Annotated in this window: 35 protein-coding genes and 2 pseudogenes; 22 read left to right on the forward strand and 15 right to left on the reverse strand. The window is 44.8% G+C overall.

Annotated features, from left to right (window positions below; translation table 11 throughout):
• Positions 1-689: 689 nt before the first annotated feature.
• From F6K38_RS09695 to F6K38_RS09710, 4 genes are all read left to right on the forward strand, one after another.
• Complete coding sequence (locus F6K38_RS09695) at positions 690-824, forward strand: hypothetical protein (RefSeq protein WP_267871971.1); 135 nt, start codon at positions 690-692, stop codon at positions 822-824.
• Between the two features lie 27 nt (positions 825-851).
• Positions 852-1,847, forward strand: a complete 996-nt coding sequence (locus F6K38_RS09700; RefSeq protein ID WP_008178678.1) for a hypothetical protein — start codon at positions 852-854, stop codon at positions 1,845-1,847.
• Between the two features lie 194 nt (positions 1,848-2,041).
• Complete coding sequence (locus tag F6K38_RS09705) at positions 2,042-2,335, forward strand: hypothetical protein (protein WP_008178681.1); 294 nt, start codon at positions 2,042-2,044, stop codon at positions 2,333-2,335.
• 3 nt (positions 2,336-2,338) lie between these two features.
• The gene (locus F6K38_RS09710; RefSeq protein ID WP_071104280.1) at positions 2,339-3,919 is read left to right on the forward strand and encodes a polyamine aminopropyltransferase; all 1,581 of its coding nucleotides are present in this window, start codon (positions 2,339-2,341) and stop codon (positions 3,917-3,919) included.
• A 308-nt stretch (positions 3,920-4,227) separates the two neighbouring features.
• Here F6K38_RS09710 and F6K38_RS09715 read toward each other — a convergent pair whose 3' ends face one another.
• The 3 genes and pseudogenes from F6K38_RS09715 to F6K38_RS09720 form a co-directional block, all read right to left on the reverse strand.
• Positions 4,228-4,482 (reverse strand): BrnA antitoxin family protein, encoded by a 255-nt coding sequence (locus tag F6K38_RS09715; RefSeq protein WP_044492115.1) that lies wholly within the window; start codon positions 4,480-4,482, stop codon positions 4,228-4,230.
• Positions 4,483-4,484: 2 nt separating this feature from the next.
• Positions 4,485-4,583 (reverse strand): annotated as a pseudogene (locus F6K38_RS43260) (BrnT family toxin); the annotation flags it as partial.
• Positions 4,584-4,889: 306 nt separating this feature from the next.
• The gene (locus F6K38_RS09720) at positions 4,890-5,090 is read right to left on the reverse strand and encodes a hypothetical protein (protein ID WP_008178689.1); all 201 of its coding nucleotides are present in this window, start codon (positions 5,088-5,090) and stop codon (positions 4,890-4,892) included.
• Positions 5,091-5,552: 462 nt separating this feature from the next.
• Between F6K38_RS09720 and F6K38_RS09725 the strand changes: the two genes are divergently transcribed.
• Positions 5,553-5,813 (forward strand): hypothetical protein, encoded by a 261-nt coding sequence (locus F6K38_RS09725; RefSeq protein ID WP_287313169.1) that lies wholly within the window; start codon positions 5,553-5,555, stop codon positions 5,811-5,813.
• A 339-nt stretch (positions 5,814-6,152) separates the two neighbouring features.
• On the forward strand, positions 6,153-7,400 hold the full coding sequence (locus F6K38_RS09730) for a phosphatidylserine decarboxylase (protein ID WP_083373703.1): 1,248 nt from the start codon (positions 6,153-6,155) through the stop codon (positions 7,398-7,400).
• A 277-nt stretch (positions 7,401-7,677) separates the two neighbouring features.
• Here the strand turns inward: F6K38_RS09730 and F6K38_RS09735 are convergent, their stop codons facing one another.
• From F6K38_RS09735 to F6K38_RS09755, 5 genes are all read right to left on the reverse strand, one after another.
• Positions 7,678-8,625, reverse strand: a complete 948-nt coding sequence (locus F6K38_RS09735) for a lipase family protein (protein WP_008178691.1) — start codon at positions 8,623-8,625, stop codon at positions 7,678-7,680.
• Between the two features lie 220 nt (positions 8,626-8,845).
• Entirely contained in the window at positions 8,846-9,136 is a 291-nt protein-coding gene (locus F6K38_RS09740; RefSeq protein WP_287297444.1) for a hypothetical protein, read from the reverse strand.
• Between the two features lie 135 nt (positions 9,137-9,271).
• On the reverse strand, positions 9,272-9,907 hold the full coding sequence (locus F6K38_RS09745; protein WP_287248412.1) for a single-stranded DNA-binding protein: 636 nt from the start codon (positions 9,905-9,907) through the stop codon (positions 9,272-9,274).
• A 243-nt stretch (positions 9,908-10,150) separates the two neighbouring features.
• A complete protein-coding gene (locus F6K38_RS09750) occupies positions 10,151-12,688 on the reverse strand; it encodes a mannose-1-phosphate guanyltransferase (protein ID WP_008178697.1) in 2,538 nt (845 codons plus the stop codon).
• A gap of 241 nt (positions 12,689-12,929) precedes the next feature.
• The gene (locus F6K38_RS09755; protein ID WP_287296585.1) at positions 12,930-13,121 is read right to left on the reverse strand and encodes a hypothetical protein; all 192 of its coding nucleotides are present in this window, start codon (positions 13,119-13,121) and stop codon (positions 12,930-12,932) included.
• Between the two features lie 311 nt (positions 13,122-13,432).
• On the opposite strand from F6K38_RS09755, the gene F6K38_RS09760 reads away from it, so the two are divergent.
• Together F6K38_RS09760 and F6K38_RS09765 are read left to right on the forward strand one after the other, a co-directional pair.
• Positions 13,433-13,627 (forward strand): hypothetical protein, encoded by a 195-nt coding sequence (locus F6K38_RS09760; protein WP_008178699.1) that lies wholly within the window; start codon positions 13,433-13,435, stop codon positions 13,625-13,627.
• A 2-nt stretch (positions 13,628-13,629) separates the two neighbouring features.
• The gene (locus tag F6K38_RS09765; protein WP_287296587.1) at positions 13,630-14,421 is read left to right on the forward strand and encodes a cobalt-precorrin-6A reductase; all 792 of its coding nucleotides are present in this window, start codon (positions 13,630-13,632) and stop codon (positions 14,419-14,421) included.
• A gap of 129 nt (positions 14,422-14,550) precedes the next feature.
• On the opposite strand, the gene F6K38_RS09770 is transcribed toward F6K38_RS09765, so the two are convergent.
• From F6K38_RS09770 to F6K38_RS09780, 3 genes are all read right to left on the reverse strand, one after another.
• On the reverse strand, positions 14,551-15,201 hold the full coding sequence (locus F6K38_RS09770; protein WP_008178703.1) for a DUF3386 domain-containing protein: 651 nt from the start codon (positions 15,199-15,201) through the stop codon (positions 14,551-14,553).
• Between the two features lie 542 nt (positions 15,202-15,743).
• Positions 15,744-17,465 carry an ATP-binding protein gene (locus tag F6K38_RS09775; RefSeq protein ID WP_044492116.1) on the reverse strand — a complete coding sequence of 574 codons (1,722 nt, stop codon included), beginning with the start codon at positions 17,463-17,465 and terminating at the stop codon, positions 15,744-15,746.
• A 132-nt stretch (positions 17,466-17,597) separates the two neighbouring features.
• Positions 17,598-17,882, reverse strand: a complete 285-nt coding sequence (locus F6K38_RS09780; protein WP_008178707.1) for a type II toxin-antitoxin system CcdA family antitoxin — start codon at positions 17,880-17,882, stop codon at positions 17,598-17,600.
• A 175-nt stretch (positions 17,883-18,057) separates the two neighbouring features.
• On the opposite strand from F6K38_RS09780, the gene lepA reads away from it, so the two are divergent.
• From lepA to F6K38_RS09820, 8 genes are all read left to right on the forward strand, one after another.
• Positions 18,058-19,869 (forward strand): translation elongation factor 4, encoded by a 1,812-nt coding sequence (gene lepA, locus F6K38_RS09785; RefSeq protein ID WP_008178709.1) that lies wholly within the window; start codon positions 18,058-18,060, stop codon positions 19,867-19,869.
• Between the two features lie 275 nt (positions 19,870-20,144).
• Positions 20,145-21,095, forward strand: coding sequence for a UDP-glucuronic acid decarboxylase family protein (locus tag F6K38_RS09790; RefSeq protein ID WP_008178712.1), 951 nt, complete (start codon positions 20,145-20,147; stop codon positions 21,093-21,095).
• A 111-nt stretch (positions 21,096-21,206) separates the two neighbouring features.
• Positions 21,207-22,598 (forward strand): UDP-glucose dehydrogenase family protein, encoded by a 1,392-nt coding sequence (locus tag F6K38_RS09795; protein ID WP_008178714.1) that lies wholly within the window; start codon positions 21,207-21,209, stop codon positions 22,596-22,598.
• Positions 22,599-23,546: 948 nt separating this feature from the next.
• Positions 23,547-27,284, forward strand: a complete 3,738-nt coding sequence (locus F6K38_RS09800; protein WP_008178716.1) for a hypothetical protein — start codon at positions 23,547-23,549, stop codon at positions 27,282-27,284.
• Positions 27,281-29,713, forward strand: coding sequence for a tetratricopeptide repeat protein (locus tag F6K38_RS09805; RefSeq protein ID WP_008178718.1), 2,433 nt, complete (start codon positions 27,281-27,283; stop codon positions 29,711-29,713). The genes F6K38_RS09800 and F6K38_RS09805 overlap by 4 nt, the downstream gene beginning before the upstream one ends.
• Positions 29,714-30,077: 364 nt before the next feature.
• Entirely contained in the window at positions 30,078-31,382 is a 1,305-nt protein-coding gene (locus F6K38_RS09810) for a family 8 glycosyl hydrolase (protein ID WP_202799141.1), read from the forward strand.
• Positions 31,383-31,571: 189 nt separating this feature from the next.
• The gene (locus tag F6K38_RS09815; protein ID WP_008178723.1) at positions 31,572-34,184 is read left to right on the forward strand and encodes a cellulose biosynthesis cyclic di-GMP-binding regulatory protein BcsB; all 2,613 of its coding nucleotides are present in this window, start codon (positions 31,572-31,574) and stop codon (positions 34,182-34,184) included.
• 169 nt (positions 34,185-34,353) lie between these two features.
• Positions 34,354-36,948 carry a glycosyltransferase family 2 protein gene (locus F6K38_RS09820; protein ID WP_008178726.1) on the forward strand — a complete coding sequence of 865 codons (2,595 nt, stop codon included), beginning with the start codon at positions 34,354-34,356 and terminating at the stop codon, positions 36,946-36,948.
• A gap of 196 nt (positions 36,949-37,144) precedes the next feature.
• On the opposite strand, the gene F6K38_RS09825 is transcribed toward F6K38_RS09820, so the two are convergent.
• Positions 37,145-37,327: a hypothetical protein gene (locus F6K38_RS09825; protein WP_131827007.1), complete on the reverse strand. Its 183-nt coding sequence runs from the start codon at positions 37,325-37,327 to the stop codon at positions 37,145-37,147.
• A gap of 233 nt (positions 37,328-37,560) precedes the next feature.
• Positions 37,561-39,669, reverse strand: a complete 2,109-nt coding sequence (locus F6K38_RS09830; RefSeq protein WP_502708338.1) for a cellulase family glycosylhydrolase — start codon at positions 39,667-39,669, stop codon at positions 37,561-37,563.
• Between the two features lie 1,096 nt (positions 39,670-40,765).
• Here F6K38_RS09830 and F6K38_RS09835 point away from each other — a divergent pair.
• A complete protein-coding gene (locus F6K38_RS09835) occupies positions 40,766-41,545 on the forward strand; it encodes a hypothetical protein (protein WP_008178731.1) in 780 nt (259 codons plus the stop codon).
• Between the two features lie 333 nt (positions 41,546-41,878).
• On the opposite strand, the gene F6K38_RS09840 is transcribed toward F6K38_RS09835, so the two are convergent.
• Positions 41,879-42,250: a hypothetical protein gene (locus tag F6K38_RS09840; protein WP_008178733.1), complete on the reverse strand. Its 372-nt coding sequence runs from the start codon at positions 42,248-42,250 to the stop codon at positions 41,879-41,881.
• Positions 42,251-42,593: 343 nt separating this feature from the next.
• Between F6K38_RS09840 and F6K38_RS09845 the strand changes: the two genes are divergently transcribed.
• The 3 genes and pseudogenes from F6K38_RS09845 to F6K38_RS09855 all read left to right on the forward strand — a co-directional run bounded on the left by F6K38_RS09845 (position 42,594) and on the right by F6K38_RS09855 (position 47,607).
• Complete coding sequence (locus F6K38_RS09845) at positions 42,594-42,800, forward strand: hypothetical protein (RefSeq protein ID WP_008178736.1); 207 nt, start codon at positions 42,594-42,596, stop codon at positions 42,798-42,800.
• Positions 42,801-44,444: 1,644 nt separating this feature from the next.
• Positions 44,445-45,227: an HAD family hydrolase gene (locus F6K38_RS09850; protein ID WP_008178737.1), complete on the forward strand. Its 783-nt coding sequence runs from the start codon at positions 44,445-44,447 to the stop codon at positions 45,225-45,227.
• Between the two features lie 631 nt (positions 45,228-45,858).
• Positions 45,859-47,607, forward strand: a pseudogene (locus tag F6K38_RS09855) (adenylate/guanylate cyclase domain-containing protein).
• Positions 47,608-47,610: 3 nt separating this feature from the next.
• Here the strand turns inward: F6K38_RS09855 and F6K38_RS09860 are convergent.
• A complete protein-coding gene (locus F6K38_RS09860) occupies positions 47,611-47,781 on the reverse strand; it encodes a hypothetical protein (RefSeq protein WP_154659655.1) in 171 nt (56 codons plus the stop codon).
• 164 nt (positions 47,782-47,945) lie between these two features.
• Here F6K38_RS09860 and F6K38_RS09865 point away from each other — a divergent pair, with 164 nt between their 5' ends.
• On the forward strand, positions 47,946-48,806 hold the full coding sequence (locus tag F6K38_RS09865; protein ID WP_287248390.1) for an RNA-guided endonuclease InsQ/TnpB family protein: 861 nt from the start codon (positions 47,946-47,948) through the stop codon (positions 48,804-48,806).
• A 73-nt stretch (positions 48,807-48,879) separates the two neighbouring features.
• Positions 48,880-49,269, forward strand: a complete 390-nt coding sequence (locus F6K38_RS09870; protein ID WP_008178744.1) for an RNA-guided endonuclease InsQ/TnpB family protein — start codon at positions 48,880-48,882, stop codon at positions 49,267-49,269.
• Positions 49,270-49,807 lie beyond the last annotated feature (538 nt).

Consider the following 49,807-nt stretch of genomic DNA (forward strand, 5'->3'; position numbering starts at 1 on the left):
ACTTCCCCTGGAACATCAGTCGGTTCCAGAGGGGTCCATTCCGCTATCTCTGCATAGCCTAATGCGTAAAGCATCTGCATGCTATAAATTACTGCTTCACGAGAACCTTTCAGAGTTTGATGAGCAGGTTGTTTCTTGAAGTTTTGCTTGAATTGTTGTGACATCATAAAAAACTTAATTTCGGTTTATATTGATTATTGTAATGATTATGATTTGAGTAGTCAAGGGTTTTAAAAAGTTTTTTTTGGGATTTTTATGGTTAATAAAAAATAAGCGATCGCTGTTAGCGGAAGCTTCGCTTCATCGCGTAGCGTTAGCTTTGCGGCTCTTCCCTCTGTTCAAGGACAACCAATTAAAATGTTGATTGGGGGAGGAATTGTCATTATAGTTGGTAATTTATCAGCTGCTTGGGGACTAGATGAAGAGCTTGCTCTACCACGAGAGATGATCCGCACTGCTGTGGGAAATGGGTATTAATATCCTGCATTTTGCTTGGTGTCGGCGGCAACTAACTCTGCATAGTAGGAACATTGCTCTCCAACACCCTAGTTTGCCATCTTCTCCAACTAGGCCAAAAACTCTTCCAGAATCACCGATGTCTCCAACACAGAATAGGAAAAGAAAAAAACTTTTGATTTGTTAAATTTTTGATAATTTAGAATTGGGAATTTATAATTTATAATTTAGAATTGGGAATTTATAATTTAGAATTGGAATATGCCTGTCGTGTTGGTACAAAAACTCTTTTCTACTTTGGTCAGACAATTATCACTGGTGCTAAAAACTGGAGTTTGTGGACATCACCTCTGGCTCGGTGTAGATAATAGTCTATACAGACACAATAAAAACCAGTGACTATTCAAACTCAACGTACTAGTGGTTTTATCGACCCCTGCCCTTATATTGCTATCGGGTCTACACTACTGGTATTTTTAGCCTTATTCCATGGTTATCGGTTCCAGAAAACACTGCTATCTACTACCGTCAGTGCCAGGGAAGAGGAACCGCTGCAACTTCAAACACTGTCCCTCAAGCGCCAGCTGATTGGTGCTCTTCGCATAGAAGCTAAAGCAAAAATTCCCCTTAACCGATGGGTTACTTATGAAATCCAGTTACTCGATGGCCAAGGTCAAGCATTCGCCTCCGCCATCAAGCAAGCCTGGAATGAATCAGGAACTTGGTATGATGATGGGGAGTCTGGTAGTTGGCAAGACGATGACCTGTTAGCAGGACTTGATGTTCGCGCCAAGCAGGAAGAGATGGTGACCATTGCCATTGCAGTTTTGGAGTATGGGGATACATCAGGAAAAGTACTTGATCAACCAGTGCCGTTTCAGGTAACTGTCCAAAATGGAGTGATAGATACGCGCTATCTTTGGCCAGGTTTAGTGGGGACATTATGTCTGACCTTGATGACTTTATATGCAACGCCATTAACCGGGAAAAAAGCCATCTTCAAAACGATTAACGATAGCGACCCCAGCGATCGCGCTACTGTCGGTGGTGCAAATCGCCTTGTGCGGGTTAAAGTTGATGTTAAGGCAGATGAAACTTCCCCATCAAAACTAGAAGTTCGCCTTTTTCTCAAGGACTCCTATGGTGAGCAAATCTATAACCATTCGTTTCCCTTGCCTATGACCTATCTCAAAAACAACGGCAAGATCAAGGGAGCAACAGGTAAACTACAAACATTCTTCCTGTTGGAATCTCGCAGTTCCTATGGCTTCTATGTGGAAGTATGCCCAGATGCATCTGTCGATCGCACAACCTTGAGAGTTATTGATGGCAACCGTACCTTCACAAGCGTTGAGGTGGTAAAAATTAGTCCAACCTTTGATACGCCATGAATAGCTTATATCATGTCCGGATAATTAGTTATCAAAAACCTTATTCGATGAAACCTTACTTCTTTACTTCTGCCTTCTGCCTTCTGCCTTCTGCCTTGTTTTTGCCCTTAGTATAAGTATTCAACCGGACATGATATTAGAAACAGCTAGGGGAGTGTCAAACAGTTTTAGCTGTTTCACGGGCTTCGAGCAAGATGCTCCCACTACGCGAGCAAGATGCTCGCACTACTTCTATTTTCCATCCAGGAATTGATCCCATGTTGACTAAAATTTTGACAGCGACGACAGTTGCGATCGCACTATTTACCATAATCGCAGGTTACACTCAGCGTTCAGCCCTTGTCCTGCGGGAAGAAAAACAAAATAACTACTGGCCCCGACATCGGACATATTTATCCGGTTACTATTATCTAGGTATTTGGAAATCGTCCCCCAATCGCTCAGACTATGGTAGCTTTCGCGGAGGCGGTCCGGCTACCGGGAAATAGACGATGGAAGATGCGATATCAGATGGGAAACCGATACCTAACTCTAGCATCCCATCCCTCAAACGGGACCAGCGTTGGTTGCTCATGATTGCTGCTGCGGTTTCCTCAATTTGTGGACTAGCGGTAGAACTGTTGCTGGGAACTCTAGCAAGTTACTTGGTAGGGAATCAAGCTCTATCCTATGGTATTTCCGTTGGAGTATTTCTCGCAGCAATGGGTCTAGGGTCTTACCTGAGTCAGTTTATTGCTGTCAATCAGACCAATTCCCCATCTCTACAACACCAACTACTCTTAGTCTTTGTCAAAGTTGAACTACTCATTGCTCCCCTAACTGCCCTATTGCCTTTAGGACTATTTGCTGTATTTGTTAGGAATGGTTCCATCTGGCTGGGTTTATTCTTCGTCACTATTGTCCTGGGAGTACTAGCAGGACTGGAAGTGCCGCTACTGACCCGAATTCTGGAATTGGACAAAGGGGTGCGGGAAGCATTAGCAGGTGTTTTAGCCTTAGACTATTTGGGAGCACTACTGGGTTCCCTGGCTTTTCCCATCCTCTTATTACCCATTATCGGTTTATTTCCTACGGCTTTTGTCTTAGGGTCATTACCGGCCTTGATGGTGTTTGCCATTGGCAGACGCTTTCCCAGACTGCGGCCCTGGGGATATTTGGGTTTAACCCTAGGTATTCTCCTGTTTACCTTGGCTCCCTTAGCCATTCCGATTAGCGACAAGCTGGAAAATACTCTGTATAGTGGGCCAGTGATCACCCGCATCCAGTCTCCCTACCAACGCATTGTCCTCACACGACAAGGACAGGATGTTCGTCTCTTCCTCAATGGCGATTTGCAATTTTCCACCCTCGACGAATACCGCTACCATGAAGCTTTAGTGCATCCCGCCATGAGTGCTAGTGTTGGTAGGCGTCGGGTTCTGGTGTTGGGTGGAGGTGATGGTATGGCCTTGCGGGAAGTGCTCAAATGGCCAGAAGTCGAACGAGTCCTACTCATCGATTTAGACAGCGAGGTTGTCAAGTTAGCTAGTCATCACCCTCAATTAGTCCAAGTTAACGATAACTCTTTTTCCGACCCCCGTGTCGAAGTGTTGTATGCTGATGCTTTCATTAGGGCACCCGCACTCAACGAAACCTTTGATGTGATTATTGCCGACTTTCCCGACCCCGATCAAAAGATTATTGCCAAGCTTTATGCAGAAGGATTCTACCGCCGTCTCTTACCGCGATTAGCAGACAAAGGCATTTTTGTGACTCAGGCATCTAGTCCCTTTTTTGCTCCCAATGTTCTGAGTTGTATTGCCGCAACCTTGGAAAATGTGGGACTATTAGTTCATCCCTATGTTATAGATGTCCCCAGCTTTGGGCCTTGGGGTTTTGTCCTAGCATCAAGGCGATCGATTCAGCCGGACACCCTCAATTTATCCGTATCAACTCGCTTTCTGACCCCAGGCATTTTACACTCCTTGTTTGAGCTGCCAGGAGATATTAAGTTGGGTAATGTCGAGGTCAACCGCCTTGCTCATCCTGTGATTGTACGCTACCAATCTGACCCCCGTTGGGCAGCTTACTAAAAAAATTGGGTTTAAAGCCCCCTCCTTCTAGGACGGCTTTCTATTGAAAACTGTTCTGACGTTTGTCGCCAGTTAGCAAGTAGGGTGGGCAGTGCTTGAGACAGATCAGATCACCTCAGCTTTGTGCTTAGATAGGCACTGCCCACCGACGATTAATCCCAATGGTGCCAGATGTGAGTATAAACATTTTCAGGATCACGAATTGTCTTAAAAAACTATAGTCAATCAAACTTTTATCCTAATAACTTCCCCTTCAAATATTTATATGAAATTCCTTAATCGTTACCGGAGCGATAATGTTATCAAGCTTATTGACTTTGAATAATTTCTGTGATCGGAATAGTTTCCTGATCTCCTTCTACTTCTATCGATTGATGCCGAATGTGCTGACGCAACACCTGATTAATCAAGGTTTGATAATTGCCTCCACCAGATAGATGTACCTGCTCACGAAACCACTCGATAACATCATTATCTAAACAAATTGTGATCCGAGTTTTACCAGATGGCATCGGGTCAATCGCGCCACGCTTACCTTGACTAAAATCATACTCAGCTTCCATCTTCATCCCTCCAGATATTGTTTACGTTCAGTACGAGTGGCTTTGCGAGCTGAAATCAAACGAATTTGATCACCTCGCCAGGTATAGACCACAACCAAAACGGGTGCATCTCAATGCATGCTATTTGACGCGGTGGTGCGTTACGGGCAACAACCTAACACTTGCTATGGCTTGCGTCTTGGCGAGCCCGTCCCTAACACACCCTACGCCTAAATTCTAAATTCTAAATTCTAAATTCTAAATTCCCTCTTTCGATAAGTATCAAAAAAAAATAGCCGTAGAAATACTATCCACGACTATTTCAATTTCTTATGTCACAAAATTAGCAAACTTAACCTGATCAGTTCCTATCTGATTCGACCAAAACCAAGGCCCCCGGGGGGAAACCCCCCCAGAAATGTAAAGTGTTATGGCAACAACCAATACTTGGTAATTGTAGTGATCACTTCCCCTGGAACATCAGTCGGTTCCAGAGGGGTCCATTCCGCTATCTCTGCATAGCCTAATGCGTAAAGCATCTGCATGCTATAAATTACTGCTTCACGAGAACCTTTCAGAGTTTGATGAGCAGGTTGTTTCTTGAAGTTTTGGCTGAATTGTTGTGACATCATAAAAAATTTAATTTCGGTTAGTAGTGATTATTGTAATGATTATAATTTTAATTGTCAAGGGTTTTGAGAAGTTTTTTTTGGGAGTTTTGGGATTAATAAAAAATAAGCGATCGCTTTTAGCGGAAGCGAAGCTTCATCGCGTAGCGTATCTTTCAGATAATCGCTTTTATAAGATTAGCGATCGCTTATTTTTAAAACTAGTATTTTGTGATAGCGTTTATTGCCTTAAAGTCCCCCTTTTTAAGGGGGATTTAGGGGGATCGGTTTCTTTTTAAGGGGGATTTAGGGGGATAAGTTTCTACCTCATGGCAGAGAGAATAGCTATAACTAGTAATTTTCACGATAGCGCTGGGAGCAGTAGCTCCTAAAACAGACAAGGTTTAATGAGCGCGGAGATTGTAACGATAAAATAGAAATTACTGATTTGCTATAATAACGTAAGCTATCACCTTATGCGCTATGGGCAGGATTGAGAAAAAAAAAGAAGCAAACGCTAATATTCGCCAAGTTTTGACTGAGCGTTTAGCTCAAGCAGAAATCATTTCTTTGGAAGTTGAATCTCCCAATAATGAACATCCTTGGATGGAATTTTCTGGTATGTATGCAAATAACCCTCTGTTTGATGAGGTTTTAGCAGATATAGCAGCCTATCGTGATGAAATTGATGCAGAAATAGAAGGAAAATGCGATTCTCTGAAAGAGACGCTACGGGAACGCTAATCTCTAAAAGCGATTCTCTGAAAGAGACGCTACGCGATCGCGTCCAAAAATCTTGATTTTAGGGGATTGACCAAATTAATAGTTTGTAGATTTAGACAAAATTACTTTGATTTAGGGGTCTTGACAAATTCCTTTACTTGTGAATCTAGGCGTGAGCATATTTAAGGATATTTATATTCAACCATATTAATTAAAGTTGATTAATATTAAGGTTGATTAAGGTGCATTGTTATTGAGTAAAAAGCCAGTTATTATCTAAAGGTTGTCAGCGACAAACGTCTGATATATGTAGATACTTAGCACAGCTAAGTGGTAGAAAATTAACTGAACGAGCAGAGTATGAGTATACAGCAAAGAACAGCAGATCCTCAAAACCCAGAATTTCAACAGTTTCTCGCGACTATCAATCAGTGGTACACTGAGGACACCAAAGGTTTTAAAACCTATTTCGATGCAGCGGTGGAAAATGTCAAACCAATTCCTGAGGAAATTTTAGAAGATGATCCACAGGGAACTTACACCTATGATTGGCGAAACAAAACAATAGATGACCTGTGCCAATTCTTTACAGATTGGTACGTTTGGGAACCATTAGTTCCCACTGGATTAGATTACATTCAAAAGTTTAGCTGGCTATATTATAAAAATGAATACGGCTTGGCCTTTGTGACCAAAGGTGCTGGTTATCAGATGACCGCAGATTTTGTAGAAGTGCGCGGCAAATACTTTGATTCTACTGACTCCCAAGAACTTATTCAAACATGGGTTAATGATCTTGGTGGTGCAACGGCAGTCTGTTCTGAGTTTTATTGTCCAAATGAGCAAGACCCTTATCTAGGATTTGAGAATTTTAATCAATTTTTTGCCCGGAATCTAAACCCAGAAGCAAATCCCAGACCGATTACTTCACCAGATGACGACTCTGTAGTGGTGGCTCCAGCAGATAGCGTTATCAATATGATTGTTAACGACTTAACCCTAGAAACAAAAATTGCTGTAAAAACAGTATATTTGAATGTTGTGGAGCTTTTAAATAACTCAAGTTTTGCCCAACACTTTGATGGAGGTACAGCTGTTTCTTGTATCCTCATGCCGGATACCTATCATCACTACCATGCACCCGTATCTGGCACGGTTGTAGAATCTAACGAAGATGTCGCAGGCGAATATTTTGGTATCGATAATTTTCCGGGCTTGTTGAACGATGACAACGTTGGTTATGGATATTCCTACAGTGTATTTGAACATTTTCGTCGGGGCTATTTAGTAATCGAAACCGCCAACTATGGTCATGTGGCGATGATACCAGTAGGATTGAACACCATCGCCTCAGTGATATTTGAAGATCGATTCAAGAATGTCACTTCTGAAAACCCCGTTCCGATTACAAAAGGCGAAAAAATAGGGTATTTTCAGTATGGTGGCTCCTTAAACATTCTTTTGTTTGAAAAAGATCGTTTCCCCTCATTAAATATCCTGCAAGGGCAGCAAATCGGATTCCTGCTTGGCGAAGCCGAAGCAAAAGTGAAGTTAACCAAGACACGGAAGAGTCGTTTCTTGAATCGGATTGCTTATTTAGGCAGATAAGCAATTTATCGGGAGCATATCAATTTTGGAGTCAAACCACCAGCTGCTATTATCCTTAGGAATAGCGGCGTTACTTTCGCCAGACATTCCATACATTATTGATATGCCTCCTTCCCTTTTCTTATATAGCGGTTTTTAGTCTAATCAGGTACACAGGCTTTTTTCCCTATTGCCTATTGCCTATTGCCTATTGCCTCTTTTCTGTTCCCTGTTCCCTAAAACCAGAAAATTTGTACCTCACAAACTTGAAATCCGCTAGACAACCCCAGACCAAGAGCTACAACCAATATCTACAGACTTGACTAGGATCTGGTTTCACCGACTTCATCGTTTTGTCCTGATCGTAGTCAAAGGTTCTCTCACAAAAGCCACTTTCACTCTCCAACGCACAATTCAAAACAGTTTTATAATTTTTGTAATGATGATTGTCTATAACATCAAATTTACCCATTAAGTTGTCTCGAGAAAATGAAACTAGATAGGCATAGGGCAAATGCTGATATCCTTCATATTTAAATGGGTCACAAGGAACTTTGTCATAAACATTTTGGATACGAATAGTTCGTGTCTCGGGGTTTTGTTGCGGTGCCTGTTGTTGATAAAATTCTACAAATGCTTGGTTGCCTACACGAGGGGAAGCATAGTTGTAGCTTGCAGACTTGATATCTGGTCTAGACAACGCCATATCAAGTGTGAATAAAGTGCTCAGTGTAGAGCCTAAACTATGGCCAGTAATATACAGAGTATCGATCGGTTTTTCAGATGCTTGGTATTTATCAACTAGGGCAAACACCTGATTCTGCATCGAGGGTGTGTTCCCATCACTATTGGAATAGATATGGTAGAAACCTGATTCAACCCTAAGCTTAGATGGCACTACAACATCTTCCTGATAAGGTACAAATGTTGTATGATTAACACCAAAAGTATCTATTAGATCCTCTGTGGAATAAGTACCTCTAAAGGCAAATATATAAGTGTAAGGAGACTGCTGAGATCGAAACACTACACCATAACACTCAACAGTTTTGTATTTATTAAAAATCGCATCAACACCAGTCCAGTAGTCTACAAAATCATAACCATCCGGTGGAGACACCTCAAGACACTCAGCAGGGTTTTGCTTATCAAAAGCATCATAAGTTAGACTGCTTGCTTGCGCTAAAAGGATGGCCCTGGTGGAATCAAGGTCAGCAGTTGTGAGGTAAGTAATTGTGTTATCCATCACGCATGCTTTCATTAGGATTGCTATATATAGCAATCCTATCTGATTTGTGAAAGAAATGGTCTGCTTTAAGGCAGGAAGCAGACGGCAGATGGCAGAAGGGAAGGGAGAAGGCACCAGTTTTTAACAATTCCAGTGATTTTACAAATAATTTAGGATTGCTATATAGGCTTCCTCCCCAGCAGCAAGGATGAAGCCAATGGCATTACTGTCGAGTCTGTTAAACCCTAGTCATGTAATTATTTTTTGCACAAAAGTCTATACAATTAATTGCTGCTTCAGAATTAGCAACAGAGGGATGCACGGTACATTTAAGACGATAATCACCAGTAAAAAACTGACAGTTAGAACAGGGAATTTGATGCAGTCGTTTGGCAACAGCAAAACTTTCTCGGACTGCTGACAAAACCGTCCAAACTAGAATCATCGTTATCCCCCAAGCCAAACAAAAGCAAATCAAGTCTAGATAAGGCTGGAGGGCATAGATCAGTACGTAAAGAAGTTGAAACACAATTTAATAGACTTCTTGCAGAAGTCGGGAACAGGGAGCAGGGAGCAGGGAGCAGGGAGCAGGGAATAGGGAAGAGGTAACACATTTTGTGTACCTCATAGCTATGATAAAAGCTATAATCTTTTCTCCTAATAACTAAAAGGGAATATCATCTAAATCTTGTTGATGACTAGGGCTACCAGAGGTTGGGTTTTGAGGAGATGAAGACCCAAAAGAAGAGTCAAAGCTTTGCTCAGTATTTTGTTCAGTGCTGGTATAAGCAAAATCTTGTCCGGTATTGTTAGGAGAAGAAACTGATGACGACATCCGATGTTGCTCCATGGATACCACCTTATCATGAGGTGCGACCCGTGGCGAATTTAATTCGCCAACGGAAAGCGCACCTATGGTTTGGGGACGAGATGGTTCTGGGGTCTGCTGGAAAGTTCTTTCCGAGCCCATGACTTGTGGCTCAAAGTGATCATCTGTTCCCAATTTGTGAATCCGGGAAACATTCAATTCTGCCCGTTTTTCCTTGAACCCTTCTGGTCGCTCAATCACATTCATCCTTAAGCTACCTTCAATCACCACGCGATCGCCTGTGGAATAGTTTGCTTTAATTTCATTAGCCAAATATTCCCCCCAACCTACCACTTTTAAGGTTGATGGGGATTCCTCAGCCTTAACACTGGCGAATTGTACTAGCATCTGAGTCAGGGGTGTCTGATTCTCTGAGGTGTAACGCAGTTCTGGATCCTGAATAATTTGTGCCATTAAAATGCAGCTGTTCATCTCCTATATCCCTGGTCCTTTGAATGTTGACTCCTTATTATAGAACAAGCGTACCAGTACTCTTGGCTTTTCTTTGATTGAACTTAACCTACCAACAATTAACTACCAACAAGGGCATAGCGGTGACTTTCCTGAGGTCTACAAACACTCTTTAGGTGCGCTTTCCAATGGGCGAGTAAATCGCCCTTGGGTCGCACCTGAGGAAAGCCACCGCTATGCCTGTTAAGAGCCGATTAATCGGATTTATGACACGGCTGAAGGTTGTGCTTCTACACCTTGTTCTTTTTCAACGAATTCCTGAACATGGTTGCGATAATGCTTGAGGTTTTCCTCAGCCCAATCCCGGTCATCGCTGTTGGCAAAAATATGAACTAAGGGTTCGCCAGCATCGGGTAAAATCAACACCCAGTTATCATTTTGCGGGTTGATAATTTTAACTCCATCGACAAGTTCGAGCTGCTCACTGGGATGGGTTTCGACCAGATGACGCATGAGGCTACCCTTAACTGTCCAAGGACAGCGCAGAGTAACGGTTTTGTACCATACCCGGGGGAGTTCGGCACGAATATCAGCAAGCGATCGCTCTTGGACTGTCAGCATCTCGATCAACTTGGCGATTCCAAACATGGCATCAAAGCCTGGATGTAGTTGGGGGAAAATAAAGCCCATGTCCCAACTACCTCCCAATACCACATTGGGGTTGCTTTGAGAAGCTTCCATCAGTGCTGTGGGGTTAGCTTTGGTGCGGATCACCTTGCCATCATGGCGTCGGGCAATTTGTTCCACCGCACTTGATGTCTGGACTGGAACCACCACAGTTCCCCTGGGATTAGAGGTTAACATAATATTGACCATCAGTGCAGTCAATACCTCACCTCGAATCGAGATTCCCGATTCATCAACCAAAATCAGCTGTTCCCCATTAGCAGAGACCTGCACGCCAAAATTGGCTTTTAGGGCCTCGACCACCTGACCCAGCTGATTGAGCAAACTCTCTCGTTCTTCTGTGGAGATAGCTGTTTGTTTCAAACTGGCATTGAGGACTACTGCATCAGCCCCAAATTTCGCTAACAGTTGGGGTAACACCGCACCAGACACAGCATAAGCATAGTCAATAACTACCTTAGCACTACTGTTGCGAATTGCCTCTACATTGAGATGCTTCTCAAAGGCAGTACCGTAGATATCGATTAACTGAATCGGGTAGTTAACATTGCCGATATCATTGATCTGGACTCGTCTTAGGTCTTCTTTAAAGTAAGCCCCCTCAATTTTTTTCTCTTTACCCTTGCTGATATTAATTCCCTTGGCATCAATAACTTCGATCAGGATATGATCTGGTCGGTCAGGATGCACTCGCACATGGATACCTCCGGAGACCCCTAGGGTTGGTACCACGGTTCGAGCCACGGGAATTGCGGTTGCATCTAGGTTCTGGACATCGACACCCACAGACATCAACCCCCCAATCAAAGACCGGGTCACCATGCGACAGATACTACGCTGGTCACGGGAGAGTGATACTTGGGAGCCTAGTTTTAAGGTAGACCCATAAGCCGCTCCCAACTTAACGGCAAATTCAGGAGTAATATCGATGTTGGCTAAGCCTTGGACACCCCGCTGACCAAAAAGATTCCGTTGGGCAGTGTTGCCCCAAATTAAATTGATATTCAATGTTGCACCTGATTCTATAGTTTTATTTGGCCAAACCCTTACAGTGGGACTAATTTGAGCTTCTTCTCCCACTTTAGACAGGGAACCGACAACGGCACCTTCCAAAACCTGAGCACGACGGTCTACCCTGGTTCCCCTGGAAATGGTGCAGGCACTCAGATTAACCTCTTCACCAATTAACGCTCCATTCCAAATAATCGGTCGTTTCAGGTTAGCGTGAGCAGAGATGGTAACATTATCGCCAATTACTGTTCCTGCTTCGATGTGGGCGTTTGGCCCAATCCGGCAGTTGCTACCAATTAGTACTGGGGTTTCAATCTTGGCAGTAGGGTCGATATAGGTATTTTGTCCCACCCACATTCCTGAGGATTGTTCTGGGTAAGCAAAGTCTAGTGTGACCTTATTCATTAAGCCGTCATACTGGGCTTCTCGGTAAGCCTCCAGGTGACCAACATCACACCAATATCCCTCAGCTACATAGCCATACATTGGCTCATCTTTCTCGAGGAGTTTCGGAAACAGGTCTTTAGAAAAGTCACATTCCTCATTTGATGGCAGGTACTCTAGAACCGATGGTTCAAGAATGTAAGTGCCAGTGTTAACAGTATCGGAAAAAATTTCTGAGGTCGAAGGTTTTTCCAAAAATCGGCGGATGCGCATTTCCTTATCGGTGATCACCACCCCGAACTCAACGGGATTGGGAACGCGAGTTAGGATTAATGTCGCCTTTGATTTCTTAGCTTTATGAAATTCGATCGCAGCAGTCAAATCAAAGTCGGTGATGCTATCGCCACTAATGACTAAAAAGGTTTCATTGAGTAATTCGGAAATATTTTTAACACAACCTGCAGTCCCCAGAGGCTGTTCTTCTTCTACCGCATAGGTCATCTTGACCCCAAAGTCACTGCCGTCTTGGAAGTAGTCCCGCATGACATCTGGGAGATAGTACAGAGTGGCAATGACCTCAGTGATATTGTGCCGTTTGAGTAGATTAACAATATGTTCCGCAATGGGTCGATTCAGGATTGGCACCATGGGCTTGGGCAGATCACAGGTCAACGGTCTAAGCCGTGTTCCTGAACCACCAGCCATCAGCACTGCTCGCATAATTCCTCCTCTTTTAACCCGTTAAGGGGTTTGATCATGTTGTCTACGTTCATTTGTCTTTTTATGGGCTTTTTTTAGTGAAGTACTTTCCTCCACAAACAGTGACTTGATCTAAAAACCGTCATTTTGGCATGCTAGCGTCGATAGTCAGTCATATAGGTGCGCTTTCCGCATCTAATTATTAAATTCGCCACGGGTCGCACCTAAAGAGTGCTTTCGACAAAGACTGGCGGAACCATAACTAACGACACTGGTGTCGCCAAGTTTCCTCCGACCTCAGAACAAAGATCGCGCCTTGACCCGCTGCTTCTTCACTCAGGTAATCATCACTACTGAGTTTGGCTAGTCTGTAACTCCTAAGGGTCACACCACAAATGAAGACTAGAGAAACTGGACCTGGATCAATGCTACTTTGAGCTGTAATCCGAATCAATTCTTAGGTGCGCTTGACCTTGGCGAATTTAATTCGCCAAGGTCAAGCGCACCTGTTGATTAACCTACACACTTATGGTATTGAGGTCATGGTCTAACACTTGCTTGATAAGGTAAAATTATCATTAATATAAAAATTATCTTATAAAAAGCACCGGAGGTGAAAAACCATGTCACAATAACCAAATGTCTTCTACCCAGATTCAACAAGGGTAGTTAAAACCGCCCCAAGGGCTCGCTTCTCCTCCCTGTCAGGCGAGACGCCTATCTTACTTGAGACGGGGTTTCCAAATATGGCAAGATTTTTGATGAATGGCTAACTTAATTGTCTTCGGGTTACTGGTAGTCTATGGGTATGGCGTGTGGAAATTCTGGAGGGGGTTTGAGCGGACTGACTTCAGCCGGAGTTTAACCAATCGGATAGCATTGTCACTGTTGTGGCCAGCTTTAATCGTTGCCAATAAGTCCTATCGCAAAAACTTTACTAAAGCCCTTAAGGGCAGATAGGAGTGCTCGATAGCAGTGGCCGTATTTGGCTGATTGGTGGAACCACCGAAAGTGTGACTCTGGCAAATGCGATCGCATTCAGGGGGATTCCCTGTACAGTAACCGTTACCACAACAGCGGCTAAATCCCTCTATCCCCAAACCCCAAATTTAAGGGTTCGAGTCGGACGTTTAGATACAAATGGGCTAGAGCAGTTTTTGGAGAACCATGGTATTGTAGCGATCCTAGATGCCTCTCACCCCTATGCGGTGGAAATTTCCCAAATAGCGATTTCAGCCGCTTGTGCTCGGCATATACCTTACCTGCGTTTTGAAAGGCAACAGCTAAATTCTCAGGTAAGTTCTGAACTAGACAATTCACCAATAATTTATCTCAATAGTTTCCAAGACCTGATTGCTGGTAACTATCTCCATCAGCAGCGGGTATTACTGACAATCGGTTATAAACATTTACCCTTATTCCGTGGTTGGCAAGACCAATCAACCCTATACGCCAGGGTTCTCCCCAGTGTTACTGCAATAGATGTAGCGATCGCGTCTGGATTTAGCCGGGATCGAATTATTGCCCTGCGTCCTCCGGTACCAGCTGATTTGGAAAAGGCACTCTGGCATCACTGGGACATCTCTGTTGTGGTCACCAAGGCCTCTGGGGTTGCTGGGGGAGAAGATATCAAACGAGCCGTAGCTACTGAGTTAGGCATCTCCCTAGTTATAATTACTCGCCCAGTTGTTGATTATCCGCAGCAAACCAGCCATGTATCTGTGGCATTAGAGTTTTGCGTACGTTATGTTTGAACTCTCTCCCGGTAAATAACAGGTAAGCCTATGGGCTACAGATGGTGCTACTTGAGGTGCCGTCAGCTGTCAGCCGTTGGTCTTTAGCTGATGGCTGATAGCTGATAGCTGAATGCTTACAACAAAAGTTTAAACCATAGCTGGTTGGAGTAACCTGATATTATAAAAGTTGAATTCAGTAGCTGTCCGCCCTTTTTCCTCGATGGCATAAACTACTTGACGAGTCATAATATAATAATCACCAACTTTCTCGAACCTGTCCTCAAATTCTCGTTTAGCCATCAAATCACCAGTTTTGGCATTGCGAAAAATGGCATTGTAGCCTGAAGAAATATACCCTTCTCCTGTATCTAGGCTATGGTTGGTATTAATTGTAAAAGCCATCGGACCCATAACCCGACTGACATGACAAATTTCCCTACCCCGGACTTTATAGTTAGAGCCCATAGCATCACCCTTGACCAAAATTTCCACTGCACCAGTAGAATCGTTTTCACCAAAGCTAAATTGGTTTTTCCCATGGGCTTTTTCAAAGGATGACCGCTTGCGATGGGTCACAATATCCCGCATCTGGTTATAGACACTTTCTTTGACCTTTTCATCATCAAACCCACTGACTTCAACACTGTGATCACTATTAATGCGAACTTGACCAGTGTATACTTCATCACCTTGCTTAATTTCCAGGTCAGCTTTGTAACCAGGAAAATTGTCGTCCCAGGTGTAGCGGTTTTCGTAAGCCGCCTGGAACACTTCACGAGCTGTTTCGTTTTCGATCATAGTCTTGTTAAGTCAACCGATATTTTGAGCTAATAGTTCCCAAACTAGACAAACTATACTAGGGAAGTGTTACTATCCAAAGACTACTCACTAATCTCTGACGGTGCTTATTATAGCATTACTGTTTTATAGAGAATCTTTAAATTTGGTGAGGTACTTTAAGCGTAAGCTATCAGCGTGTCGCGTATCAGCTATCAGCTAATGGGCTACAGATTGTGCTACTTGATGTGCTTATGGGCTATTATAAAGCTACGGAACTTTTGAATAAAACAAGTAAGGATTCGAATAATGCTGAGTTATGGAAAGCACCTCAAGCAGCGTGAGCCATTCGCGTAGCGTGGCCTTTGGCCAAGGCTCAGGGCTGACGGCTGACGGCTGAATGCTTACGTTTAATCTAACTTTCAGCTAAAACTAATACTAACACTTTTCACCATTACTCCCAAATTTATTATGGCTTGTAAGTGTTAGTAAGTTTAGTTTAAGTTTTCCGTAAAAAGCTAAGGGCTGAATCCTTACGTAAGGGGAACCTAAAGAGTGGATGGTTAATCAATATCAGTTGCTTGATTGGAAATCATCACAGGAACTTGATAAAGAGGTACTGTGAAGGTAACTGTTGACCCTAAATTTTCCCCCATACTGAAAAAATTGACCACACCCCCCATGGTTTCAATCAGCTTTTGGGATATGACTAAGCCTAAACCCGTGCCGCCATATTGGCGAGTCCGGGAACCATCGACTTGGGTAAAGGTTTGAAACAGCCGGTCTTGCTGGTCGAGGGAAACACCGATGCCAGTATCGGCAACTCGAACTTTAACCAATCCTGGGAATTCTGTACCTTTGAAAGTTATCTTCTTTCGGATCACCTCAGCACTAACAGTCACCCCACCTTCATCAGTAAACTTAATGGCATTGCCGACTAGGTTTAACATGACCTGTAGCAGCCTTTGATAGTTACCATACATAACAATGCCATCATAGACATCAGGCATTTCAATTCTGAGGCTGAGGTTTTTGAGCTGGGCTTGATTGATCGTAAAGTCCTCAACTTTTCTAAACAGAGAATCTAATTCTACTGGAGCGAGTTCTAGCTCCATTTTACCAGCTTCAATCTTGGCAATATCCAGGATATCATTAATAATATTGAGCAGATGCAATGCAGAATTGTAGGCTTCTTGGATAAAATCCCTTTGCTCCTGTGGATCGTCTGCCATGCCATCAAGAACCAACTTGAGAAACCCAATCATGCCATTGAGAGGGGTACGTAACTCATGGGAAGTATTAGCCAGAAAATCACTTTTGTGGCGAGAAGCTTCTTCAGCCCTTTCGCTAGCTATTTCTAACTCCTTGTAAAGGGTGCCATGAGCGATCGCTGTGCCGACTTGTTCAGCCAATTCTCCCACTAACTTTATTTCTGCGGCACTCCATTGACGGCGATCACCACACTGCTGTAGGCAAATCAAACCATTAGGTTCATCTTTATAGGAGGTTGAAACCACCAACACAGACAACTGTTCCCATTCACCGGGAAGAATGTGTTCTACCAGCAGTGGCTCCTGACTAGTGAGGGCTTGTTCGAGGTAAGGCTCAGAATCTAAGGGTAGCAGTTGTTTCGCCATTGACCGCAAGGGCTTTTGACAATATTCTGCCTGCACCTTGGTTACCCGTGCGTCTGGTTTGTAATAGCAGACGAGGCAACGGCTTACCTGGAGTGCCTCCCCTAGACTTTGGGCAGTTTGTTGCCAAATCGTATCTAGATCGAGGGTCCGACGAATCTGCCGGGAAATTTTGGTGAGTAATTGTTGATGGGGGTCTACACTTAGGTTTGTAGGAGATTCCCGCCATTCCAATATTGATGATTCCGGCAAAAAGCGACCCATAACTAGAACAGTGGTTGCTTCACCATCCGCTGGCAAAATGGGGCTAATCACCAACTCAAAGGCAAAGGATCTGTCCTGGTAACAAAACGATTGAACACAACGTTCAGGGGAACGCTTGCTCAAAATTCTCTGAAGCCTCTCTTGGTAGGCTTCGGCTTCAGTCGGGCAGAATGCATCTTCTAGGGGAAGTCCCACCACTTGTGTCAAACTCAGACCATATTGCTCAGCAGCTTGCCAGTAAAAAGAAAGGCATTTACCCGATGCCTCTTGAGTATAAACCAGCTCACACCCTAAACCCTGCAAAAAGTTAGAATCACCTTGTGCACTAGCGGATTGCCTATTTATATATCCAGTTTGAAAACATTGAAAATTCACAGGTGCAGCCATTAAAAGAAACCTGGAAACTACAAGCAACACCGGGAGCCTCAGTTCCCGTTTCAACAAGTAAATGCAACCAACCAACCCTAACCCACGAGCCAATGGCAACGTCTCAAAGTAGATGCCTTTACCTCTTGTCTATCAATCGTTCCACTCACCTCGGGGCGGCAGGGGAGGATTTCGGTCAAAGGTACGGGCTAATTCCTGATCTGTTCCCCTTTCACCCCTAAGCCATTGACGAATTGCCGTTTCTATTACTTTACTCGGATCATTAGTCAAGTGTTTGATTTGATCCAAGAGTTCCGTATCCAAATGAATAGAAATTTCTTCTTTGTCAGCTGAACGTGATAGATCTACGTTAGTAGCTTTGGTAGACTCAAGGTGGTTTTCAAGCAAACCCTCTTGATGTAAGGCATGATCATTCATAATCGATGGGCTAATAACACTACTAATATAACTTTACGATAACTGACAATTAGCCTGGCTCACTTATAACCATTCCAGGGATAGTACCCTTACCTCTGACGGAAAACATTAAAATACATTAAGTGAAGCATGAACTCAATAGACCAGTTATTGACTGGGTTTATACCAATAGCTTATGACTGATGCCCCTGTCTCTCATATTCGCAATTTTTCGATTATCGCCCACATTGATCATGGGAAATCGACCTTAGCTGATCGCCTACTGCAAGCTACTGGTACCGTAAGCGACCGCCAGATGAAAGAACAGTTCCTGGACAATATGGATTTGGAACGGGAGCGGGGAATTACGATTAAGCTGCAAGCGGCTCGGATGAACTATACTGCTAGCGATGGTCACGAGTACGTTCTCAATTTAATTGACACTCCCGGTCATGTGGATTTCTCCTATGAAGTGTCCCGCTCACTAGTGGCTTGTGAAGGAGCACTGTTGGTAGTCGATGCATCCCAGGGTGTAGAGGCTCAAACTCTAGCAAATGTTTACCTAGCCCTTGAACACGATCTAGAAATTATTCCCGTTCTAAATAAAATAGACTTGCCTGGAGCTGAACCGGAAAGGGTAAGTACCGAAATCGAAGATATCATTGGTCTTGATTGTAGCCAAGCGATTCGAGCATCAGCCAAGGAAGGTATCGGTATCGAAGACATCCTCGAATCTATTGTACATCTAATTCCACCTCCAAGCGATACCGTAGAGCAACCCCTAAGGGCGTTGATTTTTGACAGTTACTATGATGCTTATCGTGGCGTAATCGTTTATTTCAGAGTGGTCGATGGCACTCTAAAAAAAGGCGATCGCATTCGCTTGATGGCCTCTGGCAAGGAGTACGAAATTGATGAGCTAGGGGTGCTTTCCCCTAACCAAGTCCAAGTGGATGAACTCCACGCCGGTGAAGTTGGTTACCTGGCTGCTGCCATTAAGGCGGTAGCCGATGCCCGTGTTGGTGACACCATTACTTTAGCAAAAGCAGCAGCTATTGACCCTTTACCGGGATACACTGAAGCCAAACCGATGGTTTTTTGTGGCTTGTTTCCCACTGATGCTGACCAGTATAAGGATTTAAAGGAGGCATTAGATAAGCTGAAACTCAATGATGCTGCCCTGAACTACGAACCAGAAACTTCCTCTGCGATGGGATTTGGCTTCCGCTGTGGTTTCTTAGGCTTGCTGCACATGGAAATTGTTCAAGAGCGCCTGGAAAGGGAATATGATTTGGAGCTAATCACCACCGCCCCTTCAGTGGTCTATCAAGTGACCACCAATCAGGGAGAAGTCCTTGAAATTGATAATCCGAGTACCCTGCCATCCCCCCAAGAACGGGAAAAAATTGCCGAACCCTATGTCCGGGTAGAAATGATTACCCCAGAAACCTATGTTGGGACTCTGATGGAACTCTGTCAAAGCCGCCGTGGGGATTTTAAGGATATGACTTATCTTGCCCAAGGACGGACTACTTTAATTTATGAATTACCCCTAGCAGAAGTGGTTACTGACTTTTTTGATCAAATGAAGTCTCGCTCTCGGGGTTATGCCAGTATGGAGTACCAGCTCATTGGTTACCGAGATAATCCCTTAGTCAAGCTGGATCTACTGATTAATGCGGAGCCTGTGGACTCCCTGGCAGTAATTGTTCACCGAGACAAAGCTTACTATGTGGGTCGTACCTTGGTGGAGAAACTCAAGGAACTCATTCCCCGACACCAATTTAAAATTCCTCTTCAAGCGGCTATTGGTAGTCGAGTCATTGCTAGTGAACATATTCCGGCTTTGAGAAAAGATGTATTGGCTAAATGCTACGGTGGTGACATTTCCCGGAAGAAAAAACTTCTCCAAAAGCAGGCAAAAGGTAAAAAGCGGATGAAAGCTGTAGGGACTGTTGATGTTCCTCAGGAAGCGTTTATGGCAGTATTGCGTCTTGACCAAGGCTAGAGGGGGGATTCAGTCATTAAAAGTCCAGACCTGAAAGCCAAGTACTAATCTCGGAATGCTTACTACCAACCTAGTAATTCTCAACCGGTTAGCCAAGAGAATTCGATGATAACCTTCGGTAATTACGGAATTGGTTTTCAAGGTAGGTGAAAAACTATATGGAGAGATATATATCCGGACTTTTTGCCATAAATTAAGTAAAAATTGTCTAACTGGACACTGTTAAATTCAGAGGTTAGTTTAGGATTGATTTCACATCACAAAAGTTCAGTGGCATGAGAATACTAGTTACTGGTGGGGCTGGTTTTATCGGCTCCCATCTAATTGATCGTTTGATGGCAGAAGGTCATGAAGTTATTTGTCTGGATAACTTCTACACTGGTCACAAACGGAATATCCTGAAATGGCTGGCACACCCCTACTTTGAGTTGGTCCGCCACGACATCACTGAACCGATTCGGTTAGAAGTTGATCAAATATACCACCTCGCTTGTCCAGCATCCCCAGTTCACTACCAATACAATCCCGTCAAGACTATCAAAACCAATGTCATGGGTACCCTATACATGTTAGGGTTAGCCAAACGGGTGAAGGCGAGATTATTATTAGCCTCCACGTCTGAGGTATATGGGGATCCGGATGTCCATCCCCAGTCAGAAGATTATCGGGGTAATGTCAATCCCATTGGGATTCGCAGTTGTTACGATGAAGGCAAGCGAGTGGCAGAAACCCTCGCATTTGACTACCATCGACAAAATGGTGTAGACATTCGTGTAGCCCGCATTTTTAACACCTACGGTCCTCGAATGCTGGAAAATGATGGGCGAGTCGTTAGCAATTTTGTGGTGCAAGCTCTGAAGGGGGAAGCCTTAACGGTTTATGGGGATGGTTCACAGACCCGAAGTTTCTGCTATGTCTCCGACTTAGTCGAAGGACTAATTCGACTTATGAATAATGACCATACCGGACCGATTAATCTCGGGAATCCTGGAGAATACACTATATTAGAACTCGCTCAGGCGATTCAGAAAATGGTGAATCCTGATACAGAAATTATCTTTAAGCCTCTACCTCAGGATGACCCCCGACGTCGGCAACCAGACATTAGTAAAGCTAAAACCTTACTAGGTTGGGAACCTACTATTACTTTGTCAGAAGGGTTAGATTTCACAGTGTCCGATTTCCGTAAGCGTTTAACTCCTCAAGAGGAAAACAATCAGATTTAATTAAATCAATCAACCTCAGGTCAGGGTGCCAATACTATCTGTGGCTCCAACCGTGAGACTTTCTTAACCTTTACTAACCATTGAAGTTTATATTAATTGAGGTATAGGTCCATGCGCGTTTGTGTGATTGGTACAGGATATGTGGGCTTAGTAACTGGCGCTTGCTTAGCCCATATCGGTCATCAAGTAATCTGTGTAGACAACAACGAAGAAAAAGTTAAGCTGATGAAATCTGGACAGTCGCCCATCTATGAACCAGGACTGTCGGAAATAATGCAGGAGTCAGCTAATGCAGGTAGACTTGAGTTTACCACAGATTTGGCGGCTGGGGTAGACCATGGGGAAATTTTATTCATTGCAGTGGGAACTCCCCCCCTACCTACCGGAGAAAGTGACACTCGTTATGTGGAAGCTGTGGCCAGAGGGATTGGATCCCATCTCAAGGATGGTTACAAAGTAATTGTCAACAAATCAACGGTACCCATTGGTTCTGGAGATTGGGTAAGGATGATTGTCCTAGATGGGGTAGCTGAACGCCAGAAATCTTTGGTAACTGCAGGAGGGCAAGCTGAAACTGAACCAGCAGAAGACATTACCGCGGATTTTGATGTGGTCAGTAATCCAGAGTTTCTCCGAGAAGGTTCAGCAGTTTACGATACCTTTAATCCAGACCGTATTGTCCTAGGAGGCAATAGCGAAAAAGCGATCGCAATGATGAAGGAACTGTATCAACCAATTGTCGAACGCCAGTTTGCTGAAGACAAATCCCTTCCCCCAGTTCCAGTGCTAGGTACAGATCTCAGCTCAGCTGAGATGATTAAATATGCGGCTAATGCCTTTTTGGCTACTAAAATTAGCTTTATTAATGAAATTGCCAATATTTGCGATCGCGTAGGTGCTGATGTTACCCAAGTTGCCCAAGGAATTGGTTTAGATTCCCGGATTGGCAACAAGTTTTTACAAGCAGGAATTGGCTGGGGTGGTTCTTGCTTCCCCAAAGATGTCTTAGCACTACTCCATACCGCTGAAGATTACGGTTATGAAGCGGATTTGCTGACAGCCACTGTCAGTGTCAACAAACGCCAACGTCTACTTGCGGTTGAAAAACTCCAGAAAGAGCTGAAAATCCTCAAAGGTAAAACAGTGGGGCTGTTGGGTTTGACCTTTAAGCCCAATACTGATGATATGCGGGATGCTCCTGCTCTAAATCTGGTGGAGGAACTAAACCGACTCGGAGCCAAGGTCAAAGCCTATGACCCAATTATTTCCCAAACTGGGATGCGTCATGGTCTATCTAACGTGATTGTCGAAACGGATCCAGAACGGTTGGCTGATAGCTGTGATGCTTTAGTGTTAGTTACAGATTGGGATCAGTTCCAGAAGCTCGACTATGGTAAGATGGCCGAGCTGATGAATCATCCGGTGATCATTGATGGTCGCAACTGCCTAGATCGGAACCAGCTAGAACGTGCTGGTTTCTCGTATTTGGGAATTGGTTGTTGAACTATATCCCCTCCTCATAGAGCTAGGATTGATCGTCAACCTAAAGTTGTCAGAGCAGCTGATTAACTCTATCTGACAACTTTACCTTTAAAACTTCCCGACAAACCTCTGACTTGGGAAAATCAAGTTGTGTTGTTACTTCCTGCTCCAGGGATCAGGACTTTCCTGGAGCGCTTTGGTCACAAAATTAGCGGCATCTTTTAGGTCCGACCCGTGGCGAATTTAATAATTAGATGCGGAAAGCGCACCTTTAGAATTTTTGTGATAGCAAGTTTACCTGACTTATATGTAAATTGCCATAAGTGAAATCCTGTACTAGAATAACTGAGGGGTTTGACCCCTCAGTTATTTTGTGAAGACTAGCTGAGTACCCAAACCCCATCCCCAAAGCTAAAAATCTTAGTTGTTGGGATTTGGCAACAACTTTGTGTTAAGACTAATGTTGGTGTTGATCAAGAACAAAAGCCCAGTCAGCACCCCGCACCCTTGGTGACGGGGCATAAAGCATCTAAATTTAGTTAACTAACCAGTAATCCCCATTAAAATTGGCTAGGTGTACGGCAAGTCTTAAAGTCCTACCCAAAAATCGGCACTACCACAAAAGGGCAGGTCAGGGAACTGATTTGGTTGTTAACTATTGGGGGGATTAGATATGTGGATGGTTTAATGGCTTCATGGATGCCAGCAACCATTGATTATCAGCAAACCTGATCAGTAACCCAAGCGTGATCTAGTTGGCGACAAATCGAGCTAAGCACTAAACTCTAGTAATGGTAATTTTGGTGATAGTTTTGGCTTAGATTCACTAACAGTCCAGGTAAATATGAGGTATATGAGCTAATATTGGTTCATTTTTCCACAAAAATGAGCCAAAATCCTCTAAAACTGGGTGCGTCCTAAATTTTTGACCATAACTGGTCAGGCAAGATCAATGAGAGTGGAGGTAGTATGAGTCGCCCAAAACCAAGCCCTTTCCTAGAGCGGCGACAGGGTTTACAGAAAGGATTGATTAGTCAAAAAACCCAGACAATCCAGCAAACAACTAGTCAATGTCTGAGATGGATAGTTAAGAATGTCCTTCTATGGATGCAACTGCTTAGTACTGGGTCATTCGCCGTAGTCTGGATGCTGTCCTTGAGTGCCATTGAACCAGCTCAGGCAACTGCTATATCTAAACATACTAAGTTCTTAGAGCAGCTCCGGACAAATCAGAGCAATGATTCAGGTCAATCCGTTAGTGAGGAAAGTGAAAAAGCCCCCCAAACCAAAATTATAGCACTAGGAAAGCTTGGAAGTAAACAGGAGAAAATCCCTGAGCCAACTAAGACCCAAAAGTCTTCTGTCCCAAGGACCAACTCCACCAGAAAACTGGCTTCATCTGTGCTGCCGCACTCTAAATCCCAGACTGAACAACCAGCTAAACGGGCAGCTAAGCCTAAGTTAGGGTCACGCCAGTCAAGGGCTACCCCTAAGGCTATCCCTCCACTGCTTAAAACCAAGGCGGCTCAGCCCAGTTCTGCCGCTACCAGGCCAGGGGATTTACCATTATCTCGGTTGCAGCAGCAACAATTAGCCAAACGGGACTCTACAGCTAAAGCTGTTTCTGCACCGCTGAAAACCCAAAGCTCAGCTACCCCAAGAACTGCCTCCAAAAAAACCGTAGCTGCTCCAATCCAGGCGACAGCTAAGCCCCAGCCAGAGGAGATAGCCAAAGTTATTCCAGCACGGCCCAAAGGCAAAAAGTCTGCTGTACAAAGCAGTAACGGTAGAGAAAACAGCACTACCCTAGCCCAGCCGAGACGTAACCGCCAGCAAGGACAATCAACTAAACCCAAGTTCAGGTCACCCTATGCCAGGTCTAGAGCTAGGGCAGTCCCAGCCTTCGGAAAAGCCCAAGCCTTGGCTTCTCCAAACACCACCACTAGCAAAAAGGTGGGTTCGAGAATCCCTGAGTTATCTCAACAGCCTCAAAAACCAGGGAAACTGGATCTAAAACCAGGACACAGGGATGGGTTAGCCAAGTCATCTGTGCCCAATAAAACTAAAGTCTCTTATCGACCTAACCATGAGGTTACCTCGAAACTAGGCTCACCAGCCCCAGAGTCGTCGGAACTAAAACAGAGCAAACCAGCTAACTCTAAGCTAGTCACCCAGAAGAAATCTGCTAACACTAAAGCTGACACTAAAGCTGACACTAAAATAGACAAGTTAGCGTTAACGCCATCACCTCAAAAGCCTCTAGTGTCATCATCGACCCTAAACCTAGAGCAAATAGACTTAAAGTTCACGGAGTTCAAGCTCAGCCAACTGTTGCCCTATGGCAGCAGTTCGAGTGTGGATTTGGAAGGAGTAGTTCCAGCTAAGTGGAGCAACTGCCAAACAAACACAGCCTGTAATCAGCTGCTGCCATCCCTAATTCCGAAGTTAGTTCCAAATAGTGCCAACTCTAGCTCCAACCAGCAGACAACCTCCCAAGCAAAAACGGCACCTTTGCCAGTACCAACAGGGCCAATTCCCTCCAATGCTGGTAAACTTCCCAAAAAATTCAAGCAACTGCCTCCTTCCCCACCAACCCTGCCGGAACAGCTAGGGCAAGGAACGGCGACACCCCTATTTCTGAATAACTACCAAAACCAATCGGTAGGACAACTGCCTGTATTCCCACAAACCAAGACACCAGCGCCATTGCCAGCACTTCCTAACTCGATGCCGTTGGGAAGCAATACTCCTAACCCGAATTGGGGCTATTTCCCTTACGTGCCACAAACGGTACTATTGATGCCGATGATGCCAGGAGTAACTGGGTCGATGCCGTTGGGTACGAGTAATGGTAATCCTGGTCAATTGCCCTACGTACCACAAACTTTACTATTGATGCCAACGGCAGGGTTCGGCATGTCTACCCCCCAGGGAATAAATAGTTATAGCCCTAGCTATAACCCTAGCTATAACCCTAGCTATAACCCTAGCTATAACCCTAGCTATAACCCTGGGTTAGGTCAGCTACCTTATTTGAGAACTACACCGGCTCCCCTGCCAGCCCCAGTCAATCCCATTCCGATGGGGGGTACTACCTATAACCCTGGCTTCGGTCAGTTGCCCTACCCGAGACCCATGCCCGCTCCTCTGCCAGCCCCAGTAAATCCCATGCCCATGAGGGGTAGTCCTTACAATTCGGGTTTAGGTCAGCTGCCCTATCTGAGAAGTTCCCCAGCCCCCCGGCCAGTAGTCCCGATTAATCCCATTCCCATGGGGGGCACTAGTTATGGCTTGGGCTTAGGTCAGCTACCTTACTTAAATACCATTCCAGGGCAGGTACCAGGGCAAATCATGGCAGTACCAGTGGTGCCAAATCCCAACATCCCTGGCTTGAGCCAGTCTCCTTTCCCAACTACCCCCCCAGGTCAGGTACCAGGGCAAGTCATGCCCATCCCAGTGGTGCCAAATCCCAACACCCCTGGCTTTGGCCAGTCTCCTTTTCCAGCCACACCCCAACCACCGCTACCAGGGCAAGTCACTCCGATCCCAGTGGTGCCAAATCCCAACACCCCTGGCTTTGGTCAAGTACCCTTCTTCCAACCAGCACTACAACCCTGGCCACCGGCTCCCAACTCAAACCTAAATCGTCCAACTTCTCCGCCAGGCAATTCAACCGCCCAATCCACCGGTCGCCCGTTGCTGCCTAGCACCGCTCTAACCCCAGCATCCTTGCGTTTCCAGGGCAGCTTCGTGACTCAAGGGGAAAATTCAGTAGCCAGAGCTCGCTTGGACGGAAACTATGTGCTAACGCCCCAATTCCTGTTTGGAGCTACCCTAGATCTGACTAGCGAAAATGACCAATTGGTAGACTCACCTAACGAAGGGGCAACTATCAATCAGTTGTTCTTTACGGCTGCTCCTGCTAGCACCTTACCCACTCTGCGGTTTTCCGTCGGTCAGTTGGATTTAACGTCCTACTTTGATCGGAATAGTTTTGCCAAGGATGGGGTAAGCCATTTCTTTAATCCAGTTTTTCAAACTAATCCAGCCTTGAGTGCTACTGCGATCGCATCTCGTCCAGGTTTATTGGTTAACTGGGCAGTGACAGACAATATAGAAGGCAAAGTTGCTCTGTTTTCATCAGCTGAGAGTCTGGAGCGATTTGACCTCAATGGCTTGGCAGGAGAAATTGGTCTGCGCTACGATAATGTGATCGTGCGAGGAACCTATGCCTCAGGCAGGGATGGTGGTGCCAATAGTGGCTTCCGGGAAATTTTCTCCATCGAACGGGGAAGGGATGACTTTGGCATCAACAAGAATGATGATGAAGAAGCATTTGGTGTCAATGGCGAAGTGTTTATTCCTGAACTGAATATGGGCATATTTGGTCGCTATGGGATTTACCGCAACCGGGATTTGGATGAAGAGGGAAACACCTACAGTTTCGGAATCACCTTCTTGGATTTATTTTCTAAGAATGACCGGGTAGGGTTAGCCTATGGTCGGGATCTGTCCAATGAGGAATTGCGCCAGGAAAATGGGGATGATGTACCAGATGTGTTAGAGCTATACTACGATTTCCAATTTTTACCGAATGTGCGGCTTGGTTTTAGCCTTCAGCAACGCAATAGTTTCAAGGAAACGTTTGCCGGATTTCGATTGAAAACCGATTTTGATGTAACTCCTAGAGGTAGGTTTACTCCATGATTCTAGAGGAAGGCAAAAGGAACAAGGGAAAAGGCTTACCCCCCATAAAGAGCGGAGAATCCTCAGGTCAGAGGCAAAAGGCAAAGGGACTGGATTCACATTGCCATCAGTGTCGCCGTGTGGTAAAGTTTTTTCCCATTTACCTCTTACCCTTGACCGTTTACCTCTTACCATTGACTGTTTACCTTTTTCCTCTTGCCTTTTGCCTTGAGGCAGCTCAAGCCCAAACTATTCCGGTGCCGATTATCAGAGCCTTTAATCTGCTCAGGGAAGGACGAGTGGAAGAGGCAATTAAAGAGTTTGAGCAAGCTGTCCAGCGTTATCCCCAATCCATTGATGCGAAGATTGGCCTAGCCATCGCCTACCGCCGACAGGGATTGATTGACCAAGCTTGGGATGCCTATCAACAGGTGCTCGCTCAAGACCCCACCAATGAGTTAGCCCTAAGTGCAGTAGGTCTGCTAGGGACATATAAACAAGAATGGCAGACTCAGGGAATTGAAGCCCTTACGGTCTTGCTCGATATCAATCCCAATGATACAGAAGCTCGTGGCAGGCGAGCTCTGCTGTATGGTTATCAGCAGCGATTTGGTGAGGCGATCGCAGACTATGAAATTGTGCTGCAAACTGACCCTAGTCCAGATGTGCTAATAGGGGCAGCAGAAGTTTACACCTACAACGGTAACCCTCAAAGGGGTCTGGAACTCTTTAACCAATACCTCGCTACGGGGAATGTGATTAGTGGCTATGCTGTCCTGGCTTATGCCCAATCCTTAAGGCAAACCGGCAATGCGGCTCAGGCGGTGCAGGTTCTGGAAAACGAGTTAGTGGGGTTCGCCCTCATCGATCAACTCGACGACCTAGGCATCCAAACCAGAGCCGCCCTCTCCCAAGCCTATGCCGAAAATGGACAGATCTCTGAAGCATTGGCCGTATTAGAGCCTTTACAAGGTATCCCCCAAGCCACATTGCCCTTAGCGCGATCGCTAAATGAAATTCGCAATAAAAATCAAGATCCAGCCCTGGAACCCCAAGTCTCTATGCTCTACCGCCAGGCACTGGCAGAGAATCCTAATGACCCTAACTTAATTCGGGAGATAGCTGATGTGTTCACAGGCATACCCAGCGAACGGGCAACCGCATTGCAGCTTTACCAACAACAGCTTGCCTTCGAGCCTGATAACCGTAGTCTGATGATTAAGATCGTGGGTCTGGAAAGTCAGACCGGGTTAATTTCTCAAGCTCAATTGAGCAACCGTCTAGCGACCATACTGATTCCCCTACCTACTGAACCCAGCGAATTGCAAGCGGTGGCAGACGCCTTGATCCCGATCGAGCCGCCGGGGCCAGAATTTCTATCTATTTACCAAAATATCCTGGCATCTGGGGTTAACGCGCCCTTTTTGTACTTTCGGATCGCTCAACTTTACATTGAAGCCAATGACTTGATCTCAGCTAGAAATGCGTTGGCTACATATACCGCCACACCCCAGGGAGCTAACGATCTGGTAGTACAGTTGCTAGCGGCAGATATTGAACGTCTTGAGGGTAACTGGATTGCTAGCCGCCAGCGTTACCAAGCCTTGATTGCCAGCAACCCACAACGGGATATTCTCAATGGAGCATTGCAAGGATTGTCATCTATACTTCTGCTACAGGATAGACCAGGGGAAGCTGTGGCAGTTTATGACCAACTAGTGGCGCTCAATCCTAGTGATGTTAACCTACAGCTAGCACGAGCTACAATTGCCTATCAAGCGAATCTGATTCCAGAATCCCAAGCTGAGGCATTTGTCTACTATTGGTTGCAGACACAACCCAATGTGCTTCCGCCCCAAGAACTCTTTGCTCTAGTCGGTGCTCTACCTGCCAATCCCACACGGGAACCCCTATACATTTCGCTGCTGCAATCTGAACCAGACAACATACCAGTAAACCGCCGTTTAATTCAGGTTATTGCTCAGCGTAGTCCAGAATTAGCTAGAGCTCAGGTGATTGAATTAGTCAATCGGGCTCCCTACTCCGTTCAGACATACTTGTTGCAGGGGCGATTGGCAGAAGCGATTGATCAGTTAGACATAGCAGAACGCGCCTATCAGGTGATTTTGACCGCAGAACCCAGTAACACTGAGATTATTGCTGCTTTAGGTGGTGTTCGTTTCCAACAACGACGCTTTGACTCCGCCAAGCAACTCTATTATAGGGGTCTTGCGATCAAACCCCTGGATTTCGGGGTACGTCGTGCCTTAGTTGGACTAAATCAGACAGAAGATTTTAAAGTCAAAGCCCTAGAACAGTTGGAACAGCTACGACTGGAGGAATTCAGTCGAGGGTCTAGTACTGCTACCCTGTCCCGTCAGAGACAGCAAATCCAAGAAGGATTTCTGTTCCGCAGGGGTTTCCAACCGCCTTGGGAACGTTTTGATTAAGGATAAAAAATGAAGTCTAGATGAAGTGTCAAGTGTAAAGAATAAATTCTAAATGAAGTATAAAGGATGAAGTGTCAAGGATGAAGAATGAAGTGTCAAGGATGAAGGATGAAGTATAAAGGATTAAGGTATGACAAGGGAAAATCCCAAATGGCAATTAACACTTAAAAATTGGCAGTTTTATAATCACAAATGAATAATCCAGACATTTAAAGCCAATATCAGAATTGAATAATTCTGAACTCTGATGTTTTTAGGCTAGGCTTAGGTTCAGACTTCTTCCCTTAAAAGACTACGTTGGATCAATCCAGAGGCTTGTATCCAACTATGTTTGAGGAGTAAATGTAAGAGCCGCAAATTTACGATGTCATACAACAGCCGTCAAGGTTTATTTATGGGTCGCACCCTCAGCGTTTCTATCGTTACTTTCACCATTATGTTGTTGAGTCTATGGGGTTGTGCTCCCCATCAATTGTCAAGACGATCTCCAACCCCTTCACCACCCCAGTCATCACCAAGCAAAACGCCTTCAGTATACCGTGAGTATCCTGAACCAGAGGCTCCCCAGACTGCTTTACCTATAGACGAAAGCGGTATTATAGCAGAAAGTTGGACTGTATACAAAGAGAAATTTATTCAAAAAGACGGGCGAGTCATCGACTACGAAGCAAGCGATCGCTCAACCTCTGAAGGGCAAGCCTATGGGATGCTGCGAGCGGTAATTGCCAATGACCCCACCACCTTTGCCCTGACCTTAGAATGGTCTCAAAACAATCTCAAGCGCTCAGGAACTAATGGTACTCTCGAAGACCAACTTTGGGTGTGGAAGTGGGGTCGTGATCAAAGCGGTAACTGGGGTGCGATTGACAGAAATTTTGCCAGCGATGCCGATATTGATGCAGCAACAGCATTAATCCTAGCTTACCGCCGCTGGAATCGTCCGGAATACTTGGACTTAGCCTTAATTAAGCTGGAAGATTTGTGGAACTTGTCCACCAAAGAGGTAAGGGGAAAGCGCTATCTTTTGCCAGGACCTGTAGCAGCCTTTGTGCCTTCTCCATCAATTCTATATCTCAACCCCTCATATCTTGCTCCTTTCTCCTTTCGTCTCTTTGCCCAAGTTGACCCCAACCATGACTGGTTAAGTTTGGTGGATAGTAGCTACCAGGTGTTAAGAGAGTCTTCCCAGGTTTCTGCTGTAGGCTTACCCAGCGATTGGATAGCCTTTGACACCGAAACTGGTCAATTCCAGCCATTGCCACCAGACAGTCCACTCAAAAGTTCTTATAGCTTTGATGCCTACCGAGTGTGGTGGAGAGTTGCTTGGGATGCAGCTTGGTTCAATACCCCAGAAGCATTTTCCTATCTCGGTACTGCCACGCAGCATTTGCAATCCCTGTGGCGTTCTTCTTCAAAGCTGCCCGCCAGGATTGACATCCAGGGAAAACCAACGGTGACTTACGAAGCCACTTCCCAATATGCCATGCTTTATTCTGCCCTACGTTTAATTGAACCAGCCATGGCTAGAGAATTGATAGAGCAGAAACTAATACCACAATATCAGGAAGGGATTTGGGATGATCAATCGGCCTACTATACCCAAAACTTAGCTTGGTTAGGGTTATTGCCTACCACAGCCATCGACCGCAACCTGTTAAATCCCAGTTAGGGAGGGGAATAGTTTAAACATACCAATAACTATACCGATAAATATACCGATCAATCTATACCGATCAATCAGGTGATACAGGTGACAAAAATGGTCTCAATCGTTAAAGTTAAGCCTAAGCCATACAACTTTTCTTTATAAATTAAGGGTGATCTTACTATTCTCCTAGTATTCTCTATAGTTACAATTATGAAATTCTTGTTTCGCCGCTCCCAAGCCCAAGATCCTACGACTAATCATCAACGACGTGCTCTCTATGGTCCTAGATTATCCTTATTGCTGCTATGTACAAGCATGGTCTTAACCCTGGGCATCGGTACTACCCTAACTAGAGCTCAAGGGGACGGTAACCTCAGAAAACAGGAAGACCAGTTCATCCAGAAGTACACCTTACCCAAAACTCCCACTAAGGCTCCAGTCTACAAACCTAGACCTCGTCCTCGTCCTCGGCCAGCTGCCCGACCTAGACCAAAAGCTGCTCCGGCAGCGCCACGACAAAGACGCTCTAATCGTGCCCCAGCAAGGGTTGCTCCCGCCCGACCTCGGCCAGCTGCCCGACCTCAGCCACGGCGGACCCAATCCCCCTCCCAGCCCCAACCTCGTTCACAGCCCCAATCTACTCCAAATCCGATTTCTTCTACCCCGAATATCCCATTAAGTGAGTACATCTTGCAATTTAATCGCTCTCCGATTGTAGGCAATCGCCTCCGTATGCGGGGGGTTTATTCGGAAGCAAGACTGGGCTTTACCCGTCCTCGGGGTTGGAAGATAAAAACCGCCAAAGCCTTAATCCGCTTCCAGCATTCACCAGCCCTGATGGCAAATCGCTCTAACCTGACCTTGCGGATTAATGGCACCAGTGTGGCAAGTGTCCCTCTCAACCGCAAGCAGTCTCAGGTGGCTAACGTCATGTTTGCTATCCCAACGACCCTGATCCAGGACTACAATGAACTTTCCCTAGTAGCCCAGCAACACAACACCAAGGGTTGTACGGATGGAGGGGATGCCACGTTGTGGACTGAGGTTTTGCCGGATTCAAAATTAATCTTCCAATACCAAGTTGAACCTATTCCCCTAAACTTCAGTCGCTATCCTTATCCTTTCTTTGATCAACTCAGCTTAGATGCCAATCCCATTGCTTATATGCTGCCGCAGGGGAATGTCCAGACCCGATCCGTGGAGTCCTTAGAATCTTGGTTGACTGCTGCGCCTCGTTTACAGGCTTCCCTAGGCAGGTTGGCTGACTTCCGTCCCATTACCACCCGTTTGGTAGAGACTATCGACGAATTAGAGTGGGGCGATAGTTTAGTTGTGATGGGGACTCCTGGAAATCAACCGGTTTTGAAGTCTTTAGAACTGCCCTTTACCTTCTCCGGGAATCAAATTTTAGATGGGACTCAGATTCCCTTACCCGATGATGTCGGTGTGCTGGCACTTACCACCGTCAATGATGGCAGTAACCCGGTCTTGGTGGTGACTGGCAATGGTTCAGATGGCGTGAAAAAGGCTGCCCAGTTTTTAGTACAGCCAGATACCAGTAAACTTGGCACAGGTCAATTAATTTTCGTGGATCAGGTTCCGGATGTACCAATACCATCCTCCAGAAATTGGCCTGGTTATTTGCCAGAAGAAAATTCCTTTACTCTAGAAGACATCGCTACTCAGCCCAATGGTAAACCCTTTAAGGACGTCACAGTGCGAGGCACTTCAGCACCACCGGTAGAGTTTGATTTTCGGGCCTTACCGGATGATCGCTTTAAACGGGGCAGTTCCATGAATTTAGTTTACAGCTATGGTCCCCAGGTCAATCCTCGCACCTCTGCTGTAGAAGTCTTACTAGATGATGTACTAATTGGTGGTAAACGCTTGACCAAGAGGGATGGCTCACAGCGAGAAACCCTGAAAGTGGATCTTCCTGCCAATCTGATTAAACCCACCTCTAAAATCAAAGTTGCTTTCCGGCTGAACCCCAGGGAACCAGAGGAGTGTGGTAAAATCACCGATCAACAACTAACGGGTACGGTTCATGCTGAGACCAGCTTCAAAGTTAATCGGGAGCCCTCAGTTCAACTACCTAATCTAGAACTGTTGCAAGTAGGTTACCCATTTGCAGCTCCTCAAGATTTGTCTAATACAGCGATCGTGTTGTCAGAGACGCCATCTGATAACGATCTGCTCACCCTCATGGCTATCAGTGAGCGTTTAGGACGTCTAAGTAAGGCAGATTCAGTACAAATGGATGTTTACACCATTGAACAATTGCCTGATCAGATCAAGAGGAAGCGAAATCTAGTTGGAATTGGCACCAGGGAGGAATTTCCCTTTCCAGAGGTATTTGAGTCAAGTGGTTTGCGTTTGAGTAATGCTCTAGGACGTCAGTGGGGTGAAGCTAGTGTCCAGACTCTACCGGATAGTGAAGGGGTAATTAAACAAATCATGTCTCCCTATAACAATCAGCGGGTACTTTTGGCTTTGAGTGGTCAAACGGAAAATGGCTTAGACCGCGTGCGGCAGATTCTCACTAAAGATTCTTGGTTCTACCAGTTGCAGAAGGATACGGTTTTAGTTAGTAGTTATCAACAAGACCCTGCTGGTTATGACCCCGATGCCTATAAGCTAGAGTTCTTTGAACTAGCCGGTTCTAAGAAGCGCATTGAAAAAACCTCCGCCCTCAGTAAAGCATCGTTCTTCCTCCAACGAAACTGGTGGTTCCTAGCTTTAGGTATTCTGGGGGTAACCTTCCTACTTTATGGCATTAGCCAGTTGTACCTCAAGCGTGTGACAGATCAAAAAAGTCATTAGGAATTAGTGATTAGTGATTATTCTTTAGTTTTAATTAGTCTTTAGGATTGTTTGTCTATTAAATAGGATTAAATCAAAATTCCACTGTCAGCTATCAGCTGATAGCTGACGGCTGAATACTTACATCAATATTAGTTTCACATCTCAAATCAAAATGCTATAAATTGCTATGTCTTTTTCCTTATTCAAACAATCGAGAAATAGGCAAAATCGCCCTCGTCGATCCCCTGTAATTACATTACTCGTTGATCGCCTACCTCGGTTTTTTGACCGAGTCCTAGCACGGCTAGGGTCGAATCACTTGTCGTGGCTGATTTTGCTGCTGGTGTTGCTATCCATACCCCTGATTACTACACCCCTAACAGTCAGGCAGCAGGGGATTGTAGCGATCGCACTAATATTGGTTGGTCAAGTGGTAGTGCGCACTGAAGCCAAACAATCTGATAAAACAGTCAGTGAGTATTTTCATCTGTTTTTAGTATGGCTGAGCCTGGTGACCACCATGCGCTACCTATACTATCGCTTTGCCTATACCCTAAATTTTGATACTTGGATCAACGGGTTTTTCTGTGTGCTGTTGTTGGGGGCGGAATTGTATGCAATTCTAACCCTATTGCTAGCTTATTTTCAAACTCTCAAAATCAAAGACCGAGAAACCGTTGATCTGGCTAACTATCCTCAAGACCAATGGTTCAAGGTTGATATCTACATTCCAACCTACAACGAGCCTGTGGAAATTGTCCGCAATACAGCAGTAGCCGCTCTGGCTATGGACTATCCGGAGGATAAAAAACAAGTCTATGTCTTAGATGATGGCAGAAAGTATCCAGAGCGTCGCAAAAAGTTGAAGCAGATGTGCGAAGAAATCGGCTGTAAATTGCTGACTAGACCTAACAATGATCATGCCAAGGCAGGTAATATCAACACAGCGTTTAATACTACCAAGGGCGATCTGGTATTGATTCTGGACTGCGATCACATTCCAGTGCGAAAATTGCTGATGCGCACAGTCGGGTTTTTCTACAACCCAAACGTATCCTTTGTGCAAACGCCCCACTGGTTCTTTAACCCCGACCCCTTTGAGCGAAATCTCCAGACTAAGGGTGAGATTCCAGTGATGAATGAACTCTTTTATAAAGTACTGCAAAAGGGCAATGACTTCTGGAATGCTTCCTTTTTCTGTGGCTCAGCAGCGGTAATTCGCAAAAACCATGCGCTGGAGATTGGGGGAATTGCCGTTGAAACCGTTACAGAAGATTGTCACACGGCCTTCCGACTCCATTCCTTAGGTTATGAGTCAGTGTACTATGACCAGATTATGGTTGCTGGCTTAGCCCCTGAAACCTTTGCCTCCTATGTGGGTCAGCAAGTGCGTTGGGCAAGGGGAATGGCTCAGATTCTACGGCTAGAATTCCCCTTGTTGAACTGGAAGGCAAAACATCTCACCTTAGGCCAGCGGATTTGTTATTTTTCAGCCACCTCCCACTTCTTCTATGGCTTTCCCCGGCTGATTTACGCTGTCACTCCCACTCTATTCCTATTGTTTGGCATCAATCCCATTCAGGGTTTGGGGCTAGAAACCTTATTTTATGCCCTGCCCCATCTACTGATTAGCCTCAATGCTAACTATATCACCTACAAAGAAGTTCGCTTTTCCTTCTGGAACGAGGTGTTTGAATTTGTGATGTCATTCCAGACGGGGTATGTCACTCTGATGGCGGTGATTAACCCCAAGCTCGGTTCATTTAATGTAACTGACAAGGGGGTATCGGTTAGTCAGCGGAGTTTTGATTGGCAGTCAGTACAGGGTCTTTTGGTAGTAACAGCTATAGTGATTGCTGCCTTACTAGCTGTTCCCTTTTGGCTGCTGCTCCGTCCAGAAGATGCAGAAGCGGTCTTGGTTAACGCCATGTGGTGCGTCTTTAACTTGATTCTGCTGACAGCAGGTTTGTTGGTTGCCTTTGAACAACCCCAACAACGCCCCAAACACCGCCTGCTACGACGCCTTCCGGTGACAATTCACACCACTGACCAGAGTTGGCCAGGGGAAACGGTTAATATCTCAGAAAGCGGAGTTTTAATTGCCTTAGATAGCTGGCCCAACCTACCTGATCAAGTAGACCTTGAAATTGTGGGAGATTACGGCAGACGAGCCTTTGTTGCTGGAGAAATTATCCGCAAGACACCGATTAGTGACCATCAAGTTCACCTTGCGATTAATTTGATCAACCTCACTCAAGCTCAGCTAGATGATTTAGTCCTAGTAATTTATTCCGATGTCAGGGAGTGGTATTCCCAGAAGCGTGCGACCTTAGACCGACCCATGGGCTCCTTAGGTTTCTTAGCCACTGGTGTGTTCCGTGCCTTCCGAGAGTTGAATACCCAAACTAGTACTAAGGTGCGTAAACAGATTAGGGCTACTGTTCAGCTTTATTGGGAAGGTAAGTTTTACAGTGGTAGGGCAACTGAAATGGGAGTGATGAGTTTACGGGTTGAATTAGAACGCAGCACTGCCTATTCTGATACCACGGAGCAAACTAGTCCATTGCTCACACCAGAAGATTTACGAAGAATGGAGCAAGACCAACCCTTCGTTGGCTTGCTATTGAGTCAGGAATCGACTAACCAGTTACCACAGCGATTGTTGGCTCAAATTGTGGATGTCGAAGATTTATCCGATCAAGTTGCCATTGAGTTGAAGTTCCCAGACCAATTAAAGCAGAAACAGGAGACCAAAATTAAACAGCTTTTGAAAGTACTGTAGTTGAAGGTTTAATCAGGTTGAAGGTTTAATCAGGTTGAAGGTTTAATCGGGTTGAACGCGCACGCGTGGCCTATTGGCCAAGGTTGAAGGTTTAATCGGGTTGAACGCGCACGCGTGGCCTATTGGCCAAGGTTGACGGTTTAATCGGGTTGAACGCGCACGCGTGGCCTATTGGCCAAGGTTGACGGTTTAAACCTCACGGGGTAACAACAACCCTAAAGCTCTCTGGGTGATTGTGGGAGTAGTCCCAGTGCTTCGGCGTTCGCGTAGCGTCGCCGTAGGCCAATGGCATCTCAATCAGGGGAGATGTCAGAAATGCGATTGGGTAAATCCTGCCAGGGCGATGCGTTCGCGTAGGGTGGCCGTAGGCCAATCCCATTCAACTTTTATTTATCAAAAGGGAGAGTTTGAGAGGGAAAAGAATACCCCTTGACTAATAGTTTGGGGATGAATTTTCCCTTTCAAATAGTGTTAAGATAAAAGATAAAGGTCTTAAAAAACTGGGAATTGACCTTACTCAGCTACCCCCGGTGCGGGGGAAAGTTACGCCCTAGGAGATAACAATCTATTTGGTTGTGCCTGGGAATCCCCATCCAAGACGGTTGGGGAAGTTCAATGCCCTGATGCCAACATTTGCTTGGGTTTGTAGTCAGACCCCAGCTTGTTGGCACAGAATCCTAAATGACGGCTTTGACCAGGTTCGATCAATCGTCCCCAATCCAGCGGGGTGACCACATAGTCTTTAGAGGATTGAGAGTTTTCCATGTTACGGGGTTGGAAATTACCATTCCAACTATTGTTAATTGCAGCTTGATTCATTTGGAATGTTAATTCCCAGTCTTCAACCTTAGTACTGCCCTCATTGATAACCTGTATACCGATGCAAAATCCTTCTTGCCAATCTGAATGCAGGTTAGGTACCACTTTTAAAGGGACACGGTTTCGAGTCTGTGACCTTGTAGAGAGATTAGGGTTAGGGAGATTAGGGCTAGGTTCGGGTGTTGGCATTGGCTCCCTTAAACCTTGGTTGGTATCCGGTGGCGGTGAAGGTAAGGGTGCCATGCCGCTGGGTTTGGCACTGGGGGATGGTAAAGGTAGTGGCTCCTTTAAACCTGGATTAGCAAGGGGTGACGGTAGGGGAAGGGGTGTAACTTGCCTTGGTGTGACAGTTGGTGATGGTGCAGGTAAAGGTGCCGGTAACGGTGCGATTACACCAGGGTTAGTACGCAGGTTAGGTGCCGGTAACGGTGCGATTACACCAGGGTTAGTACGCAGGTTAGGTGCCGGTAACGGTGCGATTACACCAGGGTTGTTACGCAGGTTAGGTGGGGGTAGTGGTGCCACGCTCCTGGGTGTGGGATTGGATAGGGATGGAGGTAGTGGTGCAACCCTCCTGGGTGTGGGATTAGAGAGGGGTGGAGGTAGTGGTGCAACCCTCCTGGATGGTTGCCCACTTGGTGTTGGTGTAGGCATTTGCCCGATTGAGCTGGGTTGGGAATTTGGCAATGGCGTGGGCATTGGTTTGGTTCTGCCTGGTGGGAAACTTGGTCGCCGTATGGAAATTGACGGGATAATCGGAGCAACTCCCACGTTCGGGGCGAAATTGTTGGCAATTAGCAGTCCCTGAAGCAGTTGTTGTTTAGGACCCTCCACACTCTGCCAATCATCTTGCAGGATCCCGCCAGTATCCCCACTATTGGGATTCCAACTCCAGTAGGCAAAACTTAGATTGTTTCGATTAATGTAATCTACCAGCCGCCGCTTCCAGAGTCCCTCTTTTGAGTTAGGGTCTACCTCCTTACCACCGAATTCTCCGATCAAAATCGGCGCAATGCCTTCTCTAGCGATATAGTTCCAAGCAATTTCCCAGCGGTATTCCAAATTGTTAGGGAAACTCGGTTCTGAAAACCAAGGGTGATTGAAAACTCCAGGGCCGTATTCATGGGGGGAATAGACCAGCTTATTGGCATTAGACAAACGTACTGGATATTCCCTAACCCCTTCCAGATTACCCCCATGCCAATGGGTTGCTAGTCGTTGACGTGGAACATTCTTTTCCACACCTTCAACAACTATCAGCCAATTGGGGTTGACCGCAAGAATGGCATTACCAGCCCTCTGTGCTGCCAGTCGCCAGTCAGTGGCTAGATCGTTTGTTCCCCAGCTGGCTCGACCATGGGGTTCATTTTTCAGGTCTGCACCAATGACATTAGGCTGATTGCGGTAACGAGTTGCCAGCATTTTCCAGGTTTCTATCCAATCAGTTTCCGTAAACCCATCCCCATACCATAATGGAGGAATACGTTGGTCATTGAGTCGGTGACAGTCCAACAAAATTAATATGCCTTGCTGCTGGGCTTCCTTGATAATGGCATCCATGACCTCCAAGGGCGATTTACCGTAAAGCTCCCGATTGTTACCGATGTTGAAATCAATCCCACTGACCTCTGAGGCTCTTAGGGATTGGATAGAAAACGGCAGCCGAATCATGTTGTAGCCCAAGCTTTTGATCTGCGCCAACATATCCTTGTAGTCTCGTTTCCACAACCCATGAGGAGCATGCAACTCTGTCTCAATCCCAAACCAGTTCACCCCTCTGAGTAATATCGGGCGACCTAGGGAATCAAGTAGTTGTGATCCTTGGGTAGAAAGAGGTAGCTGCATGGTTCTTGCTGCATTGGCTGCATCAACAGGATGGTGAGAAGGCAAGGTTAATTCCATCAGGGATAAAAAGACTAACGCTAAGCCAAGACCAATGATTCGCCAAGGAAGTGTAAATTTGGTTCGCTGGTACTTAGGAAGCCTACTATGCCCAGGCTTGCGCCGTCGAGGCTGCCCGAAATGGCTGATGATTGTCAGCAGGATAGTTGATAGGATGCGGGCAACTCGGGATATGTGCCGGAAAAATCTAGACATCGGTTTCTACAAGAGAAGAGGTAGAGTTAGTCACAACTAGAGGTGCGACCCGTGGCAAATTTAATTCGCCAAGGTCAAGCGCACCTAAGAACTTGAGATTGAGCTTCCTTCACCCTGGCTAACTCGACAAACTAAATTAAGCAACTATATATAGGGCAATGGGTAGGTGACGATAGACAATCCCTTAATATCAATACCCAAAACTAGCCCTAATGTCAGTGTATCTCGTCAAAACCGAAACCAGAAAATGCCCCTGATTAAAAATCCTGTAATGCTTGATGGGTAAAGCCTAGAGTCGAAATCAGCAGGTGCGACCCAAGGGCGATTTACTCGCCCATTGGAAAGCGCACCTATAGGAATTTCTGGTGGGGGTTACACAACCTTCACAAAGTATTTTGACAGATTCCAAAGACTAAGTCAGGGCAGGTATTAAAAAAACTCAACAACTTTTGGGGGGGCATACAGTCAAATACTTATTGAACATGGGTTTTAGCTCCATAACCCTTTTTAGTTTCCCCCACATCCACGTTGAAAACCGTCCCTTTTTCAGGGAGTATTGTGAGCTACATAGCCCCTGAATTGTAAAGCTTTCAGGTGATCACTAGGAACTGCAAGTTTCAATCTAGACCGGGTTTATATAGCTTTACTAGTTATTCATATAAAATTCATCAAGTTAGTGAACCGTTTCATGAAAGTTTTATGAAACATGGGCTCACTACGGATTAACTTAAAGAAAAGCGAAAGTATTAAGGGGTGTAGCTACAAAAAACTTCTGCCGCTGACCACTGATAAGTAGTGAGCCAAAGACTAAACTCTTGACAATTTGATCAAAACTTGGCAGAGTTTTGCACGGCTCAGGTTAAATGGCTTATGCGGCAACTATCCAAGGAAACTACTGATTATGACATCTCCGATTAAACAATTTGTCCTGAAACCGATCGTATTTTCAGCTGCACTGTTTGCAGTCCTAACCATACCACTGGCTTGGTTTGGCTCTGAACCTTTGAATATCCAAGTGCAAGAGGAGCCAGTGTTTGATGGTAAACTAATGGACGTAGCTCCACCTTACTTGGGCTTAGCAGCGCTACTAAGTGTGACTCTAGGAACTGCTACGGTGGCGATCACTGGATGGCGCTCCGCTGACCGCAACCGGTCTGATATAGAGGCACAGTTATCCGGTCTTGAGGAAAATCTCAAGAAAAAGGAGGAATTGTTAGAGACACTTCAGCTCTCAGACTCTAGGTTAGATGCTTCTGGACTCAGGGAGTTTACCTCAGATAAAGACACTTCAGTATCTTTGAACGACAACTACCAGCCAATTACCAATCTTGAGCAAGTCAGTTCTGAACCCTTGCCCAAAACCTACCATCCGATTCCCGAAACTGGGTCGGTAACTGAACCAGTAATCATTAACACTCAAGCAGTGGACCATGAACCATCCACTAAACCCCCCACTAAACCCGACTTGGACGTGCGAGCAGCTACGGCTAGGTTTCCATCGGTTCAATCATTTCTAGCCTATGCTCCACCCAATGCTGCTCAGGAGCCACAGATTAACCCAACTTCCCTTAATCGTGATGAGTTTGACCAACTCTACACTAAAATTCAGCATCTGATGTCTCAGATGGTCACTGTAAAAAAGGCTATGGAAAGACGGTCACCCAAAACTTCACTCGAGTAGTCGTGATCAGATAGCTACCAAAAAAACTTGGTAATGGCTAATTCCTAGATATTGATAGTTAAGTCATATCAAGGGTTAGTCATTATCTTTTCTTACTAGTCAAACCGGAATCTTACGACGTAATGTTTTAATAAAAGCCCTAATCACCTCAGCTGGAGTGTTTCTAGTCTGTTCATAATGTTGATGTGGATTGCTTCAATAATTCTATTGCTTCAATAATTCAAGGTCTGATTCTTAAAGAATTATCGTCACAAAGTATGCAAGCACTGTCAAGATCAATGCTGAATTGCTTGAATGCACCCTGACTATGCACTGACATCATATGCACTGACATCAATTAAGCTCAGAATGATTGGAAAGCATTGCTACAATGCGGTCGAACCTTTTCCTATTTTGCCAACCTAGCCATAGGGGGAGAACTTGGGATTCTGCTAATTCTAGTACCAAGGATTGAATTTCTTGGTCAGATGCCTGTCCATAAAGCAGTAGTACTAAGAACCCATTGAGTTGCCGTGCCATTGTTTTAGCTTGAGGTAAGGCATCTATAGCTTCAGTCCAATGGACAGGGAACATCAAATGAAGTGGCTTATCGTCTCCCATGTGGATGAGAGTGGGTTTGAGGAGATTGCAAGTTCCATGAGGTCCCTCGTACCAAGGGCGATGATTTTCTAGGTACGCAGCTTCTGACTTTACCCAAGTATTCATTTTGTACCTCTAAGTTTATTATAGCTCTTATTTTCTTTATGGTAATTGATGAAAAATGGATTCGCTAAAATTCGTTGTAGTCTACAACGAACAAATCCTCTTAGGGTTTGCTCTTGAGAATTTATCCCGTGGGATAATAACTTATTACCATTGGTATCCCAAGGTAATAGGTCTGGTGATATAAACGCTAAATTTATGTAGCTGTAGCTGTCGTAGTTGATTCTCTAAAAAGAACATGGATTGGTAGTATTTAGTCAGTTATGCAATGTTATAACGCTTAAATTTTAAAAAAATCCATAGTTTGCAATTAGTTTTTTTAAGTTATACTTTAGTTAACGACTAATTGAATTTATGGCCAATTTATCTTGACTTATATCCCCACACCAGTGAGGCGGGAATAACTTACGAGGAAGCGAGTTTTTTCAGTTATTGCTCTGACCAAGAGTCAAGATTTAGAGTGACAGTAACCTGGGATGAACCCGAAAAATTTCCCTTTACCTTTATCCTTATTGTGATGGCCAGGGTGCATCTCACTGTCTTGATGCAATAGCGAGTGGTTTGAAGTTACCGTAAGACAGTTGAGCCTTATTCACATAACTTAAACCAAATACCCATAACCTGCCGACGCTCATTGGCTCAACGTAATCAGGTTTCATCTCCGGGGGTTTCCCCCAAGACCGCGCTACCTCGCTGCATCGCTTTTACAATTAGGCAAAAATTCGCGCGAAAATTCCCACACTTCCCGCGCCCGGGCCCCACACTTCCCACACTTCCCTTCTTTTTTACAAATATGAGATGCACCCGATGGGCACAGGACAAGGGCTGATCGAAAAACTTGATCTCAAAAACCCTGGATTAGGTGGTGACTCCTATTAGTTTTTATGGTTCCTTGAGGAGGAATAGTGGTTTGGATTAACAAGTATAGCATTTTCAGGTGAAATGAAAACGCTATATACCTTGAGAGCTCCTCACTTATATATAGCGCTATAGTAATTGAGTAATTTAGTCAGTAATGCGATTGGCCGTAGGCCACGCTACGGGAACGCATATTTCCCAAGCCAGCAGTCCCTCACCAAGATCAAATTCTGAAACTCTGACCAAAGAGGGACTTTTGCATACATGACGTTTGCCTTTTCAAAAAAGGTACCCACACGGGTACTGTCCAAAGCTGGTGGCGTTTTCCATACTCAAAATACGAGTAAACAACACACAAGAAACGCAATGACCAGACATGGCCGACTCTATCTAAGAGATGTTCCCCAAGATCCAGATTCTACGATGGTAGGTTTGGCAGGCTTTTTCCTTCCCCCTCTTATCGAGCTCAGCGAAACCTGTTGCGGCATCTGACCTTTAGTCTAGCATCAGGACAAGCAGTTTCGAGAGCACTACGGATTAAACCGTATGTCTTATAGCGTTTCTCACAGTTATGAGGTACAGTCTTCTTGGAAGCTGATTCCCTGTTAGGTGCGCTTTCCGCATCTAATTATTAAATTCGCCACGGGTCGCACCTCTTGATGCAGCGCATCCCTATTCCCTATTCCCTATTCCCTATTCCCTATTCCCTCTTTTTTCTTCCCAGATCCGCTGTTCCGGTGATCTGCTGTTCCCTAAAATCCCGAAATTGTGTACCTCATAGCTATGATAATTGCTATATCTAAATCAAGACCAGGATTGGAGACCAACACTGGCTTCACATCCAGGCATATTTGGTATTGTCGATCTTCTTAAATTTGCTGGAGTTGCATAGAGACTATAGCAATCCTAAATCATTTCTAAAATCACTGGACTTCTTAAAAACTAGCTCCAACTCCTGTCCCTTCTGCATAGCTGCCTTCTGCCTTCTGCCTTAAAGCAGCCCATTTATTTCACGAATCAGATCGGATTGCTATATCACTTGATAGGGTGCTATAAAATTATACCAATTCACTAAAACCTTGCTATCTATTATAGCAATCCTAAATCATTTGTAAAATCACTGGACTTCTTAAAAACTAGTTCCAACTCCGGTCCCTTCAGCATAGCTGCCTTCTGCCTTCTGCCTTAAAGCAGCCCATTTCTTTCACGAATCAGATCGGATTGCTATATTGCATAATGGTAAAGATTAAGGGGAAAATGTAAAGGTAAAATCTTTGACTTTTTTCCCTTAATCTTGAGTATAGTAATTTGTAGTATTCATAAGTATTAATTAAGTGAAATGGTACCCACAATTCTGGCTCTCGACTTTGACGGTGTTCTGTGTAACGGACTATTAGAGTATTTTCAGACCGCGTGGCGTACATACTGTCAAATTTGGAAACCCGCTAGTCAAACACCACCCGAGAATTTAGCAGCTAGCTTCTACCGCTTACGACCTGTGATCGAAACCGGCTGGGAAATGCCAATATTGATTCACGCGCTGATTCTCGGTATTTCAGAAGAGAAGATTTTGCAGGATTGGTCAGCAGTTGCCCAGTCTATCGTTAATTCCGAGACCTTAGACAGAACCGATATAGCTAAGCAGTTAGACACTATTCGGGATAAATGGATTACCACCGATTTAGATGCTTGGTTGAGTCTACACCAATTTTATCCTGGTGTGATTGAGCGGTTGGATCAAATACTTTCTACAAATACCACACAGCTATATATTGTTTCTACTAAAGAAGGACGCTTCATCAAGCAGCTATTGCAGCAACAAGGTATTAACTTACCACAAGAGAGGATTATTGGCAAGGAGTCCAAACGACCCAAACATCAAACCCTACGACAATTAATTGAAACTTTTCCAGGGGAAGCCGTAACACTATGGTTTGTGGAAGATCGGCTCAAGACCCTTCAATCTGTGCAACAGCAGCCAGACCTCAAACCGGTGAAACTGTATCTAGCTGATTGGGGCTACAACACCAAAGCTGAGCAAGAATCTGCTGGTCATGACCCGAGAATTCAGTTGTTGTCTCTTGAGCAATTTTCCCAGGATTTTTCAAATTGGCTCGATTAACTATTAGGTATTAGGTAAGCTATCAGCTATCAGCTATCAGCTATCAGCTATCAGCTATCAGCTATCAGCTATCAGCTAATGCGCTACAGATGGTGCTACTGTTCGCGCAGCACCTCAAGTAGCGCAATCGGTGCTTTTAGGTGCGACCCGTGGGGCATTTAATAATTAGATGCGGAAAGCGCACCTTTGAATAAAAGAGGTAAGCATTCTTTTAATGTGAGTTAAGTCTTTTAAATAAAAGACTTAAGCATTCATTTAATTTGAGTTATGTTACAGCGCTTGTGGCCTGTGCCACAAAGCTGACGCCTGACAGCTAGCTGTTCGCGTAGCGTGAGCTAAAAGCTCACGGCTGAATGCTTACGGTATTAGTCCTTCTGGAAGCGAAATTTAGGTTTTGGCAGCATTTCAGAGAACTCTATAACTATCACCTCTGAGATTGTCTTCTCAACCAGGGGTGAAAGGGATTTTGAATAAAACGCTTTTCGGTTAGGGTTTCTATGGGATGCGACACCTAATTTTTAAATTCTGGAACTGGTTACTAAACCAAATTTTTCAGAGAATAATCCTGGTTCTAACGATCATGTTTTGCCTGGGAGTGGGAATTGCCTTCTCAAGTATGTCTCGTCTGTCAATGGATCTAATTGAATCCCACGCACTAGAGTATTCAGCCTTATCCGCTCAACTTATTAATGAGGCACGTAACCTCTACAGTACTGAGGTCGTTAGTCGTGCTAAAACTGTTGATGGAATTACCGTTACCCATAACTACACTACCAAAAAAGGGGGAATTCCTAATCCAGCTACCTATGTGATAGAACTGGGTTCGCACATCAGTGCCAATGATACGGGAGCTTTAATCAGGCTTTACAGTGACTATCCCTTTCCCAATCGACAAGGTGAAGGGGGTCCGAAAGATGATTTTGAATGGGATGCACTCAGATTCTTGAGAAAATATCCCACTCAGTCATTTTTTCGCCAAGAGCAGATCCAAGGTCGTTCTTCATTTCGATATGCAGAAGCCATCATTATGCAGCCTAGCTGCATTGCTTGTCATAACAGCCATCCGGATAGTCCCAGAATGGATTGGAAAGTAGGAGATGTCAGAGGTGTTTTGGAAATAATTCAGCCTCTAGACAAATTTGTGGTACACACACAAATGGGTCTGAGGAGTACATTTATCACCTTAGGAGGACTATCTGTGTTGGCACTCTCAGGGCTAATTCTGGTTATCGGTAGATTGCGTCAAACAGCAAAGGAATTAACAAGGCGGGTTAGGGAACGCACGGCTGATTTGGCTGAAGCTAACCAAGATTTAGAAAAAAGGAATCAAATCATTAGTCAGATTTTTTGGCGTTACCTGAGTAAGGAAGTGGTAGATAAGTTACTGGAAAAACCCGAAGAATTGAAACTGGGAGGCCAGCGCAAAACTCTCACCATACTAACCTCTGATTTAAGAGGATTTACAGCGCTATCAGAACGATTGCTTCCGGAAGAAGTGGTTAAAATTCTCAATCTCTATCTGAAACATATGTCAGAGGTGATTACTAAATACCAAGGAACCATTGATAAGTTCATGGGTGATGGAATTTTGGTTTTGTTTGGTGCTCCTACGGCGAGAGAAGACGATACAAAACGGGCAGTGGCTTGTGCTGTGGCGATGCAATTGGCAATGGTTCCTGTCAACGAAACGATGAATGAGTGGGGCTATCCACCTCTAGAAATGGGTATTGGTATCAACACAGGTGATGTTGTGGTGGGCAATATTGGCTCGGAAAAACGCACCGATTACAGTGTAGTTGGTAGCCAAGTCAACTTAACCTATCGCATTGAATCCTATACCATAGGTGGTCAAATTCTTATTTCACAATCTACCTTTGAACAGGTTAAGTCAATCGTGATTACTCACGGGCACAAACAGGTACAACCAAAAGGGGTTAAACAGCCAATTACTATCTATCAAGTTGTGGGTATTGGTGATGACTACAATCTCTTTCTACCTAAAGAAGATGAAGAATTTTTTTTCCTTCCTAAAGCCATACCACTCACCTACAAAATTTTGGAAGAAAAGCATATCGGTAAAAATCTTTTTCTTGGAAGTTTAGTTCAGCTTTAAGCTAAGGGAGCGAAAGTGCGTTCCTATGAGATAATAAGAGAGAATTTCCCGGTAGAGCTAAGTAATATAAGCCTGAATATATTAAATCAATACCAAGCAGAATATAGTGATGATATCTATGCTAAAGTGACGTCAATTGAACCAGAAAATAAAGGGTTTTATATCCGTTTTACATCCCAACCTCCAGAGGTAAATAAAATGCTTGATTCTCTATACAAGTCGATAAATGATAGAAGTGAATATAAGGCGTTAGGTATCAACAGTTAGCCGTCAGCTAGGGAAAGGCAAGAGGCAAGAGGCAAGAGGCAAGAGGCAAGCGTCGTATATAGGGATTTTTGGTAGTGATGCAGCACGGTCTTGGGGGAAACCCCCATGAGCGACTGCCGTTCCACGGGGCGTACAAGGTGCGTCGCGGTGTTCCGCACACAGACCCAAAACCACTCGTTATTGCATCAAGACAATGTATTTTTAGTTTATTGAATCCCTTGCTATTTAAGGGTTTAAGCTGATTTAAACTACTCATTTACTATAATCAGTCTAGGAGATACCGGAATGAATATTGCAGTGTGGTGTAGAATAAAGTAAGCAGAAAAGGTCGATACGTGATGATAGTGATAGAGTTCAAGGCATACGGGAAGCAAAAACAATATGATGCGATAGATGAAGCTATAAAAACCGCTAAATTTATTCGAAATAAATGCATCCGTTATTGGATGGACAATAAAGGAGTCAAGAAAACTGATTTAAGTGCTCTTTGTGCCGTCTTAGCTAAAGAATTACCGTTTGCCAATGAATTGAACTCTATGGCTCGTCAAGCCAGTGCTGAACGAGCATGGTCATCAATTGCCCGTTTCTATGACAACTGCAAAAATAAAATTCCTGGTAAGAAAGGATTTCCTAGATTCAAAAAACATTGTCACTCAGTGGAATACAAGACTACTGGATGGAAGTTATGCCCAGACAAAAAATCAATAATTTTTAGTGACAAAAAAGGAATAGGAAAACTCAAGCTCAAGGGTACGTGGGACTTATGGCGCTTTGACAAAAAGCTGATCAAGAGAGTCAGGATAGTCCGTCGAGCAGATGGGTACTATGTTCAGTTTTGCATTCAGATCGATATTAATGAGTCTGTTCCAGCAACAGGAACCACTATTGGCCTGGACGTTGGACTAAAGGATTTTTACACTGACTCCAATGGCAATACTGTACCCAATCCTCGATTTTATAGAAAAGGAGAAAAGCGTCTAAAATTCTATCAACGTCGGGTTTCCCGGAAAAAGAAAGGCTCTGCTAACCGAAAGAAAGCAATTAACAGACTAGGTAAGGCACACCTTAAAATAAGTAGGCAGCGTGAAGAACATGCCAAGAGACTGGTTAGAAGTTACCGCAAGAAGAGTGCAGCCTTTATAGTTGGTAGGCTATGCATCAAAGGTGGCAGGTTTTGTTGTAAGGCTGCACTCTTCTAAGGTTTCGTCTCCGGCACGTTGCGTAGTCCGGTCAAACGACCTGGTCGCCTAGGTCGATTTAAGGGTTAAAAACTTGGTAAAGAACCACTATCTTGCCAAATCTATTAATGATGCAGGTTGGTATCAATTCCGGAAATGGATGGAACATTTTGGGACTAAGTTTGGCAAAGTAACTGTTGCAGTTAATCCAGCGTATACTTCTGCTGAGTGTTCTAATTGTGGTGAAGTAGTCAAAAAGTCTCTATCAACTAGAACCCATGTCTGTCAGTGTGGTTGTTCTCTAGATAGAGACCATAATGCTGCAATCAATATTTTGGAAAGAGCCTTGAGTACGGTGGGGCACACCGGAACTCTGATCTTAAATGATCCAAACGCTTGGGGAGAGGGAACCTCTACTTTTGCTGGTGAAAACCTGTCAAAGCAAGTTGCCTCGTTGAACCAAGAATCCCCGTCTCGCGATTAGCGGGGAGTGTCAAAGTGGTTTGACTTTGAGCCTGGCGGGATTGCTCTCTACAGTATGGTTGGCAGTCAGAAATTGGTATGGTTTGTGGGAAGTTAATCTAGCAGATTGAGCTACTGTGGGCGACAAAGGTGACGCAGCAAGCATTCAGCCGTCAGCTGTCAGCTATCATGCCTAATGCCTAATGCTAATCAACGGTCGGTAGTAAACAAGCTGGGGGGTGCTGGTACGGCTGGTTGAAAATCCCTGCTCGTTTTACTGATCCGAGCCCGTGCAGTTAAAGCGCCTGCTAGCTGATGGCTGATGGCACCTCAAGTAGCACCATCTGTAGCGCATTCGCTGTTCGCGTAGCGTGCGCGTAGGGCATAGGCACCTCAAGTAGCACCATCTGTAGCGCATTCGCTGAATGCTTACGTTATGCGATCGCAAAAGCAAAATTTCCTCAACCAGTTCTCCCCAAGCCCCCTTCAGATTTTTAATGTAATCCTAGTTGTGGTTGATAGCAGTTTTCAATGGATAACTGCTATCAATGCATATTGTG

Origin of the sequence: Moorena sp. SIO3B2 (assembly GCF_010692525.1) — a bacterium.
GTDB classification, from domain to species: domain Bacteria; phylum Cyanobacteriota; class Cyanobacteriia; order Cyanobacteriales; family Coleofasciculaceae; genus Moorena; species Moorena producens.

What these genes read in the sequence shown, in the direction of transcription:
- F6K38_RS09705 (WP_008178681.1), top strand. Translation starts at nt 2,042, where the DNA reads ATGCTCCCACTACGCGAGCAAGATGCTCGCACTACTTCTATTTTCCAT.
- F6K38_RS09710 (WP_071104280.1), top strand. Translation starts at nt 2,339, where the DNA reads ATGGAAGATGCGATATCAGATGGGAAACCGATACCTAACTCTAGCATC.
- F6K38_RS09715 (WP_044492115.1), bottom strand. Translation starts at nt 4,482, where the DNA reads ATGGAAGCTGAGTATGATTTTAGTCAAGGTAAGCGTGGCGCGATTGAC.
- F6K38_RS09720 (WP_008178689.1), bottom strand. Translation starts at nt 5,090, where the DNA reads ATGTCACAACAATTCAGCCAAAACTTCAAGAAACAACCTGCTCATCAA.
- F6K38_RS09725 (WP_287313169.1), top strand. Translation starts at nt 5,553, where the DNA reads ATGGGCAGGATTGAGAAAAAAAAAGAAGCAAACGCTAATATTCGCCAA.
- F6K38_RS09730 (WP_083373703.1), top strand. Translation starts at nt 6,153, where the DNA reads ATGAGTATACAGCAAAGAACAGCAGATCCTCAAAACCCAGAATTTCAA.
- F6K38_RS09735 (WP_008178691.1), bottom strand. Translation starts at nt 8,625, where the DNA reads ATGGATAACACAATTACTTACCTCACAACTGCTGACCTTGATTCCACC.
- F6K38_RS09745 (WP_287248412.1), bottom strand. Translation starts at nt 9,907, where the DNA reads ATGAACAGCTGCATTTTAATGGCACAAATTATTCAGGATCCAGAACTG.
- F6K38_RS09750 (WP_008178697.1), bottom strand. Translation starts at nt 12,688, where the DNA reads ATGCGAGCAGTGCTGATGGCTGGTGGTTCAGGAACACGGCTTAGACCG.
- F6K38_RS09760 (WP_008178699.1), top strand. Translation starts at nt 13,433, where the DNA reads ATGGCTAACTTAATTGTCTTCGGGTTACTGGTAGTCTATGGGTATGGC.
- F6K38_RS09770 (WP_008178703.1), bottom strand. Translation starts at nt 15,201, where the DNA reads ATGATCGAAAACGAAACAGCTCGTGAAGTGTTCCAGGCGGCTTACGAA.
- F6K38_RS09775 (WP_044492116.1), bottom strand. Translation starts at nt 17,465, where the DNA reads ATGGCTGCACCTGTGAATTTTCAATGTTTTCAAACTGGATATATAAAT.
- F6K38_RS09780 (WP_008178707.1), bottom strand. Translation starts at nt 17,882, where the DNA reads ATGAATGATCATGCCTTACATCAAGAGGGTTTGCTTGAAAACCACCTT.
- lepA (WP_008178709.1), top strand. Translation starts at nt 18,058, where the DNA reads ATGACTGATGCCCCTGTCTCTCATATTCGCAATTTTTCGATTATCGCC.
- F6K38_RS09790 (WP_008178712.1), top strand. Translation starts at nt 20,145, where the DNA reads ATGAGAATACTAGTTACTGGTGGGGCTGGTTTTATCGGCTCCCATCTA.
- F6K38_RS09795 (WP_008178714.1), top strand. Translation starts at nt 21,207, where the DNA reads ATGCGCGTTTGTGTGATTGGTACAGGATATGTGGGCTTAGTAACTGGC.
- F6K38_RS09800 (WP_008178716.1), top strand. Translation starts at nt 23,547, where the DNA reads ATGAGTCGCCCAAAACCAAGCCCTTTCCTAGAGCGGCGACAGGGTTTA.
- F6K38_RS09805 (WP_008178718.1), top strand. Translation starts at nt 27,281, where the DNA reads ATGATTCTAGAGGAAGGCAAAAGGAACAAGGGAAAAGGCTTACCCCCC.
- F6K38_RS09810 (WP_202799141.1), top strand. Translation starts at nt 30,078, where the DNA reads ATGTCATACAACAGCCGTCAAGGTTTATTTATGGGTCGCACCCTCAGC.
- F6K38_RS09815 (WP_008178723.1), top strand. Translation starts at nt 31,572, where the DNA reads ATGAAATTCTTGTTTCGCCGCTCCCAAGCCCAAGATCCTACGACTAAT.
- F6K38_RS09820 (WP_008178726.1), top strand. Translation starts at nt 34,354, where the DNA reads ATGTCTTTTTCCTTATTCAAACAATCGAGAAATAGGCAAAATCGCCCT.
- F6K38_RS09825 (WP_131827007.1), bottom strand. Translation starts at nt 37,327, where the DNA reads ATGGGATTGGCCTACGGCCACCCTACGCGAACGCATCGCCCTGGCAGG.
- F6K38_RS09830 (WP_502708338.1), bottom strand. Translation starts at nt 39,669, where the DNA reads ATGGAATTAACCTTGCCTTCTCACCATCCTGTTGATGCAGCCAATGCA.
- F6K38_RS09835 (WP_008178731.1), top strand. Translation starts at nt 40,766, where the DNA reads ATGACATCTCCGATTAAACAATTTGTCCTGAAACCGATCGTATTTTCA.
- F6K38_RS09840 (WP_008178733.1), bottom strand. Translation starts at nt 42,250, where the DNA reads ATGAATACTTGGGTAAAGTCAGAAGCTGCGTACCTAGAAAATCATCGC.
- F6K38_RS09850 (WP_008178737.1), top strand. Translation starts at nt 44,445, where the DNA reads ATGGTACCCACAATTCTGGCTCTCGACTTTGACGGTGTTCTGTGTAAC.
- F6K38_RS09865 (WP_287248390.1), top strand. Translation starts at nt 47,946, where the DNA reads ATGATAGTGATAGAGTTCAAGGCATACGGGAAGCAAAAACAATATGAT.